The sequence below is a fragment of the Pseudoxanthobacter soli DSM 19599 genome, assembly GCF_900148505.1.
GTDB classification, from domain to species: Bacteria; Pseudomonadota; Alphaproteobacteria; order Rhizobiales; family Segnochrobactraceae; genus Pseudoxanthobacter; species Pseudoxanthobacter soli.
The window spans coordinates 1-57671 of sequence record NZ_FRXO01000008.1 but is presented as its reverse complement, the minus strand read 5'-3'; the positions used below and the strand labels follow the sequence as shown (position 1 = coordinate 57671).

The following is a 57671-nucleotide window of genomic DNA, read 5'->3' as shown; positions in this document are numbered from 1 at the left end:
ATTCGTGCTGTTCCCGCACCTCACGGTCGCCGAGAACATCTTCCTCGGCCACGAGCGGCGGTCCCGGCTCGGCCTCGTCGACCATCGCCGCACCCGCACCGAGGCGGCGGCGCTCTTGCTCCGCCTCGGCGTCGACATCGACCCCGAGGCGCGGGTGAGCGAGCTGTCGGTCGCCGACCAGCAGATGGTGGAGATCGCCAAGGCGCTCGTCCACGACGTCAAGGTGCTGATCCTCGACGAGCCGACGGCGGTGATTTCCGGGCGCGAGGTCGATCTCCTGTTCGAGCGCCTCCACGCGCTGCGCCGCCAGGGCGTCGCCATCGTCTACATCTCCCACCGCCTGGAGGAGATCTTCGCCCACTGCGACCGGGTGACGGTCCTGAAGGACGGCCGTCACGTCGCGACCCGCCGCGTCGCCGAACTCGACCGCGACCGCCTGATCGCGCTGATGGTCGGGCGCGACATGCGCGAGCTCTTCCCGCCGAAGCGGCCCGCGCCCGCGGCGCCGCGCCCGGTGGTGCTGGAGGCGCGCGGCATCTCGGTCCCCGGCCGCGTCCGGCGCGCCGATCTCACGCTTCGGGCCGGCGAGATCACGGGGCTCTCCGGCATGGTCGGCGCGGGCCGCACCGAACTCGCGCTCGCCATCTTCGGCGGCCTCGCGATGTCGGAAGGCACGGTCGTCATCGACGGCACCGCCCGTCACGCCATGACGCCCGCCCGCGCCATCGCGCTCGGCATCGGCCTCGTCACCGAGGACCGCAAGGGCCAGGGCCTCGCCATGCTGATGGACGTGGCGGCGAACGTCTCCGCCTCCTCGCTCGGCGACGTTTCGCGCGGCGGCTTCCTCGACCGCGGCGCCGAGCGCGCCATCGCCGCCGAGGCGATCGCCTCCTACCAGATCGCCTGCCGCGGCCCCGACACGCCCGTCGCCGTGATGTCGGGCGGCAACCAGCAGAAGGTCATCGTCGCCCGCTGGGCGCGGACCTGCCGCCGCGTGCTGATCCTTGACGAGCCGACCCGCGGCGTCGATGTCGGCGCCAAGATGGAAATCTACCGCATCATGCAGGCGCTCGCCGAAGCCGGCATCGCCGTCCTGATGATCTCGTCGGAACTGCCGGAGATCGTCGGCATGTCCGACCGCGTGGTGGTGATGCGCGAGGGCATCGTCACCGGAGAACTCGTCGGCGACGAGATCGAGGAAACGGCGATCGTCGGCCTCGCCACCCAGCACGCCGCGGCCTGACGGGAGGAACCGGACCCATGCCGACATCAACTCCCACGACATCAGCGCTTCCCGTTTCCGCTCCCGCCCGTGGCCGCCGCTCGCGGCTCGGCCGCTTCCTCGCCGCGCGCACGGGCATCGTCACCTCGCTCCTGCTGATCGCGGCCATGCTGGCGGTCGGCGCGGTGCTGTCCGACCGCTTCCGCACGGCGGGCAACCTGCTCAACGTGTTCGAGCAGTCCTCCGGGCTCGCCTTCGTCAGCCTCGGCCAGACGCTGGCGATCCTCACCGGCGGCATCGACCTCTCGGTCGGCTCGCTCATCAGCCTCGTCTCGGTGCTGACGGCCGGCCTGATCGACGGCGATTCCGCCCGCACCCTGCCGGTCGTCGCCGCCATGCTCGCGCTCGGTCTCGGCGTCGGCGCCGTCAACGGTCTCGCGGTCATCCGCCTGCGCATCCACCCGCTGATCGTCACCCTCGGCACCGGCGCCATCCTGCAGGGCATCACGCTGCTCTATGCGCTCGGGCCGGTCGGCTCGGCCCCGCCGGAATTCGACGCCATCGCCTACGGCAAGCTGTTCGGCCTGCCGGCCTCGGCGGTGCTCGCGGTCGTCGCCTTCGTCCTCGTCGCCCTGTTCCTGCGCTACGTGCCGTTCGGCCGCCAGATCTACGCGGTCGGCGACGATGCCCACGCCGCCCGGCTGATGGGCCTGCCCCACGACCGCGTCATCGTGTTCGTCTACGCCTTCTGCGGGCTCTGCGCGGCCTTGACCGCGATCTATCTCGTCGGCCGCTTCGGCTCCGGCCAGCCCTATCAGGGCGCGAACTACACGCTCGCCTCGATCACGCCGGTCGTGGTCGGCGGCACGCTTCTCTCCGGCGGCCGCGGCGGCGTCATCGGCACGCTGATCGGCGCCTACCTGATCTCGCTCCTCAACAACCTGCTGAACTTCATGGACGTCTCGTCCCACGTCCAGCTCATCGTCCAGGGCCTGATCATCATCCTCGCGGTCTCGGTCTACATCGAAAGAAGGAGGTCGATCGCATGAGCGAGCTTGCGGGAACGCCCCACGCCGCCGCGTCGCATACGGGAGCCGGATCGATGGACGCCACCGCGACGAAGGCCGGTCCCGGCCGGTCGGGCCTTGCCGGCTTCGCCTCCCGTCACGGCATCTACCTGTTCCTGATCGCGCTGATCGTGGTGTCCGGCATCGTCGCACCCAGCTTCCTGCGCGGCGACAACATCTCCAACATGCTGATGCAGATGGCGCCGCTCGGCATCGTCGTCATCGGCCAGACCTTCGTGATCCTGGTGCGCGGCCTCGATCTGTCGGTCTCCTCGGTCATGGCGACCGCGGCCGTGGCGGCGACGAGCTTTTCCGGCACCAACGCCGATCTGCCGGCCGTCCTCGGCCTCGGGCTCGCCATCGGGCTCGGCACCGGGCTCGCCAACGGCCTGCTGATCACGAAGCGCCGGGTGTCGCCGTTCCTCGCCACGCTGGCGACCATGATCGTGCTCCAGGGCATCCGCTTCGCGTGGACCCAGGGCGCCCCCTCGGGAAGCGTGCCGCCGCTGCTGCGCACCGTCGGCTCCCAGGCGTTCTACGGCGTGCCCTACAATCTCATGGTCATGGTGGTGCTGGCGGTCGTGTTCGGCCTGGTGCTCCATGCCTCCACCTTCGGCCGCAAGGTCTATATCACCGGCGGCAACCCGCTCACCGCCCGGCTCGTCGGCATCGGCGCCGACCGCGTCACCATCGCCTGCTACATGATCTCCGGCGGGCTCGCCGCCATCGCGGGGCTGGTGCTGTCGGGCTTCGTCGGCATCGTCGACAACTGGGTCGGGCGCGGGTTCGAGCTCGATTCCATCGTCGCGGCGGTCATCGGCGGCGTGGCGCTCTCCGGCGGCCGCGGCTCCATTCCCGGCGCACTCGCCGGGGCCGCGATCCTCACGGTGGTGTTCAACGCCGTGCTGCTGTTCGGCCTGCCGGTCCAGTTCCAGATCATCATCAAGGGCGCCGTGATCATCCTGGCCGCCGCCTTCTACATGCGCCGCGCGCACTGACCGCGCGCCCCAGACACCGATTGGAGTGCCCAATGACCGATGCAACTCAGATCCCCTCCGGCGGCTACCGCCTCGATGGCCGCAGCGTCATCGTCACCGGCGCCGGCCGTGGCATCGGCGCGGCCATCGCCGCCGACCTCGCCCGCGCCGGGGGCCGCGTCGCCGTCGCCGACCTCGACGCCGCGCGCGCCGAGACGGTCGCCGCCGGCATCCGCGCGGCCGGCGGCGAGGCCATCGCCGTCGCCGTCGACGTCGCCGACCGGGCGAGCGTCAAGGCGCTGATCGCCACCACCGTCGCCGCGTTCGGCGGGCTCGACGTGATGTTCAACAATGCCGGCATCAGCCAGACCTGCCCGTTCATGAAGGTGACCGAGGACGACTGGCGCCGCATCATGGACGTCAACGGCCTCGGCGTGCTGATCGGCACCCAGGAAGCGGCGGAGCAGATGATCGCCCAGGGCCGCGGCGGCAAGATCGTCAACACGTCCTCCATTGCCGGCAAGCAGGGCTATCCGCTGTTCGCGCACTATTGCGCCAGCAAGTTCGCCGTTGTGGCGCTCACCCAGGCCGCCGCCCGCGCGCTGGCCGAGCACCGCATCACCGTCAACAGCTTCGCGCCCGGCGTCGTGCGCACGGAACTCTGGGCGCAGCTCGACCAGGAATTCCGCGACCACGGCCTCACCGAGAAGCCGGAACAGGCCATCAACGAGTTCTCCGCCTCGATCCTCGCCGGCCGTGCCTCCACCCCGGCCGACATCGTCGGGCTCACCACGTTCCTCGCCGCGCCCGCCTCGGACTACATCACCGGTCAGACGCTGATGGTCGACGGCGGCATGGTATTGATCTGAGCGTTGGAACAAGGCGGCCCGCAGAGGCCGCGACGGGAGGAAGACATGGGACGTTTGCAGAACAAGATCGCCATCGTCACCGGCGGCGGCACCGGCATCGGCGAGGCGACCTGCCGGCGCTTCGCCGAGGAAGGCGCCAAGGTGGCGGTTTTCGACGTGACCCCGGCCGGCGAGAAGACGGCCGCAGCCATTGAGGCGGCAGGCGGCGAGGCGCTGTTCGCGCGTGCCGACGTCTCCAGCGAGGCGGATGTGAAGGCCGCCGTCGCCGCGGTGCTGGCGCGCTGGGGCACCATCGACGTGCTCGTCAACAATGCCGCCGTCACCGGCGTGAACAAGTTCACCCACGAGGTGACGGTGGAGGAGTGGGACCACATCTTTTCCATCAACACCCGGGGCGTGTTCCTCTGCACCAAGCATGTGCTGCCGACGATGATGGAGAAGAAGGCCGGCTCGATCGTGAACTTCTCCTCGATCTACGGCCTGATCGGCAACGACGACCTGCCGCCCTACCACGCCACCAAGGGCGCGGTGCTTTTGATGACCAAGACCGACGCGATCTGCTATGCGCGCTGGGGCATCCGCGTGAACGCGGTCCATCCGGGCTCCACCAAGACGCCGCTGTTCATGAAGGCCGGTGAGACCTATCCGGGCGGCCTCGACGTCTATCTCGAGATGATGAAGGCCAAGCACCCGCTCACCCTCGGCGAGCCGGTCGACGTCGCCAATTGCGTGCTGTTCCTCGCCTCCGACGAGGCGCGGTTCGTCACCGGCGCCAGCCTCGTCTGCGATGGCGGCTACACCGCGCAATAGGCGTGGACGACCTGCCGGGCGAACGCCGCCGTCCGCCCGGCAACACCCGCGACCACGAAGACCGGGAGCATCGCCGTCTCGCCGAGACGGCGGGGTTCTCCCCACCTCCTTCGCCGACCAACCTCAAGGGGTTTCCCATGCGCGCTGTGCGCTTCCATGGCCGAAAGGACATCCGCGTCGAGGACGTGGCCCCGCCGGACGAACGTCTCGCCCCCGGCCAGGTGCTCGTCGAGCCCATCGTCTGCGGCATCTGCGGCACCGATCTGCACGAATATGCCGCCGGTCCGATCGTCACCCCCGCGACGCCGCACGTCTATACCGGCGCCGTGCTGCCGCAGATCCTCGGCCACGAGTTCTCCGCCCGCGTCGTCGCGGTGGGCGATGCCGTCGCCACCGTGTCGCCCGGCGACCGGGTTTCGATCCAGCCGCTCATCGCCCCGCGGGACGATTATTACGGCCGCCGCGGCCTCTATCATCTCAGCGAGAAGCTCGGCTGCGTCGGGCTTTCCTGGGCCTGGGGCGGCATGGCCGAACGCGCGGTCCTCAACGACTACAACGTGTTCCGCGTTCCGGACGGGGTGTCCGACATCCAGGCGGCGATGATCGAGCCGGCGGCCGTCGCGCTCTACGGCGTCGATCGCGGCCGGGTCACGGCGGGCTCGACGGTGTTCGTCTCCGGGGCCGGGCCGATCGGCGCGCTCACCGTGCTCGCGGCGCGGGCTGCCGGCGCTGCCCGCATCTTCGTCTCCGAACCGAACGCCACCCGCCGCCGGATGGCGGTCGGCCTCGTGCCCGGAGCGATCGGCATCGATCCGACGGCAGAGGATGCCGTAACCGTGGTGCGCGACCACACCGAGGACGGCGTCGGCGCCGACGTCGCCATCGAATGCGTCGGCAACGAGCGCTCGCTCAACACCTGCGTCGCCGTGGTGCGCCGCCAGGGGGTGGTGGTGCAGACCGGCCTTCATGTGCGGCCGGCCTCCATCGACGCCATGCTGTGGGCATTGAAGGACATCACCGTCGAGGCGACGTGGTGCTACCCGGTGCAGGTGTGGCCGCGCATCGCCGGCATGATCGAGGCCGGGCTGTTCCCGGTCGAGCGCGTCGTGACCGGCGAGATCGCCGCCGACGACGTGGTTGAGAAGGGCTTCGAGGCCCTGCTCGATCCCGCGGGCCACCATCTCAAGATCCTCGTTCGCACCTGAGGCCGGGCGGCTTGCCCTCCGGGTTCGATCTTTCGCATTCATCCTATCAAATGAGCTTGCCATGCATTTCGTGATCCACTGCCTCGACAAGCCCGGCGCGCTGCCGACGCGGCTCGCCAACTACGACGCGCACAAGGCCTATCTCTCCGCGCCGCCGGTCGCGATCGTCATTTCGGGTCCGCTCGTCGCCGACGACGGCGAGACCATGATCGGCAGCTTCTTCCTGGTGGAGGCGGCGGATCGCGCGGCGGTGGAGGCCTTCCACCGCAACGATCCATTCTTCCACGCGGGGGTCTGGGAGACGGTTTCGATCAACCCCTTCCTGAAGCGCATGGACAACAGGGCCTGAGGCCCCGGCCGGAGGGAGCGACGCATATGATCAACCTTGCGATGGTCGGCCTCGGCTGGTGGGGCCGCAAGATGACGGACGTGGTCCAGGGCCACAGCGACGGGGTGCGCATCGTCCGCGCCGTCGAGCCGAACGTGGCGGCGGCGGCGGACTTCGCCGGCCGGCACGGCATCGTGCTCGGCGCCGATCTCGGCGAGGCGCTGGCCGACCCGGCGGTCGATGCCGTGGTGCTGGCGACGCCCCACGCCCTGCACGAGGAACAGATCGCCCGCGCCGCGACCGCCGGCAAGCATGTGTTCTGCGAGAAGCCGCTCGCGCTGACCCGGGCCGGCGCAGAGGCCGCCGTCGCGCGTTGTCGGGAGGCGGGCGTGGTGCTCGGCATGGGCCACGAGCGCCGGTTCGAGCCGCCGATGGCCGATCTCCTGAAGCGCGCCGCCGACGGCAGCCTCGGCCGCATCGTCCAGATCGAGGCGAATTTCAGCCACGACAAGTTCCTGTCGCTCGATCCGTCCAACTGGCGGCTCGATCCCGCCCACGCGCCGGCCGGCGGCATGACGGCGACCGGCATCCACCTCACCGACCTGTCGGTCGCGCTGATGGGGCCGGCGCGGGAGGTGGTCGTGAGCTGCGAGAACCTCGCCTCCGGCCTGCCCTCGGGCGATACCATGAGCGCCTATGTCCGCTTTCACGGCGGCGGCACCGCCTACATTTCGGCCTCGCTCGGCTATCCGTTCGTGTCGCGCTTCGCCGTCTACGGCACCGCCGGCTGGATCGACATCCGCGACAAGGCCCATGTCGAGGCGCCGGACGGCTGGGTCGTCACGTCCGGCCTCAAGGGCGAGCCCATCCGGGTCGAGGAGGTCGGCCCCGCCGAGCCGGTGCTCTGGAATCTCGAGGCGTTCGGCCGCGCGGTGGAGGGCAAGGCGCCCTATCCGATCACCGGCGAGCAGCTCGTCGACAACATCGCGCTGCTGGAGGCGATCGTCGCGGCATCGCGCTCGCGGGCCATCGAGCCCGTGCGCTGAGCAAACGGCCGGCCGCCCCGGCGGCGGACGCGGCTTAGAGGAAAGTCCCGGACCATCCGGCGCCCGGCGTACCCAGCCGGGCGAACGGGTGAGCCTTGTCCGACAAGAGGCAGACGAAGGAGGAGACACCCGATGAAAGCGCTGATCTTCGAGGCGCCCGACCGCCCGGTCGTCCGCGACGTGCCGATGCCTGAGATCGACGAGAACGAAGTCCTTCTCACGATGAAGGCCGTCGGCATCTGCCATTCCGACTACGAACTGCTCGCGGGCCGCTACATCATCCCGATCAGCTATCCCGTCACGCCCGGCCACGAGTGGTGCGGCGAGGTGGTTGAGGTCGGTCGCGCCGTCACGGGCTTCAAGCCGGGCGATCGCGTGGTGGGCGAGTGCGTGGTGCGCCTGCCGGACCGGCTCCATCATTTCGGCTTCTCGCTCGACGGGGCCGACCGGGAATATTTCACCGCGCGGCCGGAATGGCTGCACAAGCTTCCCGACGCCATCGATGACCGCAAGGCGTCGCTGATCGAGCCCTTCACCTGCGGCTACTACGCGGTGATGCGGTCCGGCGGCACCAATGCGGCGGAAACCGTGGTCGTATCCGGCGGCGGCACCATCGGCCTCGTTTCCGCGGCGGCCGCCATCGGCATGGGCGCGCGGGTGATCGTGGTCGATCCCATCGCCCACCGCCGCACCACCGCGCTCGCGCTCGGCGCCGCGGAGGCGATCGATCCCGTGGCCGAGGATGTCACCGCCCGCGTGATGGACCTCACCGGCGGCGTCGGTGCCGATCTCGTCGTCGAGGCGTCCGGCCACGACGCCTCGCTCGGCTCGGTGTTCGATCTCGCCCGCGAGGAAGGCCGCGTCTCGATGGTCGGCATCAATATCGGCCGCAAGGTCGCCTCCCATCTCGGCAACATCCAGATGCGCAATCTCACCGTGAAGGGCTGCATCGGCTCCCCCGGCGTCTGGCCTGCCGCGATCCGCTTCCTGGAGCGCACCGGTCTCGATCTCTCGCCGATCCAGACCCACAGCTTCCCGCTGGCGGAGGCGGTGCGAGCGTTCGAACTCGGCAAGCAGTCCGACCGCTGCATCAAGGTCACGCTCACGGCCGGGTGACGGCCCGCCGCGTCACTGGAGGATATGGACGATGGACCCGTTCGTTTACGAGGCGCTGCCGAGCCGCGTGGTGTTCGGCTGGGGCAGCCTCGACCGGCTCGCCGACGAGGTCGACCGCCTCGGCGTCTCGCGCGTCCTGGTGCTGGCGACGCCGCCGCAGCGGGCTGAGGCCGAGCGCATCGCGGTGATGCTCGGTCCGCGGGTCGCGGGCCTGTTCGCCGGCGCGGTGATGCACACGCCGACCGACGTGACGGAGACCGCGCTCGGCGTGCTGCGCGAGACCGGTGCCGACGCCACGCTGGCCGTCGGCGGCGGCTCCACCACCGGGCTCGGCAAGGCCATCGCCTGGCGCACCGACCTGCCGCAGCTCGTGGTGCCCACCACCTATGCCGGCTCGGAGATGACGCCGATCCTCGGCGAGACCGAGAACGGCGTGAAGACCACCCGCCGCGACCGCCGCATCCTGCCGGAAGCGGTCGTCTACGATCCCGCGCTGACGCTGTCGCTGCCGGCGGGCCTGTCGGCCACCAGCGGCCTCAATGCCATCGCGCACGCCGTCGAGGGCCTCTATGCCCGCGACCGCAACCCCATCGTCTCGCTGATGGCGGAGGACGGCGTGCGCGCGCTCGCCGCCGCGCTGCCGGCGATCGTGCGCGATCCGGCCGACCGCGAGGCCCGCAGCCGTGCGCTCTACGGCGCCTGGCTCTGCGGCGCGGTGCTCGGCGCCGTCGGCATGGCGCTGCACCACAAGCTCTGCCACGTTCTCGGCGGCAGCTTCGACCTGCCCCACGCCGAGACCCACGCCGTCGTGCTGCCCCACGTCGTCGCCTTCAACGCGCCGGCCGCGCCGGAGGCGATGGCCGCGCTCGACCGCGCGCTCGGGGAAGGCGAGGGCGATCCGGCCCTGCGGCTCCACCGCCTCGCGCGCGCCGTCGGGGCGCCGACAGCGCTCGAGGCCATCGGCATGCCGGCCGACGGCATCGACCGGGCGGCCGATCTCGCCGTCGCCAATCCCTACTGGAATCCGCGCCCGTTCGACCGCGATGCCGTGCGCGCGCTGATCGCCGCGGCCTTCGCCGGCCGCGCGCCTTCCGATCCGGCCGCCTGAGAGAAAATCCCGGCCGAGCCGCGCGGGCGCCAGTCGCTGCCCGGTCGCCGGCCCTAAACGACAAGGGAGGGAACACCGATGCCTTCGCACACAGCCCCCCGGCCGGCCTCCGGGGCAGAGAGCACGCCGATCGGCTACTTCACCGCCGCCAACTCCGCCGACGTGGTGATCGCGCGCATGGAGGGGTGCCCGGACGACCGGCTCAAGACGATCATGAGCGCTCTCGTGCGCCATCTGCACGCCGCCATCAAGGAGGTCGAGCTGACCACCGAGGAATGGGCGGCGGCCATCGACTTCCTCACCCGTACCGGCCAGATCTGCTCCGACTGGCGCCAGGAGTTCATCCTCCTGTCCGACGTGCTCGGTGCCTCGATGCTGGTCGACGCCATCAACCACGACAAGGGCGGCGGCACCACGGAATCGACCGTGCTCGGCCCGTTCCACGTCGAGAACGCGCCGCGCCGCGCGCTCGGCGACAGCATCTGCCTCGACGGCATCGGCGAGCCTGTGCTGGTGCGCGGCCGTGTCACCGACGAGGCCGGCCGGCCCATCCCCCACGCGCTGCTCGATGTCTGGCAGGCCAACGGCGACGGCTTCTACGACGTGCAGCAGCAGGGCCTCCAGCCGGAGATGAACCTGCGCGGCCTGTTCGAGGCCGACGACGAGGGCCGGTTCTGGTTCCGCTCCATCGTGCCGCAATACTACGCCATTCCCCACGATGGCCCGGTCGGCCGGCTCCTGATCGCCCTCGGCCGCCATCCCTACCGGCCGGCGCACATCCACTTCATCGTCGCCGCCGACGGCTACGAGCCGGTGACGACCCACATCTTCATGCCGGGCGACCCCTATCTCGAATCCGACGCCGTGTTCGGCGTCAAGGAGAGCCTGATCGCCACGCTCCGCGATCTCGACGAACCGGCTGCGGCCGGCGCGGGCGAGGCGCCGAAACGGGTGGTGGAATGGGATTTCCGCCTGATGCGGCGCCGCGCCGCCCCGGCCGAACCGCTGTCCTGAATCCGATCCGGCGAGCGGCGGCGCGGTCCCGTCCGCCGCCCTCCCGGTCAAGCGCGAGCACCGAACATGAGCATTGAAACCGCATCCCCAGGAACCGGCGGCACAGGCGGAACCGGCGGCACAGGCGGCACCGGCGGGCCGCGCGACGCCGCCGCCCGCCCGCGCACCATCGGCTGGATCGGCGCGGGCAAGATGGGCGGCCCCATGATCCGTCGCCTCGTCGAGGCCGGCCATCGCCTCGTCGTCTCCGAGCCGGACGCCGGCAACCGCGCCGCCGCCGCCGCCAGCGGCGCCGAAACCGGCTTCGACGTCCCGGCGCTCGCCGCCGAGGCCGGGATCGTGTTCTCGATGATCCCGAACGACACGGTGCTCGCCGCCGTGGTGCTGGGCGAGGCCGGGCTCGCGGCGCGGCTCGCCCCCGGCGCGATCCTGGTGGAGATGAGCACCGTCTCGCCCGCGATCTCGCGCAGGGTGGCGGCGGCCCTGGCCGAACGCGGCATCGGCTATGTGCGCGCACCGGTCTCCGGCAGCACCGTCATGGCCGAGGCCGGCACGCTGTCCGTGCTCGCCTCCGGGCCCCGCGCGGCCTATGACGCGGTGGAGCCGCTGCTCGCCCGCCTGTCGGCGCGCCGCTTCTATGTCGGCGAGGACGAGCAGGCGCGTTATCTCAAACTCGTGCTCAACACCCTCGTCGGCGGCACCGCCTCATTGGTGGCGGAGGCACTCGCCCTCGGCCGGCGGGGCGACATCGACATCCGCGACATGATGGAGGTGATCTGCCAGAGCGCGGTGGCCTCGCCGCTGATCGGCTACAAGCGCGCGCTGATCGAAAGCGGCGACTACACGCCCGCCTTCACCGTGGCGCAGATGATGAAGGACTTCGACATCATCATCGACACCGCCCGCGCCGACCATGTGCCGATGTTCGTCTCCGCCCTGGTGCGCCAGCAATATGAAAGCGCCTACAGGGCCGCCGCCGAGCGCGACTTCTTCGTGCTCTGCGAAGAGAGCCTTGCCGCCGCGGAGTGAGCCGGGCGCGGCCCGACCGCCATCGCGCCCGATACGGGTTGACGGAAGGCCGGACAGACCGCATCGATCGTGTCGGGTTTCGACGACAGACGGCATCCGTCCGATCCCGCCACCGCGCGGCATGATCGCAGGCGTTCGTCCCCTCGGGGGCGTGCGCGGGCATCCGGATCGCCCGGGCGATGAAGCGGGGCGACGGCGATGCGGGACGGGACCGGGCATTCGGATCGGGGCGGCGGCTCGGCATGGGAAGTGCTGGCCGTTTTCCTGAAGCTCGGGCTCACGTCCTTCGGCGGGCCGATCGCCCATCTCGGCTATTTCCGCACCGAACTCGTCGTCCGCCGCCGGTGGATCGACGAAGACGGCTACGGCGATCTGGTGGCCCTCTGCCAGTTCCTGCCCGGGCCGGCGTCCAGCCAGGTCGGGTTCGCGCTCGGGCTCCTGCGCGGCAACGGCCTTGCCGGCGGTCTCGCCGCGTGGCTCGGCTTCACGGCGCCGTCGGCGCTGGTGATGGTCGCCTTCGCCCTCGGCGCCTCCACCGTCTCCGGGCCGGTGGCCGAAGGCCTGCTGCACGGCTTGAAGCTGGTCGCCGTCGCGGTCGTGGCCCAGGCGATCTGGGGCATGGCACGCACGCTGACACCGGACCGGGAACGCGCCGGCATCGCGCTCGCCGCGGTCGCCATCGTCGTGTTCGTCGGCGGCGCGATCGGGCAGGTCGCCGCGATCGGGTTTGGAGCCGTCGCGGGCCTCGGGCTCTGTCGGTCAGGCCCCGCTGCCGCCGGCGACGCACTCCGCTTCCCGGTCTCGCGCCGCAACGGCGTCGTCGCCCTCGTCCTGTTTGCGGCGCTGTTCGTGCTGCCGCCGCTTCTTGCGGCCGCGACCGGCCTGCCGGGCGTGTCGCTGTTCGATGCGTTCTATCGCTCCGGCGCGCTGGTGTTCGGCGGCGGGCACGTCGTGCTGCCGCTGCTCCAGGCCGAGGTCGTCACGCCGGGATGGGCCACGAACGAGGCCTTCCTCGCCGGCTACGGCCTCGCGCAGGCGGTGCCGGGGCCGCTGTTCACGTTCGCCGCCTATCTCGGCGCCGTGGTCGCCCCGGCGCCCAACGGCCTCGCCGGCGCGGCCATCGCGCTCGGCGCGATTTTTCTGCCGGGCCTCTTGCTGGTCTACGGCATGCTGCCCTTTCGCGAAGCCATCGGCCATCGCCCCGATGTGCAGGCGGCGATGCGCGGCGCCAACGCGGCCGTCGTCGGCATTCTCGGCGCCGCCCTCTATGATCCGGTGTGGACGAGCGCCGTGTTCCGCCCGGCTGATTTCGCGCTGGCGCTCGCGGGCTTCCTCGCCCTGACCGTGTGGAAGATGCCGCCGTGGGTCGTCGTCGCGGCGCTCGCGGCCGCGGGCGCGATCGGGGGCGCGATGGGCGGCGCCGCCTGACCGGACGCCGTATCTCGCTCCCGTCGGTCGGTCGACATCCGGCAGCGACGCCCCGATTTTCCCGACGGCGCGTGCTCCCGCTTGAGCCGGGCGTGCGGGAGGCGTATGCCGTTGTTCTCCCCGATCGGCGTGGCCGGACGCGCGGTCGGGTGCCGAGGTCCCTCCGGGACGGCCGCGACGCGGGCCTCCCGGGCGAAGCGGCATCGGGTCAGCGAACATTCGGCATCGTGCGCGGCTGGGGTCAAACCCGGCCCCAACGGCGTTGGGCCGGCGCGAGATTGCAAGGATTCCAGTGCGATGCTGGTACGAGAGGGTGAGCACAGGAACGACGAGATGGACCGCCGGCTGGCGTCGCTGCTGGCGGCGGTGGCGGGCGGACTCAACGCGGCGGCGTTCTATGCGGTCGGGTTCTTCTCGGCCAACATGACCGGCAACGTCTCGGCGCTCTCCGATCACTTCGCCTTCGCGCAATGGAGCGCGGGCCTGTTCTATTTCGCCATCGTGCTGACGTTCATCGGCGGCTCGGCCGTCTCGACGCTGCTCATCAATGCCGGCCGGCGGCGGCGGATGCACCGGGTCTATGCCTACATCATCCTCGCGGAGGGACTGCTGCTCGGCATCCTCGGCTGCGCCGACCTCTGGCTCTTGGATGCGTGGCGCGCGGCGGTGATGGTGCTCGGCCTCGCCTTCCTGATGGGCCTGCAGAACGCGGTGGTGACCCGCATTTCCGGCGCGCGCGTCCGCACCACCCACGTTTCCGGCACGGCCACCGACATCGGCATCGAACTCGCCATGGCGTTCGACATCATGCGCGGCCGCGAGCCCCGCACAGAGCGCGGCCGCAACTGGAACAAGCTGCGGCTGCACGTCTACACCATCATGTCGTTCCTGATCGGCGGCATCGTCGGCGTCGTCGCCTATCGCAACTTCGGCGGCTGGCTGCTCGTCGTCGCCGGCGTGATGCTGTTCGTCACCGCGCTCGCGACCATCTCCCAGGCCCGGAATTTCCAGGCGCCTGCCGGGGCGTGAGCGCCGCTCTCAGCCGGCGCCGTTCTCCCGTGCGCGGGCCGTGATCGGGGGAGCGGCCGAATAGGCGTTGCCGAGGTGGGTGCCCATGATCTCGGCCGCCTTGGCATTGTCGCCCTCCGCCACCGCATCGAGGATCGCGAGGTGCTCGCGGCACCAGTCGCGCACCCGCCGCCGGTTGGCATAGCCGCTGAATTCGAGCAGGCGCCGCAGCCGGTTCTGCTGCTGCACGGCCTGAAGCACGAAGGCGTTGCCGCTGAACCCGGCAATGGCCTCGTGGAACGAGGCGTCGGTCTCGAACAGCTGCTTCGGGTCCACGCTGGCGATGCGCGGATGCGCCTCCAGATAGATGTGCTGCAGGCGGATGCGGTCGAGCGCGGCGGGATCGGGCCGGAAGTCCGGCAGCAGCAGGCCCTGCGGCTCGATGATGCGTCGGAACTCGTAGCTCGCCCGCAGCGCCAGCCCGCTGTCCAGCGCCGGCAGGAAGGTCCAGCCGCGTCCGGCATTGCGCTCCAGCAGGCCGTCGTCCACCAGCCGCGACAGCGTGCGCTGCAGCAGCGTGCGGTCGACATCGTAGCGGCGGGCGATCTCCGCCTGCGTGAACGAGGCCGGTAGCCGCCCGGCCAGCCGGTCCTGCACGATCTCGCCGTAGAGGTCCTGATCGGCGGTCGAAGGCACGTCGATGGCGATGCGGTGCAGTTCGTCCGGGGTCGCCTTGAGGAAGAAGCCCTGGTTGCGGCGCGCCTCGACCACGCCGCGCTCGGCGAGCAGCGTCAGGGCGGCGCGCACCGGCGTGCGGGAAACCTGAAGAAGGTCGCCGAGCTGCTGCTCGCGCAGATGGTGCCCCCGTTCGAACCGTCCTTCGCGGACGACGTCCAGGATTTGGTTGGCGAGGCGGAATCGGCTCTGGCTCGAGCTGCGGGCCATCGTGCACCCGTTTGTATGCGGAATGACGCGACATACAATGCTTCCGCGTGCTCCGGCAAGCCCTCGCACCGCTGCCGCGCAGGCTTCGATCGTGCGTCAGATGCGCCCGCCGGCCGCGCGTTTTCGGGATTTGTCGGCACAAATGATGCGTTTTTGATCGGCGGCCGTCCATCATTTGTGCACAGGCCGGCCCCGCATCCGCTTGACAGCGGCGCGCATCGGATTTGTATAATTCGCCTCATAAAGTGCAATCATAAGAACGACGACAGCCGCAACCCGGTCCTTCCAGACCTCACGATCAAGGGAACCGCCATGCTCCGCCGCTTCCTCGCCGCCCTCGTCCTTCCGCTCGGCGTCGCCCACGCCGCCGCGGCCGCCGAACTGCCCAAGACCGGCCTCGTCGAGCCGGGCGCCATCACCTACGGCGTCGCCGCCACCTTCGCGCCCTTCGAGTTCCAGAAGGACGGCAAGCTGACCGGCTTCGACATCGACCTGATCGATGCGCTGGCCAAGAAGCTCGGTGCCGAGCCCAAGGCCATGAACATGGAGTTCAAGGGCCTGATCCCGGCGCTGCAGGGCGGCCGCATCGACCTCATCAACTCGGCCATGTACATGAACCCCGCCCGCGCCGAGCAGGTGGACTTCGTGCCCTACCTCAAGATCGGCAACATGGTGATCGTGCAGGCCGGCAACCCGGCCAAGATCACCGGCCGCGACGACTCGCTCTGCGGCAAGACCATCGCCGTCACCCTCGGCGGCATCGAGGAAAGCCAGGCCCGCGCCGACGACAAGCGCTGCCAGGATGCCGGCAAGGGCGCGGTGAAGGTGCTGACGCTGCCGACCGCCCAGGATTCCGCGCTGTCGCTCCGCCAGGGCCGCGCCGACGCCTATTACGACTCCACCCCCGGCGCCGTGATGCTGCTGCAGGAAGTGCCCGGCGTGTTCGAGACCGTCGGCGAGGAATTCGAGTCCAACACCTCGGTCGGCATGGCCACCCGCAAGGGCGACACGGCGATGCAGGACGCGCTGAAGGCCGCCCTGAAGGAGATCGTCGCGGACGGCACCTACAAGGCGCTGATCGAGAAGTGGAAGCTGCCGGCGTCCGTGTCGATCTTCAACTGATCCGCTCCATCCCGCCCTCGTGACAGGAGAAGACGGCCATGATGTCGCTCGATCTCGTCTTCGACTACATCGTTTCGCCCGTCTTCTTCCACGGCGCGATGCTCACCCTGCTGATCACCGTCACCTCGCTGTTCTTCGGCGTTCTGGCGGGGCTCGTCATCGCCCTGATGCAGGAGACGCGCCTGCGCCTCCTGCAGGTCGTTACGCTGTTCTATCTCTGGCTGTTCCGCGGCACGCCGGTGCTGTTCCAGATCATCTTCATCTACAACGTGCTGCCGAGCTTCGGCATCCGCCTGTCGGCGTTCCTGAGTGCGGTGATCGCTCTCGCCCTCAACGAGGGCGCCTATATGGCGGAGATCCTGCGTTCGGGTCTCGACGCGGTGAAGAAGGGTCAGCGCACCGCCGGCCTCGCGCTCGGCATGAGCACGACGCAGGTGATGCGCCACATCGTGCTGCCCCAGGCCGCCCGCATCGTGCTGCCGCCGATGGGCAACCAGATGATCGGCATGCTGAAGACCAGCGCGCTCGTCTCGGTGATCGCGGTGGAGGAACTGCTGCTGGTCGCCAACCAGGCCGCCAGCGCCACCTTCCGCTATTTCGAGGCCCTGACGGCGGCCGGCGTCTACTATCTCGCGCTCACCACGATCTTCATGGTGCTGCAGGCCCTGCTGGAACGCTGGCTCGACCCCAAGAAGCGCCGCCGCCGCGAGAAGCGCCCGCTGCTCGACCGGCTCATGCTTGCCACGGAGCGCGCCGATGTCCGCTGATCAGACCGCCGTTCCGCCGAACGCCGCCGCATCGCACGCCGGTCGGGAAGGCAAGCTTCTTGAGATCGTCGGCATCGACAAGAGCTTCGGCCATCTGCGCATCCTCAAGCGCTGTTCGCTCGACGTCGCCCGCGGCGAGACCGTGGTGCTGATCGGTCCCTCCGGCTCGGGCAAGTCGACGCTGCTGCGCTGCGTCAACCTGCTGGAACCCGCCGACGGCGGCGACATCTTCTTCGAGGGCGCCAACATCACCGCCGATCTGAAGAACGCGCCGCGCATCCGCCGCCAGATCGGCATGGTGTTCCAGAATTTCGAGCTGTTCCAGCACCTCTCGGCGGCAGAGAACATCATGCTCGCGCCCATGAAGGTGCTCGGGCTGTCCCGCGCCGACGCCCACGACATCGCCGTCGACCTGCTCGGCAAGGTCCGCATTCCCGACAAGGCCGACGCCTTCCCGGACGAGCTCTCCGGCGGCCAGCAGCAGCGCGTCGCCATCGCCCGCGCGCTCGCCATGAAGCCGAAGCTGATGCTCTACGACGAGCCGACCTCGGCCCTCGACCCGGAGATGATCCGCGAGGTGCTGGACGTCATGGCCGATCTGTCCGCCGAAGGCATGACCAGCCTCGTCGTCACCCACGAGATGGGCTTCGCCCGTCGCGCCGCCGACAAGATCGTCTTCATGGAATCCGGCGAGATCGTCGAGACCGCGTCCAGCGAGGCGTTCTTCGGCGGCTCCGTCAACGAGCGCGCCCGCCACTTCCTCGACCAGATCCTCCATTGATGAGTGCCGTCATGTCCCGTCCCTCGACCGCGCCGGATTTCGCCCGCATGAAGCGGGAACTGGCGGAGCTTGTCGCGATCCGCACCGAGAACCCGCCGGGCCGCGAGATCGAGGCCGCGATCTACATGCGCGACCGCTTGGCCGCGCTCGGATGCGAGATCGCCTTCGACGAGTACAAGCCCGGCCGCGTCAATGTCGAGGCGCGCCTCGTCAACGGCCCCGGGCCGGTGTTCGCCTTCAACACCCACATGGACGTGGTGCCGGCCGGCGACGGCTGGACCGGCGATCCCTTCGTGCTGCGCGAGGCCGACGGCAAGCTGTTCGGCCGCGGTGCCTGCGACTGCAAGGGTCCGCTCGCCTCGATGCTTGAGGCTGTGCGCATGCTCGCCGCCGATCGCAGCGCCTGGTCCGGCACGCTCCTCGCGGTGTTCGTCGCCGATGAGGAGATCGCCAGCGAGGGCGCGAAACTCTATGCCTCGCGCAAGCCGAAGATCGATTTCGTGGTGGTCGGCGAGCCGACCTCGAACACCGTCTATTCCGCTCACAAGGGCAGCCTGCGCCCGCTCGTCCGCGTGCTCGGCGTGCCCGCCCATTCCGGCTCGCCCCACCTCGGCGAGAACGCGATCTACCGCGCTGCCGAGCTGATCTCGATGGTCGCCGAAGAGCACGAGACCGACGTCCGCCACCGCACCCATCCGCTCGTCGGCGGCGCCAGCCTGACGGTGACGCGCATCCACGGCGGCCATGCCGACAACGTGCTGCCGGGGGCCTGCGAACTCCTGCTCGACCGCCGTCTGGTGCCGGGCGAGGACGAGGACGCCGTCAAGGCCGACATCGCCGGCCTGCTCCGCCGCGCCAACGAGCGCTTCGGCCTGCGTGCCGAGATCGTGGCGTGGAAGCCAACCACCGGCGGCGCCACCGAAACCGCGTCCGACCGTCCCGTGGTGCAGGCGAGCCTTGCCGCCTGCCGCGCCCACGGTATCGCCGATCCCGGCCCGTTCGGCTTCCAGGGCGCCTGCGACCTCGTCCATTTCCGCTCGACCGGCGCCGAGGGCGTCGTGATCGGGCCGGGCACGCTCTCCGTCGCCCACAAGGCCGACGAGTTCGTGCCGGTGGACGAGTTCGAGACCTCGAGCCTGATCTACCGCGACATCGCGCTCGCCATGCTGACGGCCTGAACCATGCGCGCCTCGCTTCACCGCGCGATGCTGGCCTATGGCGGCGGCCTGGTGCTGCACACCGCCTCGTCCGGCCGGATCGACGGGCTCGACACGCTCTATCTCCGGCTCGACGGCGGCGATGTGGTGGCGACGGGCGAGGTGCGCCTCAACATCGCCTATCTCAACGGGCTCGCCGCCGAGGCGGTGCTGGCGGAAGCGGTGGAGGTCGCCGGCGCCCTCGACTGGTCCGCCGACCCGGCCGGGCTTCTCGCCGAGCCGCCAACGGTCCTGTCCGGTGCGAGCGCGCCGGTGCGCACGCTGGTCGATTGCGCGCTGCACGATCTCGTGGCGAAGCGGGCCGGGCTGCCGGTCGCCGCGCTGCTCGCCGGTGCCATGCCGGGTGGCGATCCCGGCGGCCTCTCCGGCGGCGCCGCGATCTCGTGGCCGAGCAACCAGACCCTGTTCGTCTCGTCCGACAGCGTGTTCATGGCCCGCGCCGAGGCCTATGTCGCCCGCGGCTTCCGCGACCTCAAGGTGCGCATCGGCGCCGGCGACATTTGCGACGACATCCGCCGCGTCGCCCTGCTGCGCGAGCGGTTCGGCGACGGCATCAAGCTCGCGGCCGATGCCAACGGCGCGTGGGATCTCGCCGCGGCGTTCGCACACCTCGATGCGCTGGCGCCGTTCGGCCTCGCCTATGTCGAGCAGCCGGTCGCGCCTGGCGACTGGCAGGGCCTCGCGCTCCTCGCCGCAGAAAGCCCGATCCCTGTCATGCTCGACGAGAGCGTCAAGGGCCTCGACGACGTCGCCCGCATAGCGGATGCCGGCGGCGGGCTGATGGCGCACCTCAAGCTCGTCAAGCTCGGCGGTCTTAATCCCGCGCTCCAGGCCGTCCGGCTCCTGAAGGCGGCGGGCGTCCCGTTCATGATCGGCCAGATGAACGAGGGCGGGCTTGCGACCGCCGCCGCGCTGCACCTCGCCGCCGCGAGCCGCCCGGACTTCGCGGAACTCTACGGCGCCGACGGCCTCGCCGACGATCCGGCCGCCGGTCTCGCCTATGCCGACGGCCGCGTCGCGGTGCCGTCGCGTCCCGGCCTCGGCCTTTCGTTCGATGCGTCGCGGACGCATCTCATCAGGGAGTTTTCGTGACATGACCGCCACCGCAGGCGTGGTCCAGGGACAGGAATCCGCCTTCCCGAAGGCCGAGTACGATGCGCGCGTCGCCCGGGCCCGCCAGGGACTGGTCGAGGCCGGCATCGACGTGATGATCGTGACCGGCCCGGAGAACATCTTCTATCTCACCGGCCAGCAGACCCCGGGCTACTACACCTTCCAGGCGCTGGTGCTGCCGGTGGAGGGCGAGCCCGCGTTCGTGGTGCGGCAGCTCGAATATTTCAACTTCATCGCCAACACCTTCATTTCGGATGCGGCGATCTACCAGGACAGCGACGATCCGGTCGCGTTCCTGATGGCGCTGATCGCGGCGAAGGGCCTCAAGGGCAAGCGCGTCGCCATCGATAAGCGCGGCTGGTTCCTGCCGATCGCGACCTACGAGGCGCTGCAGTCCGCGCTCGGCACGGTGCACGATGCCGCCGGCATCGTGGAGAAGCTGCGCGCGGTGAAGTCGCCGCTCGAGGTGGAGAAGCTTGAGCGCGCGGCGGCCTATGTCGATGCCGGCCTCAATGCCGGCCTCGCCGCCGTGCTGCCGGGCGCCACCGAGAACGACCTCGTCGCGGCGATGATGGGCGCGGCGATCGCGGCCGGCTCGGAATATATGGGCATGGAGCCGCTGGTCTCCTCCGGTCCGCGCAGCGGCGTGCCCCACGGCACCTGGAAGCGGCGGCGGCTTGAAGCCGGCGATCCGGCCTTCCTCGAGATGGCCGCCTGCCACGACCGCTACCACGCCGCGCTGATGCGCTCGGTGTGGATCGGCAAGCCCCCCGCCGAGGCGGTGGAGATGATGAAGGTGTGCCAGGAGGCGCTCGCCGTCTCGCTCGACGCCATCAAGCCGGGCGTCGCCTGCGAAGTGCCACATCTCGCCTGCCAGAAGGTGATCGACGCCGCCGGCTACACCGACAACTTCCGCAAGCGGCTCGGCTACAGCGTCGGCATCTCGTTCGCGCCGGACTGGGGCGAGGGCAGCATCCTCAGCCTCAACACCGGGGTGAAGACGCCGCTCGTTCCGGGCATGGCGTTCCATCTGCCGCCGGCGCTGCGCGTCTACGGCCGCTTCACGGTGGGCGTCAGCGAGACCATCGTCGTCACGGAAACCGGCTGCAAGGTGCTGGGCACCGTCGACCGCAGCTTCCGCGAAATCGCGGTCTGACGCCGCGCCCGAATGTCCGCCCGGGGCATGTCCCGCGCGGCACCGTCCATCGACACGGGGCGCATTCCCTGATGCGCCCCGATCTCCGCATTTCGAGCGCACCGCTCACGCGGGCGGCATGCCCGGCGAAGCGCGCTCCAGGCCATCGATCACAAGGCAGGCTGTCATGAAGGACATCGCCGAATCCCGCGCGCGTCTCGCGGGTCTTTTCAACATCACGGTCACGCCGTTCGATTCCGACGGCGCCATCGACAAGGCGGGCCTCGCCCGTTCGGTCGAGCGCGTCATCGGGCTCGGCTACGATGGCATCCTGATCGGCGGCACCTACGGCGAGTTCCCGGCGATGTCGGCGGACGAGCGCGCGGATCTGTTCCGCACCGTCATGGACATCGTCGGCGACCGGGTTCCGGTCATGCTGTGCTCGGCCGGGTCCGATGCCCGCACGGTGCGCGACCTGACCGCGCTCGCCGGCGATCTCGGCGGCCTGCCGATGGTGACGCCGCCCTATGTGTCGGAGGTCACCGACGGCCAGATCGTCTCGTTCTTCGAGGAGATGGCGCCGCTCTCGAAGACCGGCATCCTCGTCTACAACGCCCCCGGCATCGGCATCACCCTCCAGCCCGACGTGCTGGAGCGGCTGGCGGACGTCCCGGACGTCGTCGGCGTCAAGCAGGGCGACCTGTCGGTGGCGGTCATCGACCGCATCGCCAACCGGCTGTCCGGCCGCATCCGGCTGTTCTGTGCGTCGGATCTGGCGTTCCTCGGGCCGATGATGGCCGGCTTCGACGGCATCTCGTCCACCAATTCATGCGCGCTGCCGGAACTCATCCTGGCGACCTATCGCGCGCTGGAAGCCGGCGACGCCGCGACCGCGCGCGACCTGCACCGGCTGTGGTACCCGTTCCGCGCGCTCGCCCGCCGTCACGGCCAGCCGCAGACGACCAAGGCGGCGATGGCGCTGCGCGGCTTCGACGGCGGCCATGTGCGCCCGCCGCTGCGCGATCTCGAAGCCCCGGCCATTGCCGAGGTCGCCGAGGCATTGCAGGCGCTCGCCGCCGAGCCGCGCGCCCGGGTGACGCTCGCCTGAAAGCGGCCCGGTTTCGAACCGGCCCGATCCCGGGCGGCGAGGCGGAGACCACCCAGGAGCGCTTTCCGATCGGATGCAATCATCCGAACGGGATGTGCTCCAGGGCCTCCGCCCCCTTGGCCGTCCGGCGTCGCTTCAGCCGTGCGAAGCGGCGTCCGCCACGATCTCGACCGCGTCGCCGACATAGGGATTGGTGCCGCCGGCCGCCTGGTAGATCGCCTCGGAGCCGGTGGCGACCGGCGAGGTCACATAGTTGAACGCCGTCGACAGGTCGCTGAAAAAGCCGGCGCCGCTGATTTCAGCCAGCGCGGCATCATCGATGATCCGCGTATGATCATTCGTATTCGTCTTCGAGATAGACATCGAAAGAACTCCGGGTGTGCATTTCTTGCTTCGACTTCGATGAAGTGAAGCTCGCTGTGTGACGGAATGGAAGATGCGCCTAGGCCGACGCGCCGTCCAGACTGCCATTCCCCACCCTGAGTACATGTCCTTTATTTAATGCGCGGTGGAGCGGGGCGCCTTCCGGCCTGACGCACCCCGCTCCCGTCCGCAGATCCGTGTCGATCTGATGTTGCCATCAGATCGGAAGGCGCTCCTAGTCCTGCGATTCTCGCGCCTGGCGCGCGAAGTCGTTGATGGTGGCGAGCGCTTGCTCGAAACGGCCCTCCGCCTCCGCGTCCCGCAGGAAGTGCACGCGCTCCACCAGGATCTCCGGCGGCGTCGGCTGCTGCGCGAACAGGGTCATCACCTCGTCGATGAACTCCGCCAGCGGCTGGTAGCCCGGTCGCGTCGCCTGGCCGGGCGTCAGGCTGGTGCGCACCGCCGGCGGCGCCAGCTCGATCACCTCGACCTTGCCCTTCAGCGCGTCGCGCATCGACACGGTGTAGGAATGCAGCGCCGCCTTGGTGGCGGAATAGGTCGGCGTCGCCACCAGCGGAACGAAGGCGAGGCCCGACGTGACATTGACGATCGCCGCGTCTGCCTGCGCCGCGAGGTGGTCGATGAGCGCGTTGGTCAGCCGGATCGGGCCGAGCAGGTTGGTCGTGATGGTCGCCTCCGCGTCGGCGATGTCGCGTGCCGTGTCGAGCGCCTCGAACCGCATCATGCCGGCATTGTTGATCACGACATTGAGGGCGGGGTGTTCGGCGACGATGCGCCGGGCGAAGTCCGCGATCGCCTCGCTGCTGTCGATGTCGAGCGTCATCGCGCTCATGTTCGGCCGGCCGGCGATGGCCGACTCGAGCGCCTCGGGGCGGCGGCCGGCGACGATCACCGAATTGCCGAGGTCGTGGAAGCGGTGGGCGAGGGCCTCGCCGATGCCGGAGCCGCCGCCGGTGATCAGGATGGTGTTGCCGCTGAGCTTCATGGCTCGCTCTCCTGTTGGGATCGGGGTCCCTTAATTGACGTCGCCGCGCTCCGCTGGAAAGAAGGCACCGGAAAGAATTATACTTACCTGAAAGAGAGTGATACGGGCTCTGGCCCGGTCGTCGACACGGGGAGGCGGGGCCGTCTCCCGCGATGAGGGAGCCGCTTCATGGCCGGCATGCCTTTCGACCAGCGCACCATCGACGCTGCCCGCAGGATCGCCGAGCGCGTGCCGCCGTCCGAGGTCGACCCACGGGTCGAGGCGCTGGTGACGGAGCTGATCGGCCGCGTCGCCGACAAGTGGACCATGCTGCTTCTGGAGGTTCTGGCCGAGCACGGCGAACTGCGCTTCACCGCGCTCGCGCGCCTCGTGCCCGGCATCAGTCAGAAGATGCTCACCCAGACGCTGCGCCAGATGGAGCGCGACGGGATGGTGACGCGCACCGTGCATCCGGTCGTGCCGCCGCGGGTGGAATACCGCCTGACCGACCTCGGCGCGAGCCTCGGGGCGGCGTTCTGCGGCGTGTGGATCTGGGCGGAGGAAAATCTCGCCCGGGTGGAAGCCGCCCGCCGCGCCTTCGATGCGGGCTGATGCCGGCTCTTTCCCGGCCGTTTCGGCGTGAACGGAGGCCTGTCGGGCCGGGCTGCGTCGCCACGGCCGTTGACTCCGTGCACCGGATGCCCGAACCCTGCCCGGGCGCATGGTGTTCCCCGGCGGTCAGGCGCCGCCGGAGAATGAAACGGGAATGGGGAAGGAACCTGCGTTCCGGGCCCCAACCGCCCCCGCGACTGTGAGCGGCGAGTGTCTTTCCATCGTGCCACTGGGAGCCGAACGGGCATCCGGGAAGGCGGAAAGGCGTGACGACCCGCGAGTCAGGAGACCGGCCATTGCGCATGTGTCCAGCACGCCGTCGGGTGAGACGGCAAAGGAGAGACCCATGCATATCGAACCCGGCCTCGTGGCCGACGGCAAAATCTGGCTGAGCTACGTGACGGCGGCCGCCGCCGGCGGCTACGCGCTCAATCTCGCCTGGCAGGGGGTGCGCGAGCGCGGCCCGCTGTCCGTGATCGGCCGCAGCGCGGTCGCGACCGCGCTCGTCTTCGCCTTCTTCGAGGTGCTGCCGCACTATCCGGTTGGCGTTTCCGAGGTGCACCTCATCCTCGGCTCGACGTTGTTCCTGATCCTCGGCGCCGCACCCACCGCCATCGGCCTCGCGCTCGGCCTCCTGATCCAGGGCCTGTTCTTCGCGCCGTTCGATCTGCCGCAATACGGCATGAACGTCACCACGCTGCTGGTGCCGCTGTTCGCGCTGTCCGCGCTCGGCCGGCGCATCATCGCTGCCGACACGCCCTATGTTGAGCTGAAATACCGTCAGGCGCTGGCGCTTTCGACGTCCTATCAGGCCGGCATCGTCGCCTGGGTGGCGTTCTGGGCCTTCTACGGCCAGGGCTTCACCGCCGAAAACGCCGCCTCGATCTTCTCGTTCGGCGGCGCCTACATGCTCGTCATCATCGTCGAGCCGCTGGTCGATCTCGGCGTGCTCGCGGCCGCCAAGTCGCTGCACAGCCTGAAGTCGCTGCATCGCCTGAAGGGCAATGCGCTGTTCGAGCGCCGGCTGTTCGAGCCGGCCTGAGGCCGGCGGCCGTTCCGTTCGGGTCGTTGCGATCCGAACGGAACGTGCCAGCCGACGAAGACAGACGCCCGAGAGGCGGCGGCTCAGGCCGCCGCCTTTTTCGTCAGCGCGGCGCAAGCGGTCTCGATGCGGCGGCAGGCCGCCCGCAGGGTTTCCGTGTCCACGGCATAGGCGATGCGGATATAGCCCGGCGTGCCGAATGCCGATCCGTGGACCACGCCGACATGGGCGGCTTCGAGCAGGTAGGTCGCGAACCCGAGATCGTCGGCGATGAGATGGCCGTCCGGACGGCGGGTGCCGATCAGCGCGCGGCAATCGGCGAACACGTAGAACGCTCCCTCCGGCACGTCGCACGACAGCCCGTCGGTGCGCGCCACGGTCTCGAGCACGATCCCACGCCGCTCCCTGAGCGTGGCGAGCCAGCCCTCCATGAACGGCAGGCCGCCTTCCAGCGCCGCCACGGCCGCGCGCTGGCTGATGGTGCTCGGGTTCGACGTGCTCTGCGACTGCAGCACCTGCAAGGCCGACACCAGCCAAGCCGGGCCGCCGGCATAGCCGATGCGCCAGCCCGTCATCGAATAGCCCTTGGACAGGCCGTTGATGGTGAGCGTGCGGTCGGCGAGCCCGGGCGCGACGGCGGCGGGGGTGGCGAACGGCACGCCGAAGCGCACGTGCTCGTAGATGTCGTCCGCCATCACCAGCACGTCCGGATGGGCGGCGAGCACGTCCGTCAGCGCCTTCATCTCCGCGGGGCTGTAGACCGCGCCGGTCGGATTGTTCGGCGAGTTCAGCACCACCCAGCGGGTGCGGGGGCCGATGGCGGCTTCGAGCGCGGCCGGGGTCAGCTTCCAGCCGTCTTCCGGCCGGCACGGCACGATGACCGGCGTGCCCTCGGCGAGCCGCACCATGTCGGGATAGGACACCCAGTAGGGCGCCGGCACGATCACCTCGTCGCCGGTCGCGAGGGTGGCGAGGAAGGCGTTGAAGATCAGCTGCTTCGCGCCCGCCCCGGCGATCACTTCCGCGTCGGTGTAGACGAGCCCGTTCTCGCGGGCGAACTTGGCGCGGATCGCGGCCTTGAGCTGCGCCGTGCCGGCCACCGCGGTGTACTTGGTGTCGCCCTCACGGATTGCGGCGATGCCCGCCTCGCAGATCGCCGGCGGCGTCGGGAAATCGAGCTCTCCCTCGCCGAGGTTGACGACCGCATGGCCCGCCGCCGTCAGCGCGCGCACCTTGTTGGAGATTTCGGCGGTGGGCGAGGAGCCGGCACCGCTCATGCGCGGCGCGAGCCGGGCAGTCGACATGGCAGCAAATCCTTCAATCATGGATCGGAATATTGTACAGATTGACGGATTAAGTGCAATGGCGATGCGGCGCACATGCCGTCCCTTTTCAGGACGATGTGACGCCGCGCGCTGCCCGTCCGCTGAGCGACAAGCGGGCGTTGATGGCAGCACGTGCGGCGTTATTGTATGGCTTGAGTGAAACGAATCAATTTGGGATGCGGCCGATGACCCTGACGCTGGTGCTCGACGACACGGACGTTCCGGCGCGGTTCGGCGCGGCGGCCGGCGCGCTGGCGGCGGCGGAAGGCACCGCGTTCCATCATCTCCCGGCCCGGTTCGACACCGCCCGCGATGCCGATGCGGCGCAATATGTGTTCGCGGCCGGCGGTCTCGGACCCAGCGGGCTCGTCTGGGCGGAACGTGCACTCGGTTCACCAGTGCAGGCTGCTTCTTCGCCCGACGCGATCGTCGCTGCTGCGGCGGCGGGCCCGGTGACGGTGCCGCTCCACCCCGCCTTTCTCGCCGATGGCGAGGCCGTCGCGGCCCTCGAACGCGCGGCGGCGGATGCCGGCGTCGCCGTGCGCCGCGTCACTGTCGTGGAAACCGCGGAGGGCCTCGCCCTCGCCGATGCCCCGCCCGGCGCGCCGCCGCTGTTGTGGCGCGACCGCTTCGGCGGGCTTCACACCTCTGCGCGACCGGAACCGGGCGGCCGCGCGCTCGCGGTCGCGCTGATCGGCGCCGAACGCGATCACCGCGACGTCTACCCCGCCGCGGTCGCAAGCCTGGCCGATGCGGCCGAGCACCTCGGCATCGCGCTCGACGTCCATTTCGTGCCGCCGCCGGGGCTCGACGGCGCGCCGGAGGCGATCGCCGCCCGGCTGCGGGGCTTCGCCGGCGTGCTCCTTCCCGGCGGTTCGGACATGGCGAACGTGCCCGGCCAGATCCGCGCGGCCGCCGCCACGCTCGCCGAAGGCGTGCCCACCGTCGGCCTCTGTCTCGGCATGCAGACGATGTCGACGGCCGTGGCGTGGCGGGCGTTCGGCGCCGCCGTCGCGAGCCTCGCGGAGGCCGATCCCGCCGCGCCGATCAAGACCTTCGTCGCCATGGCCGGAACGAGCGGCGGCGACGGCCCGCTGCCGGAGCACCGCACCGGCGACCAGCCGGTCGCGCCCGTCGCCGGCAGCCGGCTCGCGGCCGTGCTGCCGCGCGCGCCGGTCATCCGCTGCAACCACCGCTTCCATCTCGCGCCGGCGCTGGTTCCGGAACTGGAGCGGGCGGGCCTGCGGGTCGCCGCCACCGGCTGCGGCGGCGGCATCGTCGATGCCGTCGAGGTGCCCGCCCACCCGTTCTTCATGGGCATGCAGGGCCATCCGGAACTCGGCACGCGCCGCGGCGCGCCACATCCGCTGCTGGTCGCGTTCCTTACCGCCGCCGCCCGCCACGTCCGCAACCCGGCGGCGGCCTGAAGCCGGCTAGACGGACGCGGCGGTGCGTCGCTTCCGTCAGCCTGCCGAGGCCGGGGTCGCGCGGGCGATGTCGTTGACGCCCTCGAGATCCGGGGCGCGGCCGTAGCTCATGTTCTTCATCTGCTGGAGGACGCGCGCCATTTCCTCGTCCGACAGCACCGGCGGCTCGCCGAGCGTCAGCGCCTGCACGTAGAGCCGGGAGATCGTCTCCACCTCGATGCCGAGCGCCAGCGCGTTCGACAGCGACGTGCCGAGCGAAATCTGGCCGTGCTGGCCGAGCAGGCAGGCGAGGCGGCCGTCGAGCGCCTCGATGGCGGCGTCCGAAAGCGCCTGCGTCCCGAAGGTCGCGTAGCGCGCGCAGCGGATCGTGGTGCCCCCGGCGACGCCCACCATGTAGTGGAAGCTCGGGATGGTCTTGTGGTGGCAGGCGAGCGTCGTCGCATAGACCGAATGGCAGTGCAGCACGACGTCGATGTCCGGCCGGCTCTTCAGGATGTCGCGGTGGAAGCGCCATTCCGACGAGGGCCGGCGGCGGCCTTCATAGACGCCGTCGAAGCTCATCTGCACCAGGTCTTCCGGCTCCATCCGGTCGTAGGGCAGCGAGGTCGGGGTGATCAGGAACCCCTTCGGGTTGCGGATCGAGATGTTGCCCGCGGTTCCCTGGTTGATGCCGCTCGCGTTCATGCGGCGGCCGGTCTCGACCATCTCGCGTCGCGTCGCGAGGTCGTCGTAGCTGCCGGCGCTCTGGCCGGCCGTATCGGTGGCACTCATCGGGGTCTCCTTGCGTTGGCACGTTGCCGCCATTGCGCGGCGTAGGCGGGCAGGCGGGGATCGTCGAGGATGGCGGGGCGGTCGAAGTCGAGCGCGACCGGGGTCGTGCGCGCTTCATGGGAGGAAAGCAGGGCGGCGCCGGCGACGGAGCCGTAGGCGTCGCGGCTCGCCAGCACGGTGCGGTCCGGCCGCAGCGTGGCGACGACGCGGCCATAGAGCGGATCGCGCACGAAATTGCCGTCGAGCACCACGTTCGCGGTCTCGACGAGGTCGAGGCAGCAATCGGTCAGGAGCGCGGTATAGAGCACCGCCAGCGTGAAGCGGATCGCGGGATCGGCGGCGAGCGGCCCCTCGATCGTGCCGCTGCGGGCGGTGCCGGGAAAAAGCCCGTCGTCGGTGCCGAAGAACGGCAGCGCCATCGTCCGGCTGTCGAGAATGCGGTCGAGCACCTCCAGCGAAGCCGGGCCTTCCGCCTCGCCCTTCACCGCGGTGAACTCCCGCCCGCCCATCACGAGAATGCCGGGCAGCGGCTGTCCGAGGACGTCGGCATTGCAGCAGAGCGCCGGCTGCTCCACCGCGAAGTCCGGCCCCTGCCGGTCGCTGATGGCGACGATCCAGGTGCCGGTCGAGACCACGGTCATGTCGTCGAGCCCCGCCGCCTGATAGCGGTAGAAGTTCGCCGAGGAATCGTGGATGCCGTTCAGCACGCGGATGCCGCGCTTCAGGCCCGCGGCGGCCGCGAATTCCGGCTTCAGCGGGCCGAGCGTCGCCCATGCCGGCGCGAATTGCGGCATCAGGCGCTGCCATTCCTTCTCGGCCACCAGCCGCGCCGGGCGGGCATCGGGCGCGCACCAGAGATGCGACTGCGCGGCGAGGCTCGTCACCTCGCTCGCCATCACCCCCGAAAGCCGCCACGACCAATATTGCGGGTGGGCGAGATAGGCCCGCGCACCGGCGAACGCCTCCGGCCAGCCGCGTTCGAGCCACAGCATCTGCCGGGCGAGATGGGCCGCCCCCAGCATCAGCGGGCTGCCACGCTCGCGGAACGAGCCGGCGATCTCCGCATATTCGGCGACGATCTCGGGCGGCAGCGGCTGCTCGTAGTCGATCATCGGCATGGCGAGCCCGTCGTCGTTGACGAGCACGCCGCCGGAGCCGTGGCCGCAGGTGACGATCGCCTCGAAATCGTGGCGGGCGCCGAGGGTCCGCAGGTTGTCGATCAGCCAGGTCTCGATCAGGTCGAGATCGTGGTGGCTGTAGGGCGGGCCGGGAAAGACCGGGTTCGGGGTCGAAACGGTCTCCAGCGGCCGCCCGTCCGGCGCCACGGCGATCAGCTTGACGTTGGTCTTGCCGACATCGAAGACGGCCACGGCCTTCATCGTCCCGTCTCCCGTGTCGGAGTGGCGTGCGCGCGGCAGGCCCGGCGCGGCGAAGCGGTCGGCGATGGAGCGGTTTCCGGCATCGCTGGCCTCTTCATGGCTTGCGGAACAGGGCGGCGAGATAGGGGCGCACCGTCTGCACGGTCATGACCGCGATCAGCACGCCGCCCCAGATCGCCGCCGTCAGATAGGGGCTGAGGCCGAGCTGGTTGAAGCCCGACGAGATCACCTGCAGGATGGCGAGCGCCAGCATCAGCCCCGACACCGTGCCGAACCCGCCGAACGGATCGACCCCGCCGAGCACGGCCGCCAGAATGGTCACCAGCAGGTAGGACTGGGCGTAGTCGGCGCTGGCGGAGTTGAACATGGCGAGCGTCACCAGCGCGGCGACGAAGCACATCAGGCTCGAAAGCGTGTAGACGCCGACGAGCACGCGCCTCGTATCGACCGCGGAATAGCGCGTCGCCTCGATGTTCGAGCCGATCATCGCGCAGCTGATGCCGAACGGCGTGCGCCGCAGGATGATGCCGAGCAGCAGCGCCATCACCACCAGCACCAGGAACGTCACGGGCACGCCGAAGACCGTGGCGTTGCCAACCGCCTGGAACCCGGCCGGCAACCCGGACAGCGCCTGTCCGCGGGTCAGATAGATGCTGATGCCGTCGATCAGCGACTTGGTGCCGAGCGTCACGAGGATCGGGTGCACGCCGGTGTAGGCGATCAGGGCACCGGTCGCGAGGCCGATCACGAGGCAGAGCGCGAAGCCGGCGGCGAGCGCCAGCGCGACGACCCCGAGGGTGGAATGGGCGGAAGCGCCGGGTTCCAGCAGCGTGCCCATGATCCAGACCATCAGCAGCGCGCACTGGTTCGTCGTCGCGATGATGGCGAGGTTGAGCCCCCCGGTGATCAGCGGCACGACCATCGCAAGCGACAGCAGGCCGAGCAGCGGCAGCTGCAGCATGAAGCTCTGCAGCGTGCCGGCGCTGGCGAACCCCGGAACCGCGGCGGAGAAGCCCGCGACGATGACGACGAGCAGCACGAGAAGTCCGGGCGATCCGCCCGGCGATCCGCCGCGCAGCCGCGCCATCAGGCGGCCAAGGCCTGCATCGAGGCCGGACGAGGCGAACTCAGCCATGAACCGGCTCCCCATGAACGGACTTCCCATGGATCTGGCCCGGCCCCGGGGCGGCCGGCGTCGGCCCGCCGGTGCCGTGCCCGTCGTCGAGCACGCGGCGGCGGCGGCGCTTGCGCGCGCTCAGCACGGTGATGGAGGTGGAGATCAGGATCGTCAGGCCGATCACGATCTGGAAGAAGTAGGAGGAGACGCCGAGCAGGTTCAGCCCGTTCTGCAGCATCGCCAACAGCACGATTCCGAGCAGCACGCCCGGCACGGTGCCGATGCCGCCCATCAGGCTCGCGCCGCCGAGCACCGCTGCCGACAGCACCGAAAGCTCAGTGTTGTACATGGCGTTCGGCACGCTTTCGCCCACGCGGTGCGCCTGCAGCAGGCCGCCCACCGCCGCCATCAGGCCGAGGAAGCCGTAGGCGACGAAATGCAGCCGGCCGATGTTCGCGCCGATGCGCCGCGCCGCTTCCGGATTGCCGCCCATGGCATAGAGCTGCCGGCCGATGCTGGTGCGCGTCATCAGCACCCATGTCACCAACGCCGCCACCGCCATCGCCACGATGGGCAGCGTGATGCGGGTCAGGTCGCCGTTCGGCGCCTCCGTCTGCCAGAACACGATGCGGTCGGTCCACCAGTCCGGCAGGCTGTAGATCGACTGGCCGCCCGAGAAATACATCAGCAGCGAGAAGCTCACGCTCATCATGGCGATGGTGGCGATGATCGAGGTGATGCGCACGAAGTGGATCAGCGCGGCGTTGATGCAGCCGAGCGCGATGCCGGTGGCAAGCCCGATGCCGATCGCCGCGGGCGCCGGCCACCCGGCCTTGGCCGCCGCGATGGCGGCGACGTACTGCGCGACCGAGGCGGTGGCGGCGAAGGAGATGTCGATGCCGCCCGATACCAGCACCACGAGCAGGCCCATCGCCATGATCGACTGCACGGAATAGGTCTCGAGCAGATCGACGAGGTTGGCGAGGGTCAGGAAACCCGGCGCGGCGAGGCCGAGCACGACGCCCACGAGCAGGATGACGGCGAGCAGCCACACCTCCTGGCGGCGCTGGAGCCTTGCGAGATGCTCACGCATAGATCCGCTCCTCCAGTGCGTGTTCGTCGATGCGTCCCGGGATCGCTTCCTCGACGATGCGGCCGGCGCGCATGTGGAGCACGCGGTCGCAGGTGGCGAAGATTTCGGACACCTCGTCGGAAATCACGATCACGCCGACGCCCTGGCGGGCGAGATCGGCCACGACGTCGTAGATGCCCTTCTTGTTCTTGATGTCGACGCCGACGGTGGGGCTGTCGAGGATCAGCACCTTCGGGTGGGCCGCGAGCCATTTCGCCAGCACCACGCGCTGCTGGTTGCCGCCGGAGAGGGTGCCGACGGCCTTGTCGAGTCCGCCGATCTTGATCGAGAGCCTGTCCACCCAGTCCTGCGCCAGCTTGCGCCGCCGCGCGGGCGGGATCAGGCCGAAGCGGCCGCGAAGATCGTTCATGACCGCGAGGATGATGTTGTCGGAAATCGACTGGCGCAGGATGACCCCGAGGCTCAGCCGGTCCTCCGAGACGTAGGCGATGCCGGCATCCACCGCGTCGCGGTTGGACTTGAACGCGAGCGTGCGGCCTTCCAGGGCGATGGTGCCGCTTTCCGGCCGCGTCATGCCGAACAGCGAGAGCGCGAGTTCGGTGCGGCCGGCGCCGAGCAGGCCGGTGATGCCGAGCACCTCGCCGCGGCGCAGCGTGAAGCTGACATCGGCATATTCGCCGGCGCGCGACAGGTTCTTCACCTCCAGCAGGGGAGGGGCGGCCGACATGTCGCGGGCGACCACGGTGTGGGAGATGTCGAGGCCGGTCATGAGATTGGCGATGCGGCGCTGGTCGACCTCCCCGACCGGCCAGGTGCCGACCTTGCGACCGTCGCGCATCACCGTCACGCGCTCGGCGATCTCCACCACCTCGTCGAGGCGGTGAGAGACGAACACGACGGCAATGCCGTCGCGCTTCAGCCGCGCGACGATGGCGAGTAGCCGGTCGACCTCGGCGCGCGTCAGCGAGGCGGTCGGCTCGTCCATGAAGATCAGCCGCGCGCTCGCCGCCAGTCCGCGGCAGATCGCGACGATCTGGCGTTCGGCCACCGACAGGTCGCCGACGAGCGCGGTGGGGTCGAGCGTGAAGTCGAGGCGTTGCAGCACGCGCTCGGCGAGGGCGCGCATCCCGGCATAGGACACCGGCCGGACGACGCCTTCGAGATGGCTCTCGACGGCGATGTTCTCGGCGACGCTCAGGTTCGGGAACAGCGAGAGATCCTGGAAGATCACCTGGATGCCGAGGGCGCGGGCACGCGCCGGGGTGAGTGGCAGCACCGGCTTGCCCTCGATCTCGACGCTGCCCTCGGTCGGCGGGTGAACGCCGGCGACCGTCTTGATCAGCGTCGACTTTCCGCAGCCGTTCTCTCCGACGAGGCAATGCACCTCGCCGGCGCGGACGTCCCAGTCGATGCCCTGCAGGGCGAGCACGCCGCCGAAGCGCTTGGTCACGCCGGAGAGGCGCAGGAAGGGCGCCGGCTCAGTCATGGTGCGGCCTGTACCGGCAAAGCCTGCCGTGGCGTGGTTCGGTCATGGACGAGGTTCCCGGCATCGGTCCGACAGGACGATAGAAGGGATGAAAGCGCAGATGCGCGGCGAACGCGCGGCGTCGCGGCCTGCGGCGGAGGTTCGAGGCCCGAGGGGCCTCCCGGCCGGCGAACGGTCCGGCCGGAAGACAGCCGCTTCCGGTTCGAAGGATGCGGCGATCCCGCCGGCCGGACGGATCGATCCGCCCGGCGGGACCGGAGTTCCGTCAGAACCCGAGGTCTTCAGAGGCCCGTATCAGAGGCCCATATCGGCGAGCCGCTGGATGTTCGCCTTGTCGAGCGCTTCCAGCTTCTGGGCCTGGATCAGCCGCTTGTCCGGATAGACCTTCACCGGGCCGACGCCCACGAGTTCCATGCCGTCGGTCGGCTCCTTGCCTTCGGCCAGCATCTTGGAGAGCTGGACGAACACTTGGCCGGCCGTCATCGGGTTCCAGATGTAGCCGCCGCGGATGGTGCCGTTCATGACGTATTTCAGGCCCTGGCCCGGCGAGAAGCCGCCGACGAGGGCGACGGACTTCGCCTTGCCGCGGTCGTCGAGCACGCGGGCGGCGCCGATCGGGCCCTGGGAGCCGAAGGTCAGGATGCCCGTGAGGTCGGGATGGGCGCGAAGCTGATCCTGGGTGGTCTTGATGGATTCATCCAGGCTCTCGGCGACGCCGAAGCGGTCGCCGACCATCTCCATCTCCGGATATTTTTCCTTCTGGTAGGCGATGGCCGCATCGGCCCAGGCATTGTGCAGCGGCACGGTCAGCGAGCCGACATAGACGATGTACTTGCCCTTGCCGCCCATCTCCTTGGCCAGCAGGTCCATGTGGGCGCGGCCGTATTCCTCGATGGTGGTCAGCTCGAAGTCCCAGTCGTTGCCCTTGAGCTGCGGTCCCTCGTGGGCCAGCACCTTGATGCCGGCGGCCTTGGCGCGGGCGATCACCGGCTCCAGCGCGGCGGCGTCGTTCGGAACGATGCCGATCACGTCGACCTTGCGGGCGATCAGATCCTCCATCGCGCGCACCTGCTGGGCGGCGTCGGCCTGGGTCGGCCCGACCATCCAGGCGTCGACGTTCTCGGCCTTGGCCTCTTTCTTGATGCCCACGTCCATGGCGTTGAACCACGGAATGCCGCCGATCTTCACCACGATGCCCGCCTGCGGGACCTTGTCCTGCGCGAAGGCGACCGGCAGTCCGAAGCTCGCGGCCATGGCGACCGCGGCGCCTGCGCCGACGGTGTTGAGGAGTGTCCGGCGTGTCAGTTTCATGTGAAGCCTCCCTCGAGTTTTCTGTTTTTGATTGTGCTTCAGCGGGCTTTGCCGCCCGCGTCTCGACGGTCCGGGCATCTGGTCGCCGGTCGGGCCTTGCCTTCGGCCGGCGATGCTCGGGCCGTCGAATTCGTCGTCTCCCCCGCCGTCCGGACCAGCGGTCCGGTCGGCCCGGAGCGCGCGCCCCGCAAGTCCGGCATTCACCCGGCCGGCGGGACGGTCGCTCTCGGGTTCTCGTGGCTCGGGCGGTCTCCTCGTCCGGTCCGTTTCAATCCGGCCGGGAGGGGTCCTTGTCCGAGCGCCGCAGGCTGGAGCCGCGGATCGCGATGGAGCAGGTCAGACGCACCGTCTCCGCGTCGCAGTCCTCACCCGATATCCTGCGCATCAACCGCTTCCAGGATGCCCGGGCCATGTCCTCGACCGGCTGGGACACAGCCGTGATCGGGGGGCGCACCAGGCGCATCCACTCGGTCTCGTCGAAGCTCGCGAACGCGATGTCGCCGGGCATGTCGAGATCGAGGTCCGCGATCGTCTGATAGGCGATCAGGCTCGTGACATGATCGAGCGAAAACAGTGCATCGGCGCGCAAAGGGCGCGAAAGATGTGCCTTGAGGCGCGCACGAACCGCCGACGGATCGAGCCCGACGTCCAGGAACTGCAGGGTCATCGTCCCTGCCGCCGCCACCGCGCCCTCCCAGCGCTCGCGGACGTTGCTGATGGCCAATGTCGTGCCCACGACGAGGCACGTCCGGTATCCCTGGCTCGCGAGGTGGGCCGTGATGGCTCCCGCCGCGCGGGCATTGTCCACGGCCACGAGATCGAAAGCCGCTTCGTCCGGAATGCGGTCGGCGACCACGAGCGCCGGATATCCGCCCCGCGGCAGGCGTGCCGCCAGCCCGCCGTCGCAGGGGATAACGATCAGGCCCGCGGGCCGCCAGGAGCGGATCGCATTCAGCCGCTCCGCCTCCTGCTCCGGCGTATTAGCCGAGCTGACCACCAGAAGATCGAAGCCGTCGTCCCGCGCAAGGCTCTCCAGCGTCGAGACGAACGCCGCGAACATCGGGTTCGTCAGATCGGGCACCACGATGCCCGCAAGCGAATGGCGGCCGGATCTCAGGCGGGATGCGTTTGAATCCGCGACGTATCCCAGTTCTTCCACGGCCGCCATCACGCGATCAACAAAAGTCCGTGTTACCGACGGCTTTCCATTGAGCACATTAGATACGGTCGCTGGCGAAACGCCCGCTCGCTTGGCAACTGCGTGTATTGACGGGGAGCGTCCCAACTCTGTCTCGAATCCGGCCGTTGCCGAACCTCCCGTAAATCGTTTTATCGGAGACTAGACTTCCGCACAGATCGTGTCAATCATGTCGTCATCGAGTGCTCGCCGCCCGTTGCTTGACGCAATGCAGCAAAGAGTGTTCGCGGATGCAGCGTAGCGGACGGCTTTCATAATGATGACAGGCACATCCATCGACTTCGAAGGCCTTGCCGCGCTGGCGGCGAAGCCCCGGCCCGGCCGTTTCCTGGTGGCGGTGGCCGGTGCGCCGGGGTCCGGAAAGTCGACGCTGGCGGAGCGCCTCGTCGAGCGCCTGGACGCGGCGGAGCCCGGTTGCGCCGCGGTGCTGCCGATGGACGGCTACCATTTCGACGACCGTGTGCTCGTTCCGCGCGGCCTGCGCCCGCGCAAGGGCGCGCCGGAGACGTTCGATGTCGGCGGCCTCAGGCACATGCTGATCCGCCTGCGCGAGAACGCCGAGGACGAGATCGCGGTGCCGGTGTTCGACCGCGACCTGGAAATCGCCCGCGCCGGCGCCCGCCTCATTCCGAGGAGCGTGCGCATCATCGTGGTCGAGGGCAACTATCTCCTGCTCGACCGGGCGCCCTGGTCCGGCCTCCGGGACCTGTTCGATGCCACCGTGATGATCGCCGCGCCGGAGGCGGTGCTGCGGCAGCGCCTGGAGGCGCGGTGGCAGGCCTACGATCTCTCGCCGGACGAGATCGCCGCCAAGCTCGAAACCAACGATCTGCCGAACGGTCGCCTGATCATGGCGGGCAGCGTGGCGCCGGACTACGTCCTGCACAGCGGATAGGACGGGACCGGCCCGCCAACCGTGACGACTGAACCGAAACAAGGAGAAAAACAATGAACAAGCTGGGAGTTCACGCCCTCGTCTGGGAAAAGGGCTGGAGCCACGAGGAGTGTGCCCGCGCCATCGCCAATACCGCCGAGGTCGGCTTCGACCTGATCGAGGTGCCCGCGCTCGACCCCGCCTCGATCGACACCGACTTCACGGCGAAGCAGCTTCTGAAGGCGGGCATCGGCGCCACCTCGTCGCTCGGCCTCGATGCCGACACCGACATCTCCAGCAACGACCGCGAGAAGGAGAAGCGCGGCGAGGAGCGGCTCCTGAGCGCGCTGTCGGTCATCCGCGACATCGGCGCCACCCACATGTGCGGCATCCTGGAATCCGCGTTCCAGAAATATGCCGTGCCGACCACCGCGGAGGGCGTGAAGCGCTCGTGCGAGATTCTCGCCCGCGTCGCCGAGAAGGCGGCGGTGAACAACATCACCCTCGGCCTCGAGGTGGTGAACCGCTATGAATCCAACGTGCTCAACACCGCGAGCCAGGCGGTGGAGATGTGCAAGCGGATCGGCGCACCGAATGTGAAGGTTCACCTCGACGTCTATCACATGAACATCGAGGAATCGGACATGGCCCAGGCCATCATCGATACAGGTCCCTATATCGGCTACTTCCACACCGGCGATTCCCACCGCGGATACATGGGCTCCGGCACCATCGATCTTGCCGGTGCTTTCCGTGCGCTGGTGAAGGCGGACTATCAGGGCCCGATCACCTTCGAGTCGTTCTCGTCGCGCGTCGTGGGTCAGCCGCTCGAGGGCATCCTCGGCATCTGGCGCAACCTCTGGGAGGATAGCCGCGACCTTGCCGAGCACGCGCTGATGTACACCAAGGCCCAGCTCAAGGCCGCACGGGAAGCCCAGCGCCAGGCCGAACGCAGCCGCCTCGTCTGATCGCCCCGTCACGCCCGCCCGCCGCCGCATCCGAACCGGCGGGCGGCTTTGCGTCCTGCGAGGCCCGGCCGATGGTCGCTCCCCGCAGGACAGCGGTGGACGCCCGCCCGCCTTGCGCGGTAAACGGGCTCGATGCCGGTTGCCGGCGCGAGCCCGAAGGACGTTACCTCGATGAAGATCGTCATAGCGCCGGATTCCTTCAAGGAAAGCCTGTCGGCCCTCGATGTCGCCCGGGAGATCAAGGCGGGCTTCTCAGAGGTCTTCCCCGACGCGGACTATGTGCTGGTGCCCGTGGCGGACGGCGGCGAGGGAACGGTCGAGGCGCTGGTGGCGGCGACGGGCGGCGAAGTGGTGAAACTCACCGCGACCGGCCCCCTCGGCACGGCGGTGGAAGCGTTCTACGGGCTGACCGGCGACGGCGCCACGGCGGTCATCGAGATGGCCGCCGCGAGTGGCCTGGAACTCGTTCCGCCGGACAGGCGCGATCCGCTCAAGGCCACCACCTTCGGGGTCGGCGAGTTGATCCGCGCGGCGCTCGACCGCGGCGCCCGTCACCTGATCGTCGGCGTCGGCGGCAGCGCGACCAACGACGGCGGCGCCGGCATGGCGCAGGCGCTCGGCATCCGCCTGCTGGATGCAGCCGGCCGCGACCTTCCCCCGGGCGGCGGTGCGCTCGGCGATCTCGCCCGCATCGACCTGTCCGGGCTCGATCCCCGCATCGCCGGCTGCCGCATCGAGGTGGCGTGCGACGTCGACAATCCCCTGGTTGGCCCGAACGGCGCCTCGGCGATCTTCGGCCCGCAGAAGGGCGCGACGGCGGAGATGATTGCCCAGCTCGATGCCGGCCTCGCCAATCTCGCGGCGAAGCTTGCCGAGGAAACCGGCCTCTTCGTCGCTGAGATGCCGGGCGGCGGCGCCGCGGGCGGTCTTGCGGCCGGGCTGCACGCCTTCCTCGGCGCGGAACTGCGGCCGGGCGCGGAGATCGTGATGAACGCAGTCGGCCTCGATGCCGCCGTCGCCGACGCGGATCTCGTGCTCACCGGGGAAGGCCGCATCGACCACCAGACCATTCACGGCAAGACGCCGATCGGCGTCGCGGCCGTCGCCAAGCGCCGCGGCCGGCCGGTGGTCGCCATCGCCGGCAGCCTCGGCAAGGATGCCCATGTGGTCCACGCTCACGGTATCGACGCGGTCTTCAGCGTGCTTTCGCGCCCGTGCACGGTGGCGGAGGCGCTGGCCGGCGCGGCGGAGAACGTGCGCGTGACCGCCCGCAATGTCGCCGCGACCTGGCGCCTCGGGCAGAGTGTCGGGGCCTGAGCACGCCTCCCGGCCGGCTCTGGCCGCTCGCATCCCGATAGATCCGCCAGCCGAGCCGGAGCGGATGCCGCGGAACGGCGGCGTCGCCCGCACGTTGCCGGAAGTGGTGAACTGCGCGGGCCGCTCCGTCGCCACGCAATGAAACCGGAGCGATCGCCCTCCGACCGGACCGCGGTCGGGCGGTGCTGCCGGCATCGGATGAATCGGCGAGGGGAGGGAACGGCATGTCGCGCTGGATGTGGGTGCTGCATCGTCTGATGCGGCAGCTGTGGCTGCGGGCGACGCTGATCGGGGGGCTCGGGGTCCTGGCCGCGATCCTCGCTGCGGTGGTCGAGCGTTTCATCCCCTGGGAGCTGCCCGATTTCGCCTCGTCCGATGCCGTCGACAGCATCCTCGGCATCATCGCCTCCAGCATGCTGGCGGTCACGACCTTCTCGCTCAGCGTCATGACCTCGGCCTACGGCTCCGCCACCACCAATGCCTCACCCCGCGCCACCAAGCTGATGATGGAGGACCGGGTGACGCAGAACGTGCTCTCGACCTTCGTCGGCTCGTTCCTGTTCGGCATCGTCGGCATCGTCGTGCTCAAGACCGGCGCCTACGGCGACCGGGGGCGCGCGGTGCTCTTCATCGTCACCATCGCGGTCATCGCGCTCATCGTGGTGTCGTTGCTGCGCTGGATCGACTACCTGACGCGGTTCGGCCGCGTGGGCGAGACGACCGATCGGGTCGAGAACGCCACGCGCGCCGCTCTCCAGGCGCGGCTGGACGCGCCGACCCTCGGCGGTCAGCCGCTGACGGGCGGCGAGGACGAGGTGCCTGGAACGGCCTCGCCGGTGCTGGCAGCAACGGTCGGCTACATCCAGCATATCGACATTCCCGCCCTGGCGCAGTGCTGCGAACGCTTCGGCGTCGACCTTTATGTCGCGGCGCTTCCCGGCACCTTCGTCTACCGCGATACGCCGCTCGCCCGGCACGGCTTGCCGGCAACCGGCGATCTCGATTCCGAAGCGGCTGAGGCGCTGCACGGCGCCGTGCGCGGGGCGTTCACGATCGGCGACGAGCGCAGCTTCGACCAGGATCCCCGCTTCGGACTCGCGGTGATGAGCGAAATCGCCCTGCGCGCCATGTCGCCGGCCGTCAACGATCCCGGCACCGCGATCGATGTGATCGGCCGCACGACGCGGCTTCTCGATATCTGGGCGAGGGGAATGGCAGACCGCTCTGCCGATGCGCCGGAGATCTCGTTCCCGCGCATCCACGTCCCGCCCCTGACGGCCGCGGATCTGTTCGAAGATGCCTTCATGCTGATGGCGCGCGACGGCGCCGCTCTGATCGAGGTCCAGCTTCGCCTGCAGAAGGCGCTGGCGGCGCTCGCGCGGGCAGGCGACGAGCCCTTCCGGGCCGCCGCCATGCGCCAGGCGGAACTTGCGCTCGCGCGGGCCGAGGCGGCGATGCCTCTGGAGGCGGACCGGCAAAGATTGCGGGCCGCGATCCCGGACAAGCCCGGGGCGGGATAGAGGGGGCTTCGCCGCCGCCGCCCGATACCCGTCGGCGGGCGACCGTCTTTGTCTCTCCCGACCGGCCGCACTCCTCAGAAGTTCGCCATCGGCATGATGTAGCGCTGGCTGAATCCGCTTGCGACGGCGCCGCCCGGCGCTACGCAGTAGTTCACGAACACGAACATGCCGTTGCCGGTCAGGTTCGGAAACGGCATCCGCTTCTGCGTGTTGGTGTTGAACTGCAGGCCCGCGGTCGAAAGATACTGGCGGATGACGACGGCCTCGATATCGACATTCGCGCCGTCGATGATGGCATTGATGCCGTTGGCGACAGGGCCGACGATGCCCGGCGGGCCGATGATGGCATGTGGAACCGCCATCGGATTCTGCAGGGCGGCGTTTCCGGCATATCGCCCCACGGCCACGTTCCCGGCCCCGAGCGGCAGGTTCGCCGCATGGCCTTGCGGAGCCGCTGCCGTATTGAACACGGCGATGTCTCCGGCCCCCATATCTGCAAACCAGAGGAAGACGTCTCCCATCGTGGCCTGGTCCAGCCCGAAGACGACCGCCGCCTCGTGGCGGCTCTGGAATCGCGTCTGCAGGTTGTTCGCGACGCCTATGTAGGAGTTGCTGGTCGCAATGTTGACGACGACGTAGAGGCCGGCCGTCGCAGGCAGATGGTTCGCTGCGGGCAGGAACACGCCTGCCACGCCCGCCGGCGCCGCGACCAGGTCGGCCAGATTGAAGCAATGGCTCAGGTTGACATAGATCAGACCCATCCGCGTTTGCCCCCCGTTGGCGCGCAATCGCGGGATCCTATGTCGGCAACCGGAATGCGAGAAGAGGGTGGGATTGGCGATTTTTGCGCGTATCCATCGCCCGTATCGCCTGCGCCGTGCAGGTGCTGGAGTACGCGCCGGGCAGAGGTTCGAGTGGCGACGGTGTCCGGCGAGAATCATGTCCGCGGGCCGGTTGCAGACGCGGTCCTGATTCGCGCTGTTTCGGAGAATTCCGCGGCGTGCCGGGAATCCGGCTCGGCCGCGTGATATGGCCAAGTGGAACAGACGGTGAATCCGGATGCCCGCCTGTGCGGCGGGATTCTGCGCCGCACACACAAATCTTGCTGCTTCGCGTCGAATACAAGCGTTCTGTTCGCTCGTTTGAACAGAAATAAAGTCTCTTTTCTATGCGTGATTTTGCGGAAACTGGCGTTTCAGGCCGATGCTTGACATTCACCAAGCATCGGAGTTGATTACGGTTAATAGATTGTAAATCCTCAATCTTCGGTTTTATTCCGGGTTGTATGCTGTTGAAGATGCCCTGTGGCAGTGTTGTGTGTAAGCAACAGTAATTCATGATTTCGCTGGAAGCGTGCGTTGCGTTTTTCACCTGATGTGCAGGGTACGCGCAATGGACCTGCCTGCGAGGTTGGGGGTGGAGTGACCTTAAGAATACTTTCGATCTTCGGGACGAGGCCGGAGGCCATCAAAATGGCCCCGGTCGTTCGCGCACTTTCGAATGCCGATGGAATCGCGTCTTTCGTCTGCGTGACCGGCCAGCATCGGCAGATGCTGGATCAGGTGCTCGAACTGTTCGCCATCGAGCCCGACTACGATCTCGGCCTGATGGTTCCGAACCAGACCCTCAACGGCCTCTCGGCCCGCGCGATCGCCGGTCTCGACGACGTCCTGACCGAGGCCCGGCCCGATCGCGTGCTGGTGCACGGTGACACCACCACCGCGATGGCGGCGAGCATCGCGGCGTTCCATCGCGGCATTCCGGTCGGTCATGTCGAAGCCGGGCTGCGCACCTACGATCTCGCCCGTCCGTGGCCCGAGGAGTTCAATCGCCGGATCGTCGATATCGCGGCCGATCTTCTGTTCGCGCCGACGCCGCTCTCGGCGCACAATCTGGCCGGCGAAGCGCTGTCCGGCCGCGTGATCGTCACCGGCAACACGGTCATCGATGCGCTTGGCGTGACGCGGGAGCGCATCGAGACCGATTCCGCCCTGCGCGCCGCCCTTGAAGACAGGTTCAGCTTTCTCACGCCCGGGCGCCGGGTTCTTCTCGTCACCGGGCACCGGCGCGAGAATTTCGGCGCGGGCTTCGACCAGATTTGCGCTGCGCTCGCCCGGCTCGCCGACCGGGACGACATCGACATCGTCTATCCGGTGCACCTCAATCCCAACGTCAACGACCCGGTTCGCACGCTGTTGTCAGGCCGGGCGAACATTCATCTGATCGCGCCGCTTGACTATCTACCGTTCGTCTACATGATGATGCGCGCGCACGTTGTGCTGACGGATTCCGGTGGCGTTCAGGAAGAAGCGCCCTCGCTCGGCAAGCCGGTCCTGGTCATGCGCGATGTCACCGAGCGGCCCGAAGCGGTGGCCGCCGGCACCGTCCGCCTCGTCGGCACCGATGCGGACAGGATCGTCGCCTCCGTCGCCGAACTCTGGGACGACGACACGGCCTATCGGCGGTTCGCCCACGCGGCCAATCCTTATGGCGACGGCCGGGCGAGCGAGCGGATCGCCGCCGCGCTGATGGGCGCCGCCTTCACGGAGTTTTCTCCCGGTCAGGAGGCGGACCATGCGGCGCGCCTCTGAGCCTTCTCTCCTTGTCGTTTCCCGGTGCCCGCAGGGATCGCCGGACGCAACCAGTGTTCAGAGCACGCAATCCATGGGCCACGCCCCTGTCACCTCTTCCCGCCAGGCGATCGCCCGGACGAGCGTGCCGCAGAGCCGCTTCCGTCCGCGACTGACGCGGCTCGTCCCGGCCTTCCTCGCCCTCGCGTTCGCGGCCGGCGCACTGCCGGCATGGGCGGCGGACGCCGACGTCGCGGCGGCGCTGAAGTCTCTGCAGTCCGACCGGCCGGTATCGCGGACAGTGACGCTGCGGGACCTCGGCTTCACGGGCCCGGTGTCCCTGACTTCGGTCGATGCCAGGCGCGATATCTATCTGCCGGTGCCGGCCGACATGGCCCTCGATCAGGCCGATCTCTCGCTCAACGCCCATTATCTGCGCGCCGACGGCGGCAGCACCACGTTCGTGCTGTCGCTCGACGGCTATCCCGTCGCGGCACGGGCGCCGGACCAGGAGAGCGGGACGTTCGGCATCGATCTCGGCGTCGACGGCGCACCGCGCAAGAGCGGCTTCGTGCGGCTCGGCGTGTCGTGGTCGTCGGCCATCAATGCGGAGATGTGCGGCGACAACCGTGCCATCGGCAATGTCGTCGAGATCGATCCTTCGACGCGCTTCACCTACCGCTACCATCCGGCGGGGGTCAGGGACCTGCTGACGGCCTGGACAGCGCTGCCCAGCGCGCCCGGCGTGCTCGTCGCGGGACGGTCGCTCGGGGCCGATGCCTATGACGCGGCGTGGCGGATCGGCATCGCGCTGGAACGGGCGGGCAAACATGCCCGCTTTGTCGCGCTGCCGGCCGTCGGCGACGAGGTGGACCTCGGCGGCGTCGAGGTTCCCGCCGGTCTCTCCACCATCCCGGCATTCGCGGCACTCTCGGCCGGAGGCACCTATCGCCTTGCCGATCCGGCGGAGGTCGGGGCCTATCTCGCGCTCGCTGGCGGCAATCTCGCCGACCTCGCCGTTGCCGACGCGTCGCTGACGGCCAATGTGCGCACAGCCTTCGATGCACTTGCGGCCGAGGTCGAGGCCAGCGGCCCCGAAGCCAAGGCGGCGTTCGATGCCTTGCGATCGGCCGCGGACAGCCTGACCGCGGGGCCAACCTCGCCGGACGGCATCGGTATCGCGAGCCTCGGCGGCCTGCCGGTGATCGCGGTTGCCCCCGCAGCCGCCGGCAAGGCCAGCGCGCTGTTCTCATCGTTCTGGCGGCAGATCGCGACCAGCCGGTCGCTGGTTGTGAAAGCCGTGAAGGTGCCGGCGAGCGCGAGCGGCTCGATCTCGCTCGCCAGCCTCGGCGGCGGCGCGCGTTCGTTTGACGTGCTGGCGAGCGGTGACTGGAGCGCGTCGTTCGACCTTTCCGCGCTGTCGGCCAATGGCGGCAGCATTCCCGCGACCGCGGTCATCGACGTGGCGGCCGCGCCGGGCGCGTCCGCGTCGCTGCCGGTGGTCTCGATCTTCCTCAACGATTACCTGCTCGCCGCCAAGCGGCTCTACGCGGACGGCCAGCCGGAGCGGCTGACGGCCGATATCCCCGAATATGCACTGCAGCCTTCCAACGTGCTGCGGGTCTCATTCCAGCGCCAGCCGGTCAGTGACCGCTGCCGCGACACGCCCCAGGCCTATCCGGTCGCGGTGCTGCCCAGCAGCCACATCACGCTCTCGACGTCCAAGCCGAGCGCGGATTTCCTCGGCGTCGTGCCGCGCCTCGCCGACAAGGCGAGGCTTCTCATCCCGACCGCTTTTCTCGCCGACGCGCCGGCGAGCCTCGGAACCGTCGTGCGCCTCGCGGATGCGGCCGGCCTGTCGCCGGAAGCCGCCACACTCGCGCTCGCCGAGGCCCAGAGCAACGGTGCTGCGACCAGCGCCATGCCCGACGTGCCCTTTCTTGCGGTCGACGTCGATGTTCCGGTTCCGGACGACCGCCGCGTCACCGTTTCCGGCAATCAGCTCGCGCTTGCTTCCGCACCCGGCACGCCGCTGCTCGACATCGCGAATCTCGACCGCCTCGGGGTGATCCAGGCGGTCTCCGGCCGCGTTCCGGGCCTGATCTACCGGCAGGTCGGCGCCCAGGGGCCGGTTCTCGACGCGCCGATCCTGCTGTCGAAGGGCGACATCGCGATCGTCTCGGACGCGGGGAAGGTGGTGGAGATCGACAGCCGCGATCCGGGGGGCAGCGTGCCGCCGGAGAATGTCGGCACGGGCTGGTCTTGGTCGCGAATCTGGGACAATCGCGGAGAATGGGGCGTTCCGCTGACGGCCGTCGTGGTCGTGTTGATCCTGCTGCTGTTCGCACGGGCGGCGTTCGTCCGCAATCGCCGGGATCGCGGGTGAGCCGTGGACGATTACTGGCCATACTGGATCGCGCACTACTATAGCGGGCTGGAATTCGCCACCGCCTGCTGCGCGGTCGTGGTGCTGATCTCCAGCATCGACGACCTCTTCGTCGATGCCTGGTACTGGTCGCGACAGACGATCCGCGCCTGGACCGTGTGGCGGCGTTACAAGCCGCTCACGGTGGCGCAGCTCTACGAGAAGCCCGAGCAGCCGATGGCGATCATGGTTCCTGCCTGGCAGGAATACGACGTGATCGCGCAGATGCTCGCGAACATGGTCGCGACGCTCGATTATTCCGACTACGTCATCTTCGTCGGAACCTACGTCAACGACGCTGCGACCATCGCTGAAGTCGAGCGCATGAAGCTGCGCTATCGCCAGCTGGTACGGGTGGAGGTGCCCCATGACGGCCCGACCTGCAAGGCGGATTGCCTGAACTGGGTCGTGCAGGCGATCGCCCGCCATGAGACCAATGCCGGCGTGCCGTTCGCCGGCATCGTGCTGCACGACAGCGAGGACGTGCTCCATCCGGTGGAACTGCGCTTCTTCAATTATCTGCTGCCGCGCATGGACATGATCCAGATCCCGGTGATGTCGCTGGAGCGCGACTGGGCCGATCTCATCGCCGGGACCTATATGGACGAGTTCGCGGAATGGCACGCGAAAGACCTCGTCGTGCGCGAGAGCATCGCCGGGAGCGTGCCCTCCGCGGGCGTCGGCACCTGCTTCTCGCGCCGTGCCATCATGGGGCTCGCGGCCGAGACCGACAACCAGCCCTTCAACACGCAAAGCCTGACCGAGGACTACGACATCGGTGCGCGGCTCGGCGCGATGAAGATGAAGTCCGTGTTCTGCCGCTTTCCCGTGACCTTCGAGATCAAGCGGCGGACTTGGTTCGGCTTCGGCCCGGTGGTGGAAAAGCGGCTCGAGGCCCCGCTGTGCGTCCGCGAGTTCTTTCCGGATACCTTCCGCACCGCCTATCGGCAAAAAGCCCGCTGGATCCTCGGCATCGGCCTGCAGAGCTGGGAGCAGATCGGCTGGGGCGGCTCGCTGGCGGTCAAGTATCTCCTGTTCCGCGACCGCAAGGGCATCGTGACGTCCTTCGTCACCGCGGTCGCGTACCTGATCGTCTTCCAGCTCATCGTCTTCTACGCCCTGGCTTATACCGGCGTCTTCACGACCCGGTTCCCGTCGATCTTCGCCTTCGATCCCTGGCTGCAGAACCTTCTCATCGCGAACGGTGTCGCGTTTCTCCTGCGGATCGTGCAGCGGATATATTTCGTCAATCGGCTCTATGGCTGGGAGCACGCGCTCCTGTCCGTGCCGCGGATGATCATCGGCAACGCCATCAACTTCATGGCGGCCACCCGGGCCTGGAGGATGTTCCTGTCGCACATCCTCATCGGGACCCCGATCGTGTGGGACAAGACCGCCCATTCCTATCCTTCGGCGGATGCGCTTGCAGCCCGCCGCAGCCTGCTCGGCGAACTGCTCGTGTCGTGGCGCGCCGTGCCGGCGGAAGCCGTCGATCAGGCACTGGCGGAGCAGATCTCCACCGAGGTGCCGCTCGGCCGTCTTCTCGTCAGCCACCACGATCTCGACGAGGAGACGCTGGCCGAGGCCATCGCCTATCAGGCGGACATGCCGCGCGTTCACCTGACGGAGGCCCAGGTGGAAGCCGCGGCCGGCGCGCTTCCGCTCGAGCTCTGCGTCCGCTGGCGCGCCGTGCCGTTCCGTCGCAACCCGCACGACAAGGTGAACGTGGCCATCGCCTCGCCGCTGCACGAGGACGGCCGAGCCGCGATCACCGCGGCGATGGCCGAACCGCCCGTGTTCTTCATCGCCCGCGAGGGGGAAATCGCCGCCGCGTTGCGGCTGCTCCGCGGCGTTCCCTTCCACGACATGACCGCCGCGGCGCCCGTTCCGCTGATCGGCGACATCATGATCGAGCATCACCTCGTCAGCAAAGCCGCGCTCGACCGCGCGCTGGAGCGTTATCTGCCGCACCGTGACGGACTGATCGGTGATTTCCTCGTCGCGTCCGGCGCCGTGTCGCGCGAGGCCGTTCAGCAAGCCCTCGACATCCAGCAGTCTCTGCGCGGGGAGGCAACCGCATGACCAGGCGAAAGCACATCGGTTCCCTGGCCCTGATCTGTTCGGCGACACTGGCCTTCGCGCTCCCGCTCCATCCGACGGCCGTCTTCTCGCAGGCCGGGATCGTGGACGTGCCCCTGACGGGCGCCGCGCTCGCCCATGCCAAGGCGGCCTTCGCCGCCTATGACCGCAAGGATTACGACACCGCCATCTCGGAGGTGCGGGAGGCGCTTCGTCAGCGTCCCGATGTCGTCCGCCTCAAGCGGCTGCTCGTCTTCGCCCTTCGCGCCGACGGCCAGCTTCAGGCCGCTGCCGACGCGGCGAAGGGCTTCATCGCCGCAGGGGACCGCGATCCAGAGATCGCGGCCGAACTCGCCCAGATCGAGGCGACGCTGAACCCGCCTCCGCCGACGCCCGAGGCGCTCGCCTACGAGGCGGCAGCCGCGGCGTACAAGGCCTATGCCGAGCATGATTATGCCGGCGCGGTCGCCGCGGCACGCAAGGCCCTCGACCTCCAGCCGGCCAACGCGGAATACCAGACGCTGCTCGCCAATGCCGAGGCGGCGCTGAAGATGCCGCCGCCCGCTGCGCCGCCGCCGGGTTATGTCGCGGCGCAGGCAGCCTACGCGGCGATGAAGACGAAGGCCTATTCGAGGGCTGCGGTCTCCGCCGCCGAGGCCGTGCGGCTTGCGCCGGCGAACCGTGACTACCGCGTTCTCCTGGTCCAGGCGCTTGCCGGTGCCGGCGAGCCCGAATTGGCGATCGCCCGGGCGAGCGCGGCGCTGCGACAGTTCGGGCCGGATCCTCTCCTGCTTGCGGAGCGCGGCTACGCGGAACAACGCGCCGGCAGGCCGGCAGCCGCCGCCGACGACTTCGCCGCCGCTCTGGCGCACCGGCCGAAGGCGGACAGCGTGCGCGACCTGCGGCTCGCCCTCGCCGATGCGGCGCTCGACGCAGGCGAGCCGGAACGGGTGCTTGCCGCGCTCGCGCCTCTCCACGACGACGGCGCCTACGACGTCGCCTCGCGTCGCGGCTTCGCGCTGCTGGCGCTCAAGAGGCCGGACGAGGCGCTCGCTGCCTTCAGGCTGGCCGCGGCCGCCGCCACGCCGGCCGACCGGGCCCGGATCGCCGGCGGTGAGATCTCCGCCCTTGCCGATCTCGGAAACAAGGCGGAAGCCAAGGCCGTCCTGACGCGGTCGCTCGAAGCGGGCACGTTCGCCGGCACGCCGCCCACCGATATCGCCTACATGGCGCTGCAGGCCGGCGACGACCGGCTGGCCACGGATGCCTTCGCGAAGGCGCAGGCAGCCGGAACCCTTCCGGCGAAGGCCAACCTCGACGCCGGCTACAGCGCCACGCGGCTTGCCGAAAACGCCACCGCGATCTCCTATTTCAAGGCGGCACTCGATGCCGCCGCCACCGACAGCATCGCCCTCGATCCACAGGCCCAGTTCGCCGTCCGCCGCCAGATCTCCGACATGGATCGCACCTGGGGCGCCTACCTGTCGGTGCTCTACGGCGCGGTCGGCGTCATGCCGAGCACGCCGGCGAACACCATCGGCCCGGCGCCGACGGGCCAGAACTCGTCGGATCGGGTGGCGCAGGTCGGAACCGAGATCTACTGGCGCCCCCCGGAGATCGGATACCGGGACGGCAGCATCGTCGAGGTGTTCACCCGCGCCTTCGAGACGATCTACGACGAAAATGGCGGTGCGACCGGTGCTCCGACCCTGCAGGGCTATGCCGGTATCCGCTGGAAGCCGATCGGAGCCATCAACCTGTTCCTCGAAGCCTCGCGGCTTTGGGCGCTGGGCGACGACGCCCGCAACGACTACCTGCTGCGGGCCGCCTATTCGATGGGGCAGGGCACCGACCTGCGCGTCGACACGCCCAACTGGGCGATGTGGCAGATCTACGGCGAGGCGGACCGCTATTTCGAGACGCCTGAAACCGTGCTCTCCTTCGAGGGACGCCTGGGACGCAGCTTCCGGTTCGACGGGCTGGCGGACGGCCTCGTCGTCACGCCGTTCGCGGCGCTCGGCGGCGGCTACGACTCCCTTCTGGCGACGCCGGGCGCGGTCGGCGCAGGGCCGGGCGTCTCGGCCCGGCTGTGGTTCAACGGCGACACCTACCACGCGCCGCGCTCCTATCTCGATGTCAGTGTCCAGTACCGCTTCCGGATCGCCGGGGGAGACAACGCCCGCGGGGTCTTCGCAGGCATGACGCTCGCCTACTGATCCGGGAGCGGCGGGAATGACGGAGGCGGATAGTGTGAAGCGACCTGAGCGGCGTCACGCGCGTCTCGCCATCGGCCTCGTTGCCGGCGTCGCACTGGTCGCCCTTGGCGCTTTCGGGGGCTTTCTCTGGTTTCAAAGTCACGCCCGGCAAGCCTGCGTCACCGGGATCGTGTGGCAGCCGGACCATGCCACCATCGACCCGCACGGCGATTGGCAGAAGCTCGGGGCCGAGACCCTGTTGATCCAGTGGAGCGCGATCGACGGCGAGGCGCTTCTGCCGGTTCCGGGGATGCCGTGGTTCCAGCCGCAGCCGAACTGGACGCGGATCGCGGCCGAACCATGGGCGAGGAAGGTCGTGCTCGGGCTCGCCGGCGATTTCTCGGAAGCCGCCTCCCGCAAGGACGTGGCCCAACTCGCCAAGGCCTCGCGCCTGATCGCGGCCGCTGCCCGGGAACTCCCCCTCGACATCGCCGGCTACTACTTTCCAGCGGAGGTCGACCCGACCTGGACCGAGGCACCGTCGCTGGCGAAGCTGCTCGCGCCGCTGCCGCGCCCGCTGTGGATCAGCGTTTACGACGGTCGCAATATTGGCCCCGAAGCGCTCGCGGACTGGCTGGAGACGTGGCTTCCGAAGGACATCGGTGTGTTCTTCCAGGACGGCGTCGGGGTCTATGCCCGCACGCCCGAGGTCGCCGCCCGCTATGTGGATGTGCTGGCGGCGCGGCTGGGCCGCGACCGGCTGGCGGTGATCGTGGAAGCCTTCCGCCCGAAGGTCGGCGGCGGCTTCCGCCCGGCGACGCCCGAGGAATTGCGGCCGCAGATCGCCGCCTACGGCGGCACACCGCGCTTCCTGTTCGACGGACCGCACTATGTTTCGCCCGCTCTCGTCGCCGCCCTGGGCTGCCGGTCCTGACCAGACGAACATTGTTGGCCAGGCTCTCTGCGATGCAGTCGTCGCAGGACAGGGAGGGCAGGACAGGGAGGGCAGGACTGGCCAGCCTACTGCTTGAAGCAGTTTTCCCGGTGCCATCGCAGAAAATGCGGATGGGGGCGTTCGAACGACTTACGCGGTGCAATGGCGCGACCGTCCTTGTTGATGAAAGCCCGCGCGCCTTCGGGATCGTTGACCTGCCGGGAGATCAGGATGTCCAGATCGTCCGAGAGGCTGATCAGCCCGCGATCGAACATCCAGTGTGCCGTGCCGGACAACGCGATGCCATTGCTGACGATGTCCGGACCGTCCGCCTCGACCGGCCTGATGTGGGCTGCGGCGACTTCCGCACGCCCGCCGCCATTGATCAGCTTCAGCCCGCTGATGGCGCAACGTTCATCATAGGCTCGCAACACGACGCGGCGAAACGCCCGGTCCCGCACGAGGCGGGACGACAGATAGTCGACGCGGTCACGGGCTTGCTCGAATGCGAACGGCGCCTGCTCCTCCTCGAATCCGCCGCTCGTCACATCGACGCGGGGAAGCAAGGGCTCGGCGTCGCTCAGTCCGAGAGCAACGATGCGGTCGAAGTCGCTTGGTGCCAGCGTACGCACGGCTGCCTGGGCGCGCCCCGAAATTTTTCCCGCGGCGTTCAAAATTCCGCGTTCGATGACACCTGTCACATCGCGGAACGGAACGGGCGTGGCAAAGTCGAGGTAGCTACCCGGAAGAATGAGGGCGAGGAACATGCCAGGCACGGTGGGATCGGGAACGACGCGTTCGACCTTGGCGATCGCAAAATAGCCCCGCGTTTCCCGAACCTTGCTGGGCTCGTAATATACAATCCAGTTTCCAACGCACGCTTGAACAGGTCGCAGATATTGACGTGGAAATTGATACCGCTCTGCGGGACTGTCGTCGTAAATCGAATCCGAGCGATGGATGAAGACGCCGAAGGCCATCGATTTATTCTGCTCCGCTCATCGATTTCGAACGCGATCGTCCATCTCGGCAAGGTGCCGCGGAGCAAGCGGCTCTCACTTGCCGGCCACCCTTGCATGACCTCGTGGAACGGAGTGAAGTAAGGAATCCGCTTCCACGGGGCCAGTTTGCTTTATAGCCGATGGCGGTTGACCTTGCCTGGATTGATGCGCTGCCACGAAGCGCCCGGAACCCGCTCAAGCGATATTTTCGTGCGCCGGCGCGGAATCACGTCCTGAGCGGCAACTTTTGCGCTCTTGCCAGCGTCTCCGACGGGCGTTCGCCGTATTTCTCCCGATAGCGTCTGGAGAAGTCACCCATGTTGCTGAAATATTCCGACACGATTTCAGACAGCGTCGTACCGGGTTTCGCTTCGACAACGCGACGTCTGATCTCTTCCAGCCGCCGGTTGTTAATCCACTGCACGGGTGAGAGGCCGGTCACGGCACGGAACGAATATTGCAAGCTGCGAGCCGAAAGGCCGCTGACCTGTTCCAGTTCGGTCAGTGTGATCTTCCCAGCGAGATGTGCGTCGATATAATCGCAGATCCGCTTGATCTTGCTGTTCGTTGTCACCTCCGACGAAGCGGATGGAAGAAGATGTACCTGCGGAGCCAGTGCCAGCACCGTGGACCGCAAGATCATATCGGCGAGGCCCATCTGCTCCATCGATTCCGAGTCCGCACCCAAGGCATCCAGCATCATCATCTGATGCCGGAACACCTGATCGAGATCGACACCGCCGACCTTGAGGTTGATCTCTCGAGGCGTTTCGAAATCGATCAGACGCTCGTGCTCCACCTCCGGCCCGAACATCGCGCGCGCGATCTCTTCCAGTCGCTTCGGCTCCACGTCGATGCCGATCGTGGTGCGCGTCGTGCTCTCGCCCCGGCAGCCGCCGGGTGGCAGATAGATCGCACCTTGTTTTTGTCCCCATTCAATCTGCCGGCCCTCGACATGGGTGATCGTTCGGCCGACGAAGGGGACAAGCACGATCCCGGTCGCGGAGCCCGCGGCAGTGAAATGCATGGGCGTGCTAGCGGCGGCAACGAGGCGCACGCTGCGCGACCTGGCCTCCGCCAAGGTCAGGCGGAACGACGGGTGAGACTTCGCCGCCCAATATTCCACCTTCGTCGTGCCGATGGCCGTGAGCTTTTCCGAAATAACGGCTGAATCTCTAAATCGCAGCGACCGGTCTCTTCCAAATGGAAGCATGTAGGCGTTACCCCGCGAGGCATGTCGTGAATATATCTGCTTGCCTGCGACCATAATTCAAGCCGGCGCCCGTTTTCGTTGGTGGGCAATATTCTATTATATCCGGTTGCAAAATCGCTTGGCGCCTGATCCCTCAAAATTGCAACGCCTGGAGATTATCCCGTTCAGATCGGATAAATCTGAACGTCAAGGATATGCTCAAGCCATTGAATGTTGAGCGATTTCTGGCCGATCTGATCATCCCGTCAGATCGGAAAGCGCTCTAGACCCCCGGCGCCCGCGCGTCTCTTTAGCAGCCAACATTGGTGAGTGACATCAAAAGCGTCAAGCCCCAGCTGAGTCGGTCGTGCAAAGCGAGAGGGATGGCAGCGACAATTGCCCCGCCATTCCACCCTGCCCTTGCCAGTGCTGGAAGGGCGAGAAGCCGGCTACGTGGTGTCCTTATTCCCCGGAAGCCCTACGGAAATGCCGTGCGCCTCAGTGGCATTGCAGTGGTTGCAAACTTGCACCTATAAAAGAAACTTGTGGCCGCATTTCGCAATCCGTACAGCGTTTCGCAATCACGGTTGCCCTAACCGGTGCGGCCATCTGAGAACCATAAGAGAACGCGCGCCTGTGCAGGCTCGATGGCGGGGAGTTTCCGTCGAGCCATAGCACTGCAAAGCGCGCGCGAACCAGTGCGGGAGCCGGGGCATGGACCATCACATTCGGATTATTGCGACCGCTCGGACGATTCGAGCGGGCGCTGACGCCATGCGGCCCTCGGGCTCTCAGCATCAAAATGCCGTTGTAAGGCCGGCGCGGCCCACATTGCGGCAGCCTGCACGTTCAAATGTCCTGCGGTCCGCCCTCGCCCTGCTCGCGTCGACCGCTCTCGTCGCCGCCGTCAATATTCCGAGCCAGGCCTGGAGCGCGACGGTCACCGGTGTCAGCGGCGGCAACGCATCTGGCGTAACCGGCGGCACTGCGGGAACCGGAGCCCCCGGGGGGGCTGGCGGCCAGGCGGGCCAGAACAATTACACGGGTGGCTCCGGCGGTTCGGGAGTGGGCGGCGGAAACGGCGGAGGCGGCCAGGCTGGCGCCGGTAGTGGCGGTGGCGGTGGTGGCGGCAATAGCTCCACCATGGGCGGCGGCGGCGGCGGCGGCGTCGGGAGCGGCGGCGGCGGCGGCGCCGGTAATCCTATCGCGGCAGGCACCGGCGGCTCCGCGGCTGGCGGTAACGGCAACAATGGGCAGGCGGGCCGCGGCGGTGGCGGTGGCGGTGGCGGTGGCTACGCCGGTTCCCTGTCCTCTGGGGTGACCATTGTCGATACCTATGTCGGTGGCAATGGCGGTACCGGCGGCAATGGCACGGCGGGGCAAGGCGTCTCCGGTGGCGGCGGCGGCGGTGGCGGCGGCGGCATCGGCCTCGTTCTGACCGGATCTGGAGAGACGTACACGATCAGCGGTTCCGCCGGAGCCACCGGCGGCAACGGCGGCACCGGCGGCAACAGCGGGGACAACATTTCGGCCGGTGGCGGCGGCGGCGCAGGCGGCTATGCCGTGTCGGTCACCAGCGGTGCGATGCTCATCACTCAAACCGGGGCAACCCTGACTGGCGGCGCAGGCGGCACCGGCGGCACTGGCGCCAGCAACGGCGGCGGCGGCGGCGGCGGCGGCGGCGCGGGCGTATACGTAAGCGGCGGCACCGTCGACAATTCCGGCACGATCACCGGCGGCGCAGGCGGCACAGGCCGCAATGGTGGCACGAGTGGAACCGGTGGTGCCGGTATCCTCGCTCAGAACGCCACCATCATCAACTCCGGCACCATTTCGTCCTATGGCGGCAGCTCCACGGGCAGGGCGATTCTTTTCACGTCTGGGACCAACAGCCTGACCTTGAAGCAGGGCTCCACCTTGACCGGCATTGCCGCGAAGTCAGGGGGGACCGCGAAACTGGTCATCGAGGCCGCGACGGCCGCGCAGACGTTCGACGTCACCAATCTTGGGAACTATAGCGCCTCGTCCACGGTCAAATATCAGGGCTTCTCTGCGTTCGAGAAGATCGGGGCGGAGACGCTGACGCTGAGCAACACCACGTCGTTGGTTACGCCGTGGACGGTGAAGGGGGGCACGCTCGCCATCTCCCAGGCGAGCGCCCTCGGGGCGAACAATGGCGCGCTGACCCTGGATGGCGGCGCTCTGGAGGTCACCGGCACGTCGGTCGGCGTGCTCGGTGCAGGGCGTCCGATCAATATCGGCAGCGCCGGCGGCACGATTTCGATCGACGATGCCTCAGCAAGCGTAAGCGCGGACGGTGTCGTTGCCGGCTCGACGGGATCGTTCACGAAGACCGGCGCCGGCAAGCTGCGCTTCAGCGGAGCGAACACGTTTACGGGCGCGACCTTCATAACGGGTGGCATCCTCGAGCTCGCCGGTACCAACACCTATACGGGCGCGACGACGATCTCCGGCGGCGGTGAACTTCTCGTCACGTTTGCCTCGGTCACGGGCAACATCGCCACCGACGATGGCTCCACCTCCGGATCGGTGGTGTTCAACCCGTCCGGTCCCGTCACTTATGGTGGCGTGATTTCCGGGAGCGGCACTTTTGAAGTGGCGGGCGGCAGCGTCACCCTGACGGGAACGAATACCCTGTCGGGAAATACCAGCGTATCGGGCAACCTGCTGCTGAGCAGTGGCGGATCGCTGGCCGGCTCTGTCGATGTTCAGTCCGGCGGCAATCTCGCCGGCGACGTCGTCGGCCTGACATCCGGCAGCATCGGCGGTGCCGTCACCATCCACAGTGGTGCTGGCCTGCAGAGCATTTCCGGCACCACGACGCTGACGACGGGGGCCCTCTCGTTCGATGCCGGCGCGAGTGTGGTGACGACCCTGGTTTCGCCCACCACGACGGCTGCGGTTTCCGTCACCGGCAACCTGACCCTCGACGGCACGCTGTCGGTGTTGACCACCGGCGGTCCCTTCTCAAGCCCTGCGGATGGCACCTATCGCCTGTTCGACTATACCGGCACGCTGACCGATAACGGTCTGACAATCGCCTCGGTGCCGGCATACTCGCTTTACAAGATCAATACCGCTGTCAGTCAGCAGGTCGATCTGATCGTCATCGCCGGCCAGTGGTGGAACGGCACAACAACGGCCAGCGGCGGCTCCAGCGTGCAGGGCGGCGACGGCACATGGGATGTTGCGGCGGCTACGACCAACTGGACCAATCAGGCGGGTGATACCGCGCGTGCATGGACGCAAGGTGGCATTGCGGTCTTTGGCGGCGATGCCGGAACCGTGACCATCAGCGGCTCGACGGCGCCGAATCTCGTCGGCGCCTTCTTCGTCACCGACGGCTATGTCGTGTCGGGTGGGTCGCTCACTTTGAGCGCCTTCACGGCCGGCGCCGTGCCTCAGGTCGACGTTGGCACTGGCGTCACGGCGACGATTTCGTCGTCGATTGGTGGTTCGGACGGTCTTGAGAAGACGGGAGCCGGCACGCTGGCCCTTTCGGGCGCGAACACGTATACCGGCGGCACGACGGTTACGGATGGCACGCTGCAGATTTCGGGCAGCGGCACTCTCGGCTCCGGCAGCTATACGGAGGCGGTTTCCCTCGCTTCCGGCGCGACGCTCGATCATGCCTCCTCGGCGGCGCAGACGCTGTCCGGCGTGATCTCCGGTTCGGGTGCCGTGACGCAGTCGGGCACCGGCACGCTGACCCTTTCCGGTGCCAACACCTATTCCGGCGCGACCACGATCAATGCGGGCACGCTCGTCGCCTCGGGCGGCTCGGCCATCGGAAACGCCAGTGCCGTTACCGTGGCAGGCGGCGCGAGTCTGACGGTCGACGCGGGCGAAACGATCGGATCGCTGGCGGGCGCCGGGTCCGTGTCGCTGACGAGCCTCGCCCAGCTCAATCTCGGCGGCGACAACACCTCCACGACCTTCTCTGGCGTCATCTCTGGCAGCGGCGGGCTGGACAAGGCCGGCAGCGGCACGCTCACGCTGAGCGGCGCGAACACGCTGACGGGCGTGGTGCAGGTGCTCGCCGGCGGCCTCG

Annotated in this window: 48 protein-coding genes and 1 riboswitch (1 of these 49 running past the window's edge); of the genes, 34 read left to right on the top strand and 14 right to left on the bottom strand. The window is 68.8% G+C overall.

Annotated elements, in window-relative coordinates; translation table 11 throughout:
* The 14 genes from BUF17_RS17395 to BUF17_RS17330 form a co-directional block, all read left to right on the top strand.
* Positions 1-1243 carry the 3' portion of a sugar ABC transporter ATP-binding protein gene (locus BUF17_RS17395; RefSeq protein ID WP_073631067.1) on the top strand. 251 nt of this gene lie to the left of the window's left edge, so only the last 1243 of its 1494 coding nucleotides appear in the window; the start codon falls outside the window, past its left edge; the stop codon is at positions 1241-1243.
* A gap of 17 nt (positions 1244-1260) precedes the next feature.
* Positions 1261-2271, top strand: coding sequence for an ABC transporter permease (locus BUF17_RS17390; protein WP_073631064.1), 1011 nt, complete (start codon positions 1261-1263; stop codon positions 2269-2271).
* A complete protein-coding gene (locus BUF17_RS17385; RefSeq protein ID WP_244530933.1) occupies positions 2268-3287 on the top strand; it encodes an ABC transporter permease in 1020 nt (339 codons plus the stop codon). Before BUF17_RS17390 ends, BUF17_RS17385 begins: the two co-directional genes overlap by 4 nt.
* 32 nt (positions 3288-3319) lie before the next feature.
* On the top strand, positions 3320-4135 hold the full coding sequence (locus BUF17_RS17380; RefSeq protein WP_073631060.1) for an SDR family NAD(P)-dependent oxidoreductase: 816 nt from the start codon (positions 3320-3322) through the stop codon (positions 4133-4135).
* Positions 4136-4180: 45 nt separating this feature from the next.
* On the top strand, positions 4181-4945 hold the full coding sequence (locus tag BUF17_RS17375) for an SDR family NAD(P)-dependent oxidoreductase (RefSeq protein WP_073631058.1): 765 nt from the start codon (positions 4181-4183) through the stop codon (positions 4943-4945).
* A gap of 137 nt (positions 4946-5082) precedes the next feature.
* Complete coding sequence (locus tag BUF17_RS17370; protein ID WP_073631219.1) at positions 5083-6150, top strand: zinc-binding dehydrogenase; 1068 nt, start codon at positions 5083-5085, stop codon at positions 6148-6150.
* A gap of 61 nt (positions 6151-6211) precedes the next feature.
* Complete coding sequence (locus BUF17_RS17365; protein WP_073631056.1) at positions 6212-6499, top strand: YciI family protein; 288 nt, start codon at positions 6212-6214, stop codon at positions 6497-6499.
* A 26-nt stretch (positions 6500-6525) separates the two neighbouring features.
* Entirely contained in the window at positions 6526-7524 is a 999-nt protein-coding gene (locus tag BUF17_RS17360) for a Gfo/Idh/MocA family protein (protein WP_073631054.1), read from the top strand.
* Between the two features lie 132 nt (positions 7525-7656).
* Positions 7657-8640 carry a zinc-dependent alcohol dehydrogenase gene (locus BUF17_RS17355; protein WP_073631052.1) on the top strand — a complete coding sequence of 328 codons (984 nt, stop codon included), beginning with the start codon at positions 7657-7659 and terminating at the stop codon, positions 8638-8640.
* 31 nt (positions 8641-8671) lie between these two features.
* Positions 8672-9748 (top strand): maleylacetate reductase, encoded by a 1077-nt coding sequence (locus tag BUF17_RS17350; protein ID WP_073631050.1) that lies wholly within the window; start codon positions 8672-8674, stop codon positions 9746-9748.
* Between the two features lie 78 nt (positions 9749-9826).
* A complete protein-coding gene (locus BUF17_RS17345) occupies positions 9827-10762 on the top strand; it encodes an intradiol ring-cleavage dioxygenase (protein ID WP_073631048.1) in 936 nt (311 codons plus the stop codon).
* 66 nt (positions 10763-10828) lie between these two features.
* Complete coding sequence (locus BUF17_RS17340; RefSeq protein ID WP_084564842.1) at positions 10829-11791, top strand: NAD(P)-dependent oxidoreductase; 963 nt, start codon at positions 10829-10831, stop codon at positions 11789-11791.
* A 198-nt stretch (positions 11792-11989) separates the two neighbouring features.
* Positions 11990-13219: a chromate efflux transporter gene (gene chrA, locus BUF17_RS17335; protein ID WP_073631046.1), complete on the top strand. Its 1230-nt coding sequence runs from the start codon at positions 11990-11992 to the stop codon at positions 13217-13219.
* A 297-nt stretch (positions 13220-13516) separates the two neighbouring features.
* Positions 13517-14248, top strand: coding sequence for a YoaK family protein (locus BUF17_RS17330; protein ID WP_073631044.1), 732 nt, complete (start codon positions 13517-13519; stop codon positions 14246-14248).
* Between the two features lie 9 nt (positions 14249-14257).
* Here BUF17_RS17330 and BUF17_RS17325 read toward each other — a convergent pair whose 3' ends face one another.
* Entirely contained in the window at positions 14258-15172 is a 915-nt protein-coding gene (locus BUF17_RS17325; protein ID WP_073631041.1) for a GntR family transcriptional regulator, read from the bottom strand.
* A 312-nt stretch (positions 15173-15484) separates the two neighbouring features.
* Here BUF17_RS17325 and BUF17_RS17320 point away from each other — a divergent pair, with 312 nt between their 5' ends.
* The 7 genes from BUF17_RS17320 to BUF17_RS17290 all read left to right on the top strand — a co-directional run bounded on the left by BUF17_RS17320 (position 15485) and on the right by BUF17_RS17290 (position 22415).
* Positions 15485-16294 carry an ABC transporter substrate-binding protein gene (locus BUF17_RS17320; protein ID WP_073631039.1) on the top strand — a complete coding sequence of 270 codons (810 nt, stop codon included), beginning with the start codon at positions 15485-15487 and terminating at the stop codon, positions 16292-16294.
* 38 nt (positions 16295-16332) lie between these two features.
* Positions 16333-17061: an amino acid ABC transporter permease gene (locus BUF17_RS17315; RefSeq protein WP_244530932.1), complete on the top strand. Its 729-nt coding sequence runs from the start codon at positions 16333-16335 to the stop codon at positions 17059-17061.
* Positions 17051-17842, top strand: a complete 792-nt coding sequence (locus BUF17_RS17310; protein WP_084564840.1) for an amino acid ABC transporter ATP-binding protein — start codon at positions 17051-17053, stop codon at positions 17840-17842. The genes BUF17_RS17315 and BUF17_RS17310 overlap by 11 nt, the downstream gene beginning before the upstream one ends.
* 11 nt (positions 17843-17853) lie before the next feature.
* Entirely contained in the window at positions 17854-19020 is a 1167-nt protein-coding gene (locus tag BUF17_RS17305) for a M20 family metallopeptidase (protein ID WP_073631211.1), read from the top strand.
* Positions 19021-19023: 3 nt separating this feature from the next.
* Positions 19024-20151, top strand: a complete 1128-nt coding sequence (locus BUF17_RS17300) for a mandelate racemase/muconate lactonizing enzyme family protein (RefSeq protein WP_073631037.1) — start codon at positions 19024-19026, stop codon at positions 20149-20151.
* 1 nt (position 20152) lies between these two features.
* Positions 20153-21328 (top strand): M24 family metallopeptidase, encoded by a 1176-nt coding sequence (locus tag BUF17_RS17295; RefSeq protein WP_073631036.1) that lies wholly within the window; start codon positions 20153-20155, stop codon positions 21326-21328.
* 166 nt (positions 21329-21494) lie between these two features.
* Positions 21495-22415, top strand: a complete 921-nt coding sequence (locus tag BUF17_RS17290; protein ID WP_073631034.1) for a dihydrodipicolinate synthase family protein — start codon at positions 21495-21497, stop codon at positions 22413-22415.
* 135 nt (positions 22416-22550) lie between these two features.
* Here BUF17_RS17290 and BUF17_RS17285 read toward each other — a convergent pair whose 3' ends face one another.
* A complete protein-coding gene (locus BUF17_RS17285; RefSeq protein ID WP_073631033.1) occupies positions 22551-22778 on the bottom strand; it encodes a hypothetical protein in 228 nt (75 codons plus the stop codon).
* Positions 22779-23013: 235 nt separating this feature from the next.
* Positions 23014-23784 carry an SDR family oxidoreductase gene (locus BUF17_RS17280; RefSeq protein WP_073631032.1) on the bottom strand — a complete coding sequence of 257 codons (771 nt, stop codon included), beginning with the start codon at positions 23782-23784 and terminating at the stop codon, positions 23014-23016.
* A gap of 177 nt (positions 23785-23961) precedes the next feature.
* Between BUF17_RS17280 and BUF17_RS17275 the strand changes: the two genes are divergently transcribed.
* Positions 23962-24375, top strand: coding sequence for a winged helix-turn-helix transcriptional regulator (locus tag BUF17_RS17275; protein WP_210215470.1), 414 nt, complete (start codon positions 23962-23964; stop codon positions 24373-24375).
* 93 nt (positions 24376-24468) lie between these two features.
* A riboswitch (cobalamin riboswitch) is annotated at positions 24469-24688 on the top strand.
* A 33-nt stretch (positions 24689-24721) separates the two neighbouring features.
* Entirely contained in the window at positions 24722-25417 is a 696-nt protein-coding gene (locus tag BUF17_RS17270; RefSeq protein WP_073631028.1) for an energy-coupling factor ABC transporter permease, read from the top strand.
* A gap of 83 nt (positions 25418-25500) precedes the next feature.
* On the opposite strand, the gene BUF17_RS17265 is transcribed toward BUF17_RS17270, so the two are convergent.
* Positions 25501-26721, bottom strand: coding sequence for a pyridoxal phosphate-dependent aminotransferase (locus BUF17_RS17265; protein ID WP_073631026.1), 1221 nt, complete (start codon positions 26719-26721; stop codon positions 25501-25503).
* Between the two features lie 206 nt (positions 26722-26927).
* Between BUF17_RS17265 and BUF17_RS17260 the strand changes: the two genes are divergently transcribed.
* Positions 26928-28169 carry a glutamine amidotransferase-related protein gene (locus BUF17_RS17260; protein WP_073631210.1) on the top strand — a complete coding sequence of 414 codons (1242 nt, stop codon included), beginning with the start codon at positions 26928-26930 and terminating at the stop codon, positions 28167-28169.
* Positions 28170-28205: 36 nt separating this feature from the next.
* Here BUF17_RS17260 and BUF17_RS17255 read toward each other — a convergent pair whose 3' ends face one another.
* The 7 genes from BUF17_RS17255 to BUF17_RS17225 all read right to left on the bottom strand — a co-directional run bounded on the left by BUF17_RS17255 (position 28206) and on the right by BUF17_RS17225 (position 36611).
* Positions 28206-28940 (bottom strand): class II aldolase/adducin family protein, encoded by a 735-nt coding sequence (locus BUF17_RS17255; RefSeq protein WP_073631024.1) that lies wholly within the window; start codon positions 28938-28940, stop codon positions 28206-28208.
* Complete coding sequence (locus BUF17_RS17250; protein WP_073631022.1) at positions 28937-30319, bottom strand: FGGY-family carbohydrate kinase; 1383 nt, start codon at positions 30317-30319, stop codon at positions 28937-28939. Before BUF17_RS17250 ends, BUF17_RS17255 begins: the two co-directional genes overlap by 4 nt.
* 94 nt (positions 30320-30413) lie before the next feature.
* On the bottom strand, positions 30414-31454 hold the full coding sequence (locus tag BUF17_RS17245) for an ABC transporter permease (RefSeq protein WP_073631209.1): 1041 nt from the start codon (positions 31452-31454) through the stop codon (positions 30414-30416).
* The gene (locus tag BUF17_RS17240; protein WP_084564838.1) at positions 31447-32529 is read right to left on the bottom strand and encodes an ABC transporter permease; all 1083 of its coding nucleotides are present in this window, start codon (positions 32527-32529) and stop codon (positions 31447-31449) included. Before BUF17_RS17240 ends, BUF17_RS17245 begins: the two co-directional genes overlap by 8 nt.
* The gene (locus BUF17_RS17235; RefSeq protein ID WP_073631020.1) at positions 32522-34015 is read right to left on the bottom strand and encodes a sugar ABC transporter ATP-binding protein; all 1494 of its coding nucleotides are present in this window, start codon (positions 34013-34015) and stop codon (positions 32522-32524) included. Before BUF17_RS17235 ends, BUF17_RS17240 begins: the two co-directional genes overlap by 8 nt.
* 294 nt (positions 34016-34309) lie before the next feature.
* The gene (locus tag BUF17_RS17230; RefSeq protein WP_073631018.1) at positions 34310-35326 is read right to left on the bottom strand and encodes a substrate-binding domain-containing protein; all 1017 of its coding nucleotides are present in this window, start codon (positions 35324-35326) and stop codon (positions 34310-34312) included.
* 268 nt (positions 35327-35594) lie between these two features.
* Positions 35595-36611 (bottom strand): LacI family DNA-binding transcriptional regulator, encoded by a 1017-nt coding sequence (locus tag BUF17_RS17225; protein ID WP_073631016.1) that lies wholly within the window; start codon positions 36609-36611, stop codon positions 35595-35597.
* 172 nt (positions 36612-36783) lie between these two features.
* Between BUF17_RS17225 and BUF17_RS17220 the strand changes: the two genes are divergently transcribed.
* The 4 genes from BUF17_RS17220 (at position 36784) to BUF17_RS17205 (ending at position 41203) form a co-directional block, all read left to right on the top strand.
* The gene (locus BUF17_RS17220) at positions 36784-37419 is read left to right on the top strand and encodes a nucleoside triphosphate hydrolase (RefSeq protein WP_210215464.1); all 636 of its coding nucleotides are present in this window, start codon (positions 36784-36786) and stop codon (positions 37417-37419) included.
* Positions 37420-37472: 53 nt separating this feature from the next.
* Positions 37473-38366, top strand: coding sequence for a sugar phosphate isomerase/epimerase family protein (locus BUF17_RS17215; RefSeq protein ID WP_073631012.1), 894 nt, complete (start codon positions 37473-37475; stop codon positions 38364-38366).
* Between the two features lie 171 nt (positions 38367-38537).
* Positions 38538-39683, top strand: a complete 1146-nt coding sequence (locus BUF17_RS17210) for a glycerate kinase (protein ID WP_073631010.1) — start codon at positions 38538-38540, stop codon at positions 39681-39683.
* A 224-nt stretch (positions 39684-39907) separates the two neighbouring features.
* A complete protein-coding gene (locus BUF17_RS17205; protein ID WP_073631008.1) occupies positions 39908-41203 on the top strand; it encodes a DUF2254 domain-containing protein in 1296 nt (431 codons plus the stop codon).
* Between the two features lie 74 nt (positions 41204-41277).
* On the opposite strand, the gene BUF17_RS17200 is transcribed toward BUF17_RS17205, so the two are convergent.
* Positions 41278-42144 (bottom strand): hypothetical protein, encoded by an 867-nt coding sequence (locus BUF17_RS17200; protein WP_139282576.1) that lies wholly within the window; start codon positions 42142-42144, stop codon positions 41278-41280.
* Positions 42145-42579: 435 nt separating this feature from the next.
* On the opposite strand from BUF17_RS17200, the gene wecB reads away from it, so the two are divergent.
* From wecB to BUF17_RS17175, 5 genes are all read left to right on the top strand, one after another.
* Positions 42580-43794 carry a non-hydrolyzing UDP-N-acetylglucosamine 2-epimerase gene (wecB, locus tag BUF17_RS17195; protein WP_342186191.1) on the top strand — a complete coding sequence of 405 codons (1215 nt, stop codon included), beginning with the start codon at positions 42580-42582 and terminating at the stop codon, positions 43792-43794.
* Positions 43795-43867: 73 nt separating this feature from the next.
* Complete coding sequence (locus tag BUF17_RS17190) at positions 43868-46159, top strand: cellulose biosynthesis cyclic di-GMP-binding regulatory protein BcsB (RefSeq protein ID WP_084564834.1); 2292 nt, start codon at positions 43868-43870, stop codon at positions 46157-46159.
* Between the two features lie 3 nt (positions 46160-46162).
* Positions 46163-48280 carry a glycosyl transferase family protein gene (locus BUF17_RS17185; protein ID WP_073631003.1) on the top strand — a complete coding sequence of 706 codons (2118 nt, stop codon included), beginning with the start codon at positions 46163-46165 and terminating at the stop codon, positions 48278-48280.
* Positions 48277-50493 carry a bacteriophage N4 adsorption protein A gene (locus BUF17_RS17180; protein WP_073631002.1) on the top strand — a complete coding sequence of 739 codons (2217 nt, stop codon included), beginning with the start codon at positions 48277-48279 and terminating at the stop codon, positions 50491-50493. Before BUF17_RS17185 ends, BUF17_RS17180 begins: the two co-directional genes overlap by 4 nt.
* Before the next feature lie 16 nt (positions 50494-50509).
* Positions 50510-51406 (top strand): alpha-amylase family protein, encoded by an 897-nt coding sequence (locus tag BUF17_RS17175; RefSeq protein WP_073631000.1) that lies wholly within the window; start codon positions 50510-50512, stop codon positions 51404-51406.
* An 86-nt stretch (positions 51407-51492) separates the two neighbouring features.
* Here BUF17_RS17175 and BUF17_RS17170 read toward each other — a convergent pair whose 3' ends face one another.
* Both BUF17_RS17170 and BUF17_RS23290 read right to left on the bottom strand, forming a co-directional pair.
* Positions 51493-52386 (bottom strand): HNH endonuclease, encoded by an 894-nt coding sequence (locus tag BUF17_RS17170; RefSeq protein ID WP_073630998.1) that lies wholly within the window; start codon positions 52384-52386, stop codon positions 51493-51495.
* A gap of 247 nt (positions 52387-52633) precedes the next feature.
* Positions 52634-53620, bottom strand: coding sequence for a helix-turn-helix domain-containing protein (locus tag BUF17_RS23290; RefSeq protein ID WP_244530931.1), 987 nt, complete (start codon positions 53618-53620; stop codon positions 52634-52636).
* A gap of 1044 nt (positions 53621-54664) precedes the next feature.
* Here BUF17_RS23290 and BUF17_RS23000 point away from each other — a divergent pair.
* On the top strand, positions 54665-57671 hold a 3007-nt coding region (locus tag BUF17_RS23000; protein ID WP_210215463.1), incomplete at its 3' end, for a beta strand repeat-containing protein.

Excerpts from the sequence above, each read along its gene's own strand:
- BUF17_RS17180 (WP_073631002.1), top strand. The coding sequence starts at position 48,277 with ATGACCAGGCGAAAGCACATCGGTTCCCTGGCCCTGATCTGTTCGGCG.
- BUF17_RS17345 (WP_073631048.1), top strand. The coding sequence starts at position 9,827 with ATGCCTTCGCACACAGCCCCCCGGCCGGCCTCCGGGGCAGAGAGCACG.
- BUF17_RS17250 (WP_073631022.1), bottom strand. The coding sequence starts at position 30,319 with ATGAAGGCCGTGGCCGTCTTCGATGTCGGCAAGACCAACGTCAAGCTG.
- BUF17_RS17190 (WP_084564834.1), top strand. The coding sequence starts at position 43,868 with ATGGGCCACGCCCCTGTCACCTCTTCCCGCCAGGCGATCGCCCGGACG.
- BUF17_RS17365 (WP_073631056.1), top strand. The coding sequence starts at position 6,212 with ATGCATTTCGTGATCCACTGCCTCGACAAGCCCGGCGCGCTGCCGACG.
- BUF17_RS17325 (WP_073631041.1), bottom strand. The coding sequence starts at position 15,172 with ATGGCCCGCAGCTCGAGCCAGAGCCGATTCCGCCTCGCCAACCAAATC.
- BUF17_RS17330 (WP_073631044.1), top strand. The coding sequence starts at position 13,517 with ATGCTGGTACGAGAGGGTGAGCACAGGAACGACGAGATGGACCGCCGG.
- BUF17_RS17280 (WP_073631032.1), bottom strand. The coding sequence starts at position 23,784 with ATGAAGCTCAGCGGCAACACCATCCTGATCACCGGCGGCGGCTCCGGC.
- BUF17_RS17350 (WP_073631050.1), top strand. The coding sequence starts at position 8,672 with ATGGACCCGTTCGTTTACGAGGCGCTGCCGAGCCGCGTGGTGTTCGGC.
- BUF17_RS17265 (WP_073631026.1), bottom strand. The coding sequence starts at position 26,721 with ATGTCGACTGCCCGGCTCGCGCCGCGCATGAGCGGTGCCGGCTCCTCG.
- BUF17_RS17360 (WP_073631054.1), top strand. The coding sequence starts at position 6,526 with ATGATCAACCTTGCGATGGTCGGCCTCGGCTGGTGGGGCCGCAAGATG.
- BUF17_RS17170 (WP_073630998.1), bottom strand. The coding sequence starts at position 52,386 with ATGGCCTTCGGCGTCTTCATCCATCGCTCGGATTCGATTTACGACGAC.
- BUF17_RS17285 (WP_073631033.1), bottom strand. The coding sequence starts at position 22,778 with ATGTCTATCTCGAAGACGAATACGAATGATCATACGCGGATCATCGAT.
- BUF17_RS17375 (WP_073631058.1), top strand. The coding sequence starts at position 4,181 with ATGGGACGTTTGCAGAACAAGATCGCCATCGTCACCGGCGGCGGCACC.
- BUF17_RS17310 (WP_084564840.1), top strand. The coding sequence starts at position 17,051 with ATGTCCGCTGATCAGACCGCCGTTCCGCCGAACGCCGCCGCATCGCAC.
- BUF17_RS17315 (WP_244530932.1), top strand. The coding sequence starts at position 16,333 with ATGATGTCGCTCGATCTCGTCTTCGACTACATCGTTTCGCCCGTCTTC.
- BUF17_RS17305 (WP_073631211.1), top strand. The coding sequence starts at position 17,854 with ATGTCCCGTCCCTCGACCGCGCCGGATTTCGCCCGCATGAAGCGGGAA.
- BUF17_RS17255 (WP_073631024.1), bottom strand. The coding sequence starts at position 28,940 with ATGAGTGCCACCGATACGGCCGGCCAGAGCGCCGGCAGCTACGACGAC.
- BUF17_RS17320 (WP_073631039.1), top strand. The coding sequence starts at position 15,485 with ATGCTCCGCCGCTTCCTCGCCGCCCTCGTCCTTCCGCTCGGCGTCGCC.
- BUF17_RS17355 (WP_073631052.1), top strand. The coding sequence starts at position 7,657 with ATGAAAGCGCTGATCTTCGAGGCGCCCGACCGCCCGGTCGTCCGCGAC.
- BUF17_RS17385 (WP_244530933.1), top strand. The coding sequence starts at position 2,268 with ATGAGCGAGCTTGCGGGAACGCCCCACGCCGCCGCGTCGCATACGGGA.
- BUF17_RS17380 (WP_073631060.1), top strand. The coding sequence starts at position 3,320 with ATGACCGATGCAACTCAGATCCCCTCCGGCGGCTACCGCCTCGATGGC.
- BUF17_RS17210 (WP_073631010.1), top strand. The coding sequence starts at position 38,538 with ATGAAGATCGTCATAGCGCCGGATTCCTTCAAGGAAAGCCTGTCGGCC.
- BUF17_RS17230 (WP_073631018.1), bottom strand. The coding sequence starts at position 35,326 with ATGAAACTGACACGCCGGACACTCCTCAACACCGTCGGCGCAGGCGCC.
- BUF17_RS17290 (WP_073631034.1), top strand. The coding sequence starts at position 21,495 with ATGAAGGACATCGCCGAATCCCGCGCGCGTCTCGCGGGTCTTTTCAAC.
- BUF17_RS17300 (WP_073631037.1), top strand. The coding sequence starts at position 19,024 with ATGCGCGCCTCGCTTCACCGCGCGATGCTGGCCTATGGCGGCGGCCTG.
- BUF17_RS17275 (WP_210215470.1), top strand. The coding sequence starts at position 23,962 with ATGCCTTTCGACCAGCGCACCATCGACGCTGCCCGCAGGATCGCCGAG.
- BUF17_RS17295 (WP_073631036.1), top strand. The coding sequence starts at position 20,153 with ATGACCGCCACCGCAGGCGTGGTCCAGGGACAGGAATCCGCCTTCCCG.
- BUF17_RS17200 (WP_139282576.1), bottom strand. The coding sequence starts at position 42,144 with ATGATTCTCGCCGGACACCGTCGCCACTCGAACCTCTGCCCGGCGCGT.
- BUF17_RS17270 (WP_073631028.1), top strand. The coding sequence starts at position 24,722 with ATGCATATCGAACCCGGCCTCGTGGCCGACGGCAAAATCTGGCTGAGC.
- chrA (WP_073631046.1), top strand. The coding sequence starts at position 11,990 with ATGCGGGACGGGACCGGGCATTCGGATCGGGGCGGCGGCTCGGCATGG.
- BUF17_RS17390 (WP_073631064.1), top strand. The coding sequence starts at position 1,261 with ATGCCGACATCAACTCCCACGACATCAGCGCTTCCCGTTTCCGCTCCC.
- BUF17_RS17240 (WP_084564838.1), bottom strand. The coding sequence starts at position 32,529 with ATGCGTGAGCATCTCGCAAGGCTCCAGCGCCGCCAGGAGGTGTGGCTG.
- BUF17_RS17340 (WP_084564842.1), top strand. The coding sequence starts at position 10,829 with ATGAGCATTGAAACCGCATCCCCAGGAACCGGCGGCACAGGCGGAACC.
- BUF17_RS17235 (WP_073631020.1), bottom strand. The coding sequence starts at position 34,015 with ATGACTGAGCCGGCGCCCTTCCTGCGCCTCTCCGGCGTGACCAAGCGC.
- BUF17_RS23290 (WP_244530931.1), bottom strand. The coding sequence starts at position 53,620 with ATGCTTCCATTTGGAAGAGACCGGTCGCTGCGATTTAGAGATTCAGCC.
- BUF17_RS17220 (WP_210215464.1), top strand. The coding sequence starts at position 36,784 with ATGACAGGCACATCCATCGACTTCGAAGGCCTTGCCGCGCTGGCGGCG.
- BUF17_RS17205 (WP_073631008.1), top strand. The coding sequence starts at position 39,908 with ATGTCGCGCTGGATGTGGGTGCTGCATCGTCTGATGCGGCAGCTGTGG.
- BUF17_RS17215 (WP_073631012.1), top strand. The coding sequence starts at position 37,473 with ATGAACAAGCTGGGAGTTCACGCCCTCGTCTGGGAAAAGGGCTGGAGC.
- BUF17_RS17260 (WP_073631210.1), top strand. The coding sequence starts at position 26,928 with ATGACCCTGACGCTGGTGCTCGACGACACGGACGTTCCGGCGCGGTTC.
- BUF17_RS17245 (WP_073631209.1), bottom strand. The coding sequence starts at position 31,454 with ATGGCTGAGTTCGCCTCGTCCGGCCTCGATGCAGGCCTTGGCCGCCTG.
- BUF17_RS17175 (WP_073631000.1), top strand. The coding sequence starts at position 50,510 with ATGACGGAGGCGGATAGTGTGAAGCGACCTGAGCGGCGTCACGCGCGT.
- BUF17_RS17370 (WP_073631219.1), top strand. The coding sequence starts at position 5,083 with ATGCGCGCTGTGCGCTTCCATGGCCGAAAGGACATCCGCGTCGAGGAC.